18 protein-coding genes and 1 pseudogene (2 of these 19 running past the window's edge) are annotated in these 57,671 nt (G+C 75.7%); 8 read left to right on the forward strand and 11 right to left on the reverse strand.

All coding sequences use genetic code 11. The annotated features are described in order from the left end of the window. Positions 1-2,576, reverse strand: the 5' portion of a protein-coding gene (locus ACFVUH_RS17655) for a cation-translocating P-type ATPase (protein WP_387914154.1). It extends 154 nt beyond the left edge of the window; 2,576 of the gene's 2,730 nt are visible here — the first part of the coding sequence; the start codon lies at positions 2,574-2,576; its stop codon lies beyond the left edge, outside the window. Positions 2,577-2,842: 266 nt separating this feature from the next. Here ACFVUH_RS17655 and ACFVUH_RS17660 point away from each other — a divergent pair, with 266 nt between their 5' ends. Together ACFVUH_RS17660 and ACFVUH_RS17665 are read left to right on the forward strand one after the other, a co-directional pair. Continuing rightward, positions 2,843-3,334 (forward strand): DUF1269 domain-containing protein, encoded by a 492-nt coding sequence (locus ACFVUH_RS17660; protein ID WP_387914156.1) that lies wholly within the window; start codon positions 2,843-2,845, stop codon positions 3,332-3,334. Positions 3,335-3,437: 103 nt separating this feature from the next. Beyond that, positions 3,438-3,911, forward strand: a complete 474-nt coding sequence (locus ACFVUH_RS17665) for a carboxymuconolactone decarboxylase family protein (RefSeq protein WP_387914192.1) — start codon at positions 3,438-3,440, stop codon at positions 3,909-3,911. A gap of 76 nt (positions 3,912-3,987) precedes the next feature. On the opposite strand, the gene ACFVUH_RS17670 is transcribed toward ACFVUH_RS17665, so the two are convergent. The 3 genes from ACFVUH_RS17670 to ACFVUH_RS17680 are packed head-to-tail and all read right to left on the reverse strand — an operon-like array spanning position 3,988 to position 8,140. Next, positions 3,988-5,226: a hypothetical protein gene (locus ACFVUH_RS17670; protein WP_387914158.1), complete on the reverse strand. Its 1,239-nt coding sequence runs from the start codon at positions 5,224-5,226 to the stop codon at positions 3,988-3,990. A gap of 23 nt (positions 5,227-5,249) precedes the next feature. Beyond that, positions 5,250-6,158 carry an inositol monophosphatase family protein gene (locus ACFVUH_RS17675; RefSeq protein ID WP_387914160.1) on the reverse strand — a complete coding sequence of 303 codons (909 nt, stop codon included), beginning with the start codon at positions 6,156-6,158 and terminating at the stop codon, positions 5,250-5,252. After that, complete coding sequence (locus ACFVUH_RS17680; protein WP_387914161.1) at positions 6,155-8,140, reverse strand: aminotransferase class III-fold pyridoxal phosphate-dependent enzyme; 1,986 nt, start codon at positions 8,138-8,140, stop codon at positions 6,155-6,157. Before ACFVUH_RS17680 ends, ACFVUH_RS17675 begins: the two co-directional genes overlap by 4 nt. Before the next feature lie 218 nt (positions 8,141-8,358). On the opposite strand from ACFVUH_RS17680, the gene ACFVUH_RS17685 reads away from it, so the two are divergent. The 4 genes from ACFVUH_RS17685 to ACFVUH_RS17700 all read left to right on the forward strand — a co-directional run bounded on the left by ACFVUH_RS17685 (position 8,359) and on the right by ACFVUH_RS17700 (position 11,864). Continuing rightward, positions 8,359-9,273 (forward strand): PfkB family carbohydrate kinase, encoded by a 915-nt coding sequence (locus ACFVUH_RS17685; protein ID WP_387914162.1) that lies wholly within the window; start codon positions 8,359-8,361, stop codon positions 9,271-9,273. A 17-nt stretch (positions 9,274-9,290) separates the two neighbouring features. Continuing rightward, positions 9,291-10,013: an HAD family hydrolase gene (locus ACFVUH_RS17690; protein WP_387914164.1), complete on the forward strand. Its 723-nt coding sequence runs from the start codon at positions 9,291-9,293 to the stop codon at positions 10,011-10,013. Beyond that, on the forward strand, positions 10,010-10,894 hold the full coding sequence (locus ACFVUH_RS17695; RefSeq protein WP_387914165.1) for a glycosyltransferase family 2 protein: 885 nt from the start codon (positions 10,010-10,012) through the stop codon (positions 10,892-10,894). The genes ACFVUH_RS17690 and ACFVUH_RS17695 overlap by 4 nt, the downstream gene beginning before the upstream one ends. Before the next feature lie 85 nt (positions 10,895-10,979). Beyond that, entirely contained in the window at positions 10,980-11,864 is an 885-nt protein-coding gene (locus ACFVUH_RS17700) for a universal stress protein (RefSeq protein WP_387914166.1), read from the forward strand. A 36-nt stretch (positions 11,865-11,900) separates the two neighbouring features. Here the strand turns inward: ACFVUH_RS17700 and ACFVUH_RS17705 are convergent, their stop codons facing one another. Together ACFVUH_RS17705 and ACFVUH_RS17710 are read right to left on the reverse strand one after the other, a co-directional pair. Continuing rightward, positions 11,901-12,734, reverse strand: a complete 834-nt coding sequence (locus tag ACFVUH_RS17705; protein ID WP_387914168.1) for an ABC transporter permease subunit — start codon at positions 12,732-12,734, stop codon at positions 11,901-11,903. Continuing rightward, positions 12,731-13,732, reverse strand: a complete 1,002-nt coding sequence (locus tag ACFVUH_RS17710) for an ABC transporter ATP-binding protein (RefSeq protein WP_387914169.1) — start codon at positions 13,730-13,732, stop codon at positions 12,731-12,733. The genes ACFVUH_RS17705 and ACFVUH_RS17710 overlap by 4 nt, the downstream gene beginning before the upstream one ends. Before the next feature lie 437 nt (positions 13,733-14,169). Between ACFVUH_RS17710 and ACFVUH_RS17715 the strand changes: the two genes are divergently transcribed. Together ACFVUH_RS17715 and ACFVUH_RS17720 are read left to right on the forward strand one after the other, a co-directional pair. Next, positions 14,170-16,872 carry a glycosyl hydrolase gene (locus ACFVUH_RS17715; RefSeq protein WP_387914171.1) on the forward strand — a complete coding sequence of 901 codons (2,703 nt, stop codon included), beginning with the start codon at positions 14,170-14,172 and terminating at the stop codon, positions 16,870-16,872. A 189-nt stretch (positions 16,873-17,061) separates the two neighbouring features. After that, positions 17,062-17,820 (forward strand): GPR1/FUN34/YaaH family transporter, encoded by a 759-nt coding sequence (locus tag ACFVUH_RS17720; protein ID WP_387914173.1) that lies wholly within the window; start codon positions 17,062-17,064, stop codon positions 17,818-17,820. A 78-nt stretch (positions 17,821-17,898) separates the two neighbouring features. Here ACFVUH_RS17720 and ACFVUH_RS17725 read toward each other — a convergent pair whose 3' ends face one another. The 5 genes and pseudogenes from ACFVUH_RS17725 to ACFVUH_RS17745 all read right to left on the reverse strand — a co-directional run. Continuing rightward, a complete protein-coding gene (locus ACFVUH_RS17725) occupies positions 17,899-18,651 on the reverse strand; it encodes a thioesterase II family protein (RefSeq protein WP_387914174.1) in 753 nt (250 codons plus the stop codon). Between the two features lie 68 nt (positions 18,652-18,719). After that, a pseudogene (locus ACFVUH_RS17730) lies at positions 18,720-28,973 on the reverse strand (type I polyketide synthase); the annotation flags it as partial. 107 nt (positions 28,974-29,080) lie between these two features. After that, positions 29,081-40,273 carry a type I polyketide synthase gene (locus tag ACFVUH_RS17735; protein ID WP_387914175.1) on the reverse strand — a complete coding sequence of 3,731 codons (11,193 nt, stop codon included), beginning with the start codon at positions 40,271-40,273 and terminating at the stop codon, positions 29,081-29,083. 24 nt (positions 40,274-40,297) lie between these two features. Further along, entirely contained in the window at positions 40,298-55,180 is a 14,883-nt protein-coding gene (locus ACFVUH_RS17740; RefSeq protein ID WP_387914177.1) for a type I polyketide synthase, read from the reverse strand. 65 nt (positions 55,181-55,245) lie between these two features. After that, on the reverse strand, positions 55,246-57,671 hold the end of the coding sequence (locus ACFVUH_RS17745) for a type I polyketide synthase (protein ID WP_387914179.1). Its footprint extends 8,401 nt past the window's final position; 2,426 of the gene's 10,827 nt are visible here — the last part of the coding sequence; its start codon lies beyond the right edge, outside the window; it ends in the stop codon at positions 55,246-55,248.

The raw sequence follows: 57,671 nt of genomic DNA on the forward strand, positions 1-57,671 counted from the left end.
ATCTGGGTGACCAGCACGGCCAGGACGAACTCCGCCAGGGCCGCGATGTTCATCTGCCGGCTGTCGAAGGTACTGACGGCCAGCACCGATCCGCGCTCACTGCGGCACTCGTAGGCGGCCACGATCAGGCAGAGCGCGAAGGCGGTGAACGCGATCGAGTTGCCGACCGGCAGGCTGTCGTAGTGCGACTCGCCCAGCTTGATCAGCCCGAGCAGGGCGATCGAGATCGCCAGCCCGGCGAGCCCCACGGTGAGCACGACGGGCCCGGTCAGCACCGACTCGCCGCGCGGACGCGGGACGCGCCGCATCAGGCCGGGGCTCTCCCGGTCGAAGCCCAGGGCGAAGCCGAACGGGGCGTTGACCACGAAGTGGATCCACAGCACCTGCGCCGGGGTGAACGGCTCCCCCGCCGCGAGGTTGAACACCGTGGCGCCGAGGAAGGTCAGCACGAAGGTCACCAGGAGCACCAGCACGAAGCGGATGTACTTGGTGAGGTTGTCGTAGAGCTTCCGGCCCTCCGCCACGGCGTGCACGATGGTGGCGAAGTTGTCGTCGGCGAGCACCATGCGGCTCGCGTTCTTCGCGACGTCGGTGCCGCTGCCCATGGCGATGCCGATGTCGGCGGCCTTGATGGCCGGGGCGTCGTTCACCCCGTCGCCGGTCATCGCGACGACGTCGCCCTTGCGCTTGAGCGTGTCGGCGAGCAGGACCTTGTGCTCCGGCGCGACCCGGCCGACCACGCCGATGGCGTCGATCCGCGCCAGCCGTTCGCCCTCGGGCAGGGCCGCGAAGTCCGCGCCGAGCATCGCCTCGCCGTCGATGCCGAGTTGGCGGGCGATGGCCGCGCCGGTGGTGACGTCGTCGCCCGTCACCATGCGGACCCGGATGTGCGCGGCCTGCGCGCTGGCGACCGCGGCCCTGGACTCCTCGCGCGGCGGGTCGACCATGCCGACCAGGCTGGTCATCCGCAGGTCGGTGACGAGCGCCAGCAGGTCGCCGTCCGGGTCGAAACCGGCCGGGTCCAGGTCGCGCACGGCCCCGGCCATCACCCGCAGGCCCTCACCGCCCATCCGCTCGGTCTGCGCCCGGGCGCGGGCCTCCAGGTCCCCGTCCCAGGGGACGCCCGCCCCGGCCGCGAGCGCGGTGGTGGCGCGGGCCGTCACGGCCGGGGCCGCGCCCTTCACGAAGCACCGCACCACCGGCCGGCCGGCCGCGTCCTTCGCCGCGTTGAAGGTGGCCATCAGCTTGTAGCCCGGGTCGAACGGCAGCGTGGCGAGCCGGGGGAAGCGCTCCCGGGTGGCCTCGATGTCCAGCCCGGCCTTGTGGCCGAGGACGAGCAGGGCCCCCTCGGTCGGGTCTCCGACGACCTGGCCCTCCACCAGCTTGGCGTCGTTGGCGATCAGGTAGGGCAGGACGGCGTCCTCGATGCCCGCCGAGGTGCCCACCGCGTGGTGGACCTTGCCGTCGAGGCGGTAGCCGGTGCCGGAGACGGTGTAGCGGTCGGTGGGGCTGAGGACCTCGACGACGGTCATCTGGTTCATCGTCAGGGTGCCGGTCTTGTCGGAGTTGATGGCCGAGGTGAAGCCCAGGGTCTCGACGGACGGCAGCTCCTTGACGATCGCGTGGCGCCCGGCCAGGTTGAGGCTGCCGACCGAGAGGATCACCTGGCTGACCGTCGGCAACGCCTCCGGGATGGCGGCGACGGCCAGCGAGACCGCGCTGACGAACAGGGCGTCCCAGGGCTGGTCGCGGCTGCGGCCGAGGGCGAACATCACGACCATGGTCAGGCCGGCCGCCGCCGCGATCCACAGCGTCAGGGTGTTGAGCTCCCGGGTGAGCGGCGACTGCTCCTTCTCGGTGGCCGAGAGCATCCCGGAGATCTTCCCCAGCTCGGTGCCGGATCCCGTCGCGGTGACGACGAGCAGTCCGCTGCCGTGCGTGACCGGGGTGTTCATGAACGCCATGTTGGTCTGGTCGCCGGGCCCCAGCCGCCCGGCGGTGAGCGTGCCCGCGTCCTTCACCGCCGGGACGCTCTCGCCGGTCAGCGCCGACTCGTCGATCTGCAGGGCGCTCGCGGCGACGATCCGCCCGTCCGCCGGGACCTCGTCGCCGGCCGAGACGAGCACGACGTCACCGACGACCAGCCGCTCCGCCGGGATCTCGGTCTCGGTACCGTCGCGCCGGACCCGGGCGGTCGCCTCCATCATCGACTTCAGCGCGTTCATCGCGCTCTCCGCCTTGCCCTCCTGGCGCAGGCCCACCACCGCGTTGAACAGCGTCAGCACCAGGAGCAGGACGGCGGTGGTCCACTCCCCGATCGCCAGCGAGACCACCGCCGACGCCACCAGGATGATCTGCATGTAGCTGCGGTACTGGTCCAGGAAGCGCAGCCAGCCGGGCCTCGGCTTCTCCTCGGGGAGCGCGTTCGGCCCGTTGGCGGCGAGCAGTTCGGCCGCCCGGGCGGCCGTGAGCCCCACCGCCGGGTCGACCCCGAGCCGGTCGGCGACCTCCTGCGGGGACCGCGCGTACCACGGGCCGGGCGCTTCGCGCCCCGAGGGACCGGCCTGCTCCGCCATCGCTGCTCCTCAAGGTCCGCGGTCGGTCCGCCGGCGCCCCCGCACGGGTCCGGCACTCCTCCGTCCGGCGCTCCTCCCGCGGGCCGCCGCGCCGCCCGGCCCGCGGGAGGGCTTCCTGCCACGCTGCGGCCACCGGGTGCCCCCGGCAATCCGGCGGCGTCCTTCCGGTGGCACCGGTCGCTCGTCCGGTGCCCGTGTGTGGCGGCGCCCGGGGTCCGGGCCGACGATGGGGCTGTCCCACGTCCCCCCTTCGGCCGGAGGCCCTGATGGCGACCCTGACGGTATGGCGCTTTCCCACCGCGGCGGGAGCCGACGAAGCGCTCGACACGCTCAAGCGGCTGCAGCGCCAGGAGCTGATCACGCTCCAGGACGGAGCCGTGGTCAGCTGGCCGGGGGACGCCCGCAAGCCCAGGACCCGCCACCTGGGCGACATGACCGGCATGGGCGCCCTGGGCGGGGCCTTCTGGGGCTTCCTGCTCGGAATGATCTTCTTTGTCCCGGTGCTCGGCGCCGCGATGGGCGCGGCCGGCGGCGCCCTGGGCGGCCACCTCGCCCATGTCGGCATCGACGAGGGCTTCATCCGGCAGGTGCGGAGCAAGGTGACGCCCGGCAGCTCCGCGCTGTTCGTCCTCAGCTCGGACGCCGCGCTCGACCCGGTCAGGGCCGCGTTCGAAGGGCTGCACGCCGAGCTCATCGAGACCGACCTGTCGGCGGACGAGGAGGCCCGGCTGCGCGAGGCGTTCACCGAGGGCGGGTGACCCCCGCCCCCGGATGTGACGCGGGACACAGGCCGGGACCTGTCACACTTCGCGGGGCCGTCCCGTCGGACAGGTGAACCCGTTCCACGACGAGGAGCACACCATGGATGCCCGTCTCGACTACTTCGGCAACGCCGTCGGGGCCAAGGTCCTGCGGCACATCAACTCGGCCGGCCGGGCGCTGTCCGACTCCGGGCTGCCGCACGCGACGCAGGAGCTGGTGAAGATCCGCGCGAGCCAGATCAACGGCTGCGGCTTCTGCACCGACATGCACACCAAGGACGCCGCGCACGCGGGCGAGAGCCAGCTGCGGCTGAACCTGGTGGCGACCTGGCGGGAGGCCACCGTCTTCACCGAGGCCGAGCGCGCCGCGCTGGAGCTGACGGAGGAGGGCACCCGGATCGCGGACGCCGCCGGCGGCGTCACCGACGAGGTCTGGGCGAAGGCCGCCGAGCACTACGACCAGGACCAGCTGGCCGCGCTGATCTCGCTGATCGCCGTGATCAACGCCTACAACCGGATCAACGTGATCAACCGGCAGCCCGCCGGGGACTACCGGCCCGGCCAGTTCGGCTGAGCCGGCTCCGACCGGGCGGACCGGCCGGCCGCGGTGCCCGCGCTTCCCGCGGGGCCGCGGCCGGCCGGCGCGCGCGTCAGGGCAGGTGGTCGGTCACCAGGGCGAGGTGGCCGGTGGGGTCCACGCCGCCGGGGCGGGCGAGCCGGGCGGCGAGGTCGTTGATCAGCAGGGTGCCCAGGAGGTAGTGGCCGAGCGCGAGTTCGGCGGGGGTGGAGTTCCCGCCCCGCAGGTCGGGCTTGGGCTTGCGGTCGGAGAGGCGGCACGGCGCCTCCGCCAGGACGTGCAGGTCGTGGGTCAGCAGCAGCCGCTCCCACCAGCCGGGGTCGTCGCGGAACAGCGCGCGCAGGCCCTCGTGGGCGGCCAGCCGGGGCAGGAAGTCGTGGATCGCCGCGCGGTAGCCCGGGTACACCGGCTGCCGGAAGCCCACCTGGTAGCGGTGGTCCGGCCCGCGGCGCACCGAGAAGCCGGTGCGCAGCGCGGGATCCCAGACGGTGAGGCTGAAGAGTGTCTTCGCCAGGTCGTAGACCGGGTCCCAGGGCTCGACGGAGCCGCGCGGGTCGATGAGGCGGAAGTCCTCGGCCGCCGCGCCGGCGCGGGTGGACAGCAGGACGTTGCGGGTGTTGGCGTCGCCGTGGGCGGGGGCCATCAGACGGGCGGGGGCCAGCCGCGCCAGCCGGCCGCCCAGCCGTTCCAGCACCAGGTGCGGGGCCCGGCACGGCACGCCGTTGACGGTGATCCGCTCGGCGGCCGTCAGCTCCCCCGGCAGGGCGCGGGCCAGGAGCGGCAGCCGCCGCAGGAACCGGCCCACGACGACGTCGGCGAGGTGGGTGGCCGGGGCGGGGTGGGTGCGCGCGGCGTAGCCGTCCAGGACCAGGGCCTGGAGCAGCGCCGGGTAGCGGCGGAAGAACTCCCGGGTGCCCTGCGGCGACTCCCGCAGGGGGGCCGCCAGGTCCGCGGAGGCGTAGAACGGCGTGGTGCAGGCCGCCCAGCCGTCGCCGTCGAGGACGTGCGGGACCGGCAGGTAGTGCGCGGCCAGCCGCGGGGCCACGGTGCGCAGCAGTTCGATCTGGCGCAGCTTCTGGCGGAAGGAGACCAGGTCGTGGCCGTCCACGGCGCCGGGTGCGGGCACCAGGACCTTGACCACCAGTTCCTCCCCGCCGGAGGTGGTGGCCCGGTGGACCCGGGCCGGTGAGCCGCCGTCCAGGATCTCCTGCCCGACCGTGAGGCCGAGGGTGTCGGCGACGGCGGCCAGGGCCGCCTCGTCGGTCCATCCGCCGGGCGGGCGGGGGCGGGTGACGTGCCGGTGGTCGGTCATCGCGGCCGCCTCCTCGGTGTCCGCTACCAGCGGATCGAGTCGATCAGCGCCGCGTGCAGCTGGGGGGTGCAGGCGGCGATGCAGGAACGCTGGTTCAGCGGGCCGATGTCCAGCAGCAGGGTGTCCCGCAGCGGTTTGCCGTAGGCGTCGGTGATGGTGACCCCGGCGCGTTCCGCCAGGTACACCGAGGCGGCGATGTCGTACGGGAACAGGTGCAGGATGCTCCCGTGGCCGACCCGGCGGAAGTCCGCCTCGGTGGCGGGGCGGTCGCGCAGCAGCCGGTTGCCGATGTCGACGTAGGCGTCCATCTGACCGGTGATGATGCGGGAGATGGAGAAGGAGGCGCTGTTGAACACGTACACGCCGCCGGTGTTGGCCGAGGCGTCGATCAGGTGGCCGTAGGCGTCGGTCATCAGCGCCGCCGGGTGGCCGTTGAACTCCAGCGACCAGAACATCCGCTCGGGCTCGGTGACGGCGGACAGCCGGGGCACCGGCGCGGGGAAGCCGCCGGACTCGACGCCGGTGCCGTCGGCGTCGGCGTACAGCCAGTGGCCGGTCTTGATCTCCTGGAGCATCGCGTACCGGATGTCGCCGATGGTGGGCGCCTCGGTGAAGGGGGCCGCGGCGATGGAGACGCAGGCCATCTCCAGGTCGGCGGCGGCGCCGCGGGTGCCGTCGATGGGGTCGATGACCAGCACGTGCCCGGGTGCCCGGCCGATGGTGCGCAGCCCCTCGCTCTCGGTGTAGACGGCCACGGGCTCGCCGCGCTCGCGCAGGAAGTCCCAGGCGGCCCGTTCCGCGAGCACGTCGACCGGGAACTCGGCGTCCCCGCCCTTCGCCGTGCCCGCCACGTAGCGGCTGCCGACCTCGTGCAGCCCGTCGCGCACGGCCGTCCGGATCCGCCCGGACAGCTCCTGGACGAGGCCCCTCATGAGACGACCGACAGGAAGAGCCGTTCCAGCAGATCGCACATCTCGTCCGCCTCCTGACGGGTCATGATCAGTGCCGGGCGGACCTTGAGCACGTTGCCGTGCCCGTAGAGCGAGGTCCGCAGCAGCAGTCCGTGGTCCAGGCCGCGTTCGGCGAGGTGGTTGGTGAGCCCGGGGTCGGGGCGGCCGTCGCGGTCCACGATGTCGATGCCGATCATCAGCCCGACGCCGCGGACCTCCCGGACGAACGGCACCCTGGTGGCGAGGTCGCGCAGCCGCTCCAGGACGTGGCCGCCGACGTCGCGCACGTTCTCCAGGAAGCCGGGGCGGCCGATGATCTCGACGGTCTTCAGGGCGGCCGCGGCGGCCAGCACGTTGCCGCCGAAGGTCGAGTTGATGTGGTGTCCCTCCACCCCGGTCAGCCGCTCCTCGGTCAGGAGGCCGGCGATGGGCATCCCCGCGCCGCCGAGGCCCTTGCCGAAGGTCATCAGATGCGGGGCGACCCCGAAGTGGTCGGCGGCGAACATCCGCCCGGTGCGGCCGAACCCGGTCTGGATCTCGTCGAAGACCAGCAGGATGCCGCGCTCCTCGCAGAGGTCCTTGAGTGCCTGCAGATAGCCGTCCGGCGGGACGACGTTGCCGCCGTTGCCGCTGATCGGCTCCAGCACCACGCAGGCCACCCGGCCGGTGCTCGCGTAGTCGATGAAGTCGTTGATCCGCTCGACGCACAGCAGGCCGCAGGTGGCCCGCTCCTGCCGGTAGAAGCAGCGCAGGCAGTGCGGGTCGGGGACGTGCACCACGCCGGGCAGGTGGGAGGGGAAGGGGGCGCGCCGGAAGGCGGCGCCGGAGGCACCGATCATGCCGAGGGTCTGGCCGAGGTGACCGCGGAAGAGCGTGACCACGTCGGACTTGCCGGTGTGCACCTGGGCGATCTTGACGGCGCTCTCGTTGGCGTCGGAGCCGCTCGCCGACTTCAGGTGCACCCGGGTGAGGTTCGGCGGCGATACCTCGGCCAGCTTCGCCACCAGGGCGTTCAGCGGCTCGGTCTGGAACTTGGAGGTGACGTGGATCAGCCGGCCGGCCTGTTCGCGGACCACCTCCACGATCTCGGGGTGGGCGTAGCCCAGGCTCAGGTTGAACGTCCCCGAGGAGCAGTCGAGATAGCGCCGGCCGTCGTCGGCCCGGAGGTACACGCCCTCGCCGCCGACCACCCGGAGGTCGTCGGGCCGGTAGTAGTAGTGCCGCAGCGCCGATCCGGCCTCCCCGCCGGACGGAGCCTTCGGTGCGGCGGTGCGTGCCGCGGTCCTCGTCTGTCGCATCGGTCTTCCTCCGGTAGCTCCGACAATTCCTGGCAGATCGACCTGCTCGAACGATTCGAACCGCAGATCCGCCTCGTGGAGATCGAGCGCGGCGGTCATCGCGTTCGGTATCGCGACGCACCGGATTCCGGCCCTTTTCGCGGCGCGCACTCCGCTGGGGGAATCCTCGAACGCCACCGCCCGCTCGGCGGGAATTCCGAGCGCGGCCAGCGCCGCGACATAGAGATCCGGCTCGGGTTTCGCGCCGGCGCGGTCCCCGTCGGCGCACTGCACGGTGCTCCAACCCTCGGCCATTCCGCACTGCCGCGCATATCTGGCGACCCATTCCCGGGTGGAGTTGCTGACGATCCCCCGGGAGATCCCCAGGGCGTCGACCGCCCCGAGGATCCGGTGCACGCCGGGCCTGCCGCAGAGCCCGCCGAGCAGTTCGCGCTGCCGCCGGTGGACGCGTTCCTGCAGCTCACGGCGGTCGGCCGTGCATCCGGTGGCCCGTTCGAGCCGCGTCCACAGCTCGGACCCGATGGTGCCGACGAGCGACGACCACACCTCGACCGGGAGCCGGTGGCCGAACTCCAGGAAAACCTCCGCGTGCGCGCGGAATATCTCGGACTCCGGATCCCACAGCGTCCCGTCGAAATCGAAGAGAAACGCATCCACGTCCTTCATCCACGGACACCTCCGTCGGGCGGCGGACGGCCGCGCGGCCAGGGGTCGGTGCACGGAGCCGAGGCACCGAGCGTCCATCATCGCCGAGCCGCTCCGCTCCCGCCATTCATGGTTCGTCAACGCACCCACGATCGGCGGACAAAACGGTGCGGCGGCGGGCGGATGGTGTTCGGCTGGGAGTGGCGCCGGCGACGGGCCGTCGCGAGAGTCGAGGAACGATGGACGAGGACACCCACTCCGCCGGTACGGCGGCTCCCCCGACCGGAACGGCGGCTCCCCCGGGCAGCGGGCCACGGGTCGCCGTGGTGGGGCACGTCGAATGGACCACGATCGCCGGTCTCGACGAGGTCCCCGCCGCCGGCGAGGTGACCCACGCCCACCGGCTCTGGCAGGGCCCGGCCGGCGGTGGCGCGGTGGCAGCCGTCCGGCTCGCCGAACTGGCCGGCACCTGCACCTTCTTCACCGCCCTCGGCGACGACCACGCCGGGCGGCGGTCGCGCGCCGAACTCGAACGGCGCGGCGTACGGGTCCTGGCCGCCGCCAGGCCAGGACCCACCCGGACGGCGGTGAGCATGGTCGACCGCTCCGGGGAACGCACCACCGTCACCCTCGGCGAACGCCTGCAGCCGGCCGCGGCCGATCCTGTCGACTGGGGGCAACTGGCCCACTACGACGCGGTGTTCTTCACCGCCGGGGACGCCGCCCTGCTGCGCCGGGCACGCCGGGCCTCGGTCCTCGTGGTGACCGCGCGGGAGTTCGGCACCGTACGCGAGTCCGGTGTCAGGGTCGACGCGCTGATCGGCAGCGGCGCCGACCCGGCCGAGCGCTGCGACCCGGCGCTGCTGCGCAGCCTGCCGGGCCTGGTGGTCAGCACGGAGGGCCGGCGCGGCGGCGTCTTCACCCGCAACGACCAGCCGCCCCGGCGCTACCGGCCCGCCCGCGCACCGGGCCCCCTGGTGGACACCTACGGGGTCGGGGACAACTTCGCGGCCGTCCTCACCTACGCGCTCGCCACCGGCGCGACCCCGGCCGACGCCCTCGACCTCGCCGCCCGGCACGGCGCGGCCTGCACCACGCAGCGCGGCCCGTTCGCGGCCCGGCCCGCCCCTCGGCGACGGGCGGTCGGAGTATGAGGACGGGCGCGCGGGAGGTGCCCACGGGCAAGCGGATCCTGCTGCTGTGGGACATCGACGGCACGCTGATCGACGGCGCCCACGTCGTCGCGTCGATCTACCCGCTCGCCTTCGAACGGCTCACCGGCCGGCCGGCCCGGCACCGCGTCGACATCGCCGGGCGGACCGAACTCGACATCATGGACGAGCTGTTCGCCCGGCACGGCGTCGACGCGCCCGCACCGGAACGGGTCGGCGCCGAGCTCTCCGCCCAGCTGCGCCGGCGGGCCGCCGAGCTGCGGACCGTCGGACGGGCCCTGCCCGGCGCCGCCGAGGCCCTGCGGGCCCTGGGCGCCCGGCCCGAGGTGGCCCAGTCCGTGCTGACCGGGAACCTGCGGGACAACGCCGCGCTCAAACTGGGGCTGTTCGGACTGGCGGGGTTCGTGGATCCCGCCGTCGGCGCGTACGGCGACGACGCCCGCGAGCGGGCCGCGCTGCTCCCGGTCGCCCGGCGGCGCGCGGCGGCCGTCCACGGAACCGACTTCGCCGCCCATGCCACCGTCCTGATCGGCGACACCCCTCGGGACGTGCACACGGGGCGCAGCGGCGGGGCACGGGTGATCGCCGTCGCCTCCGGCGCGAGCAGCGCCGAGGTGCTGCGGGAGGCGGGGGCGGACGTCGTGCTGGCGGACCTGCGCGACACCGCCGCGGTGGTCCGGGCCGTCCGGGCGCCGGGGCCGGCCGTGCGGAGCCCGCGATGAACGGCGGCCCCCGCCCGGTCGGCCTGGTCTCGGTCGTCATGCCCGCGCGCAACGCCGAGACGACGCTGGCCGCGCAGCTCGAGGCGCTGTGCGCGCAGACCTACCCGGACCCGTGGGAGGTGGTCGTCGTCGAGAACGGATCCGGCGACGGCACCCGCGCGCTGCTGCGGCGCTGGCAGCGGCGGATGCCGCGGCTGCGGGTGGCCGTCACCGAGGAGCCCGGCGTCAACCGCGCCCGCAACCTCGGCTGCCGGCGGGCCGACGGCGAGTTCGTGCTGCTCTGCGACGCGGACGACGTGGCGGCCCCCGGATGGGTGGCGGGCCTGGTCGACGCCCTGCGTTCCAGCCCGGCCGTCGGCGGCGCGCTGGAACGCCGGCTGCTCAACGGGCCGGTGGCCCTCGCCGCGCGGCCCCCGAAGAAGTCCCCCGCGCTGCTCGACACCTTCGGCTTCCTGCCCTACCCGGCGGGCGCCAACTGCGGGTTCCACAAGGAGCTGTGGAGCCGGCTGGGCGGCTTCGACGAGAGCTACCAGGGCGGCGGCGACGACACCGAGTTCTTCTGGCGCGCCCAACTGGCCGGGTACCGGCTGGCCTTCGCCCCGCACGCCGTCGTGCACTACCGGCACCGCGGCGACACCCGGTCCATCGTCCGCCAGTCCTACGGCTACGGGCGCTCGCACCCCAAGCTCTACCGCGACTTCGCCGCCCACGGCATGCCCTGCTCGCGGCCGGGCGACGCGGCCGGCGCCTGGTGGGCCCTGCTGCGCCGCTCCGTCGACCTGCTCGGCCCCGCCGACCGGCGCGCCGCCCTGCTGGCCCAGCTCGCCCTGCGCGCGGGCCGCGCCGTCGGCAGCGCCAGGCACCGGCGGTGCTACCTGTGACCCGCCCCCGGTCGGGTGAACGGGTGCCGGTCCGCCGGCCTTCCGGCCGGGACGGCACCGTACGACGGCAGCGTGTGGAGGAACCATGACAGCCACGACCCCCGGCCCCGCGAGCGGCCCGATCGTCCTCGGTGTGGACCCGGAGCCCGGGCCGATGGCCACCGCCTGGGCCGCCGACGAGGCCGAGCGCCGCAGGCTCCCGCTGCGGCTGGTGCACGCCGTCCCGTCGGTGGCCCGGGAGTTCCGCCCCTCCGACGAGGGCTCCTACCACAAGGCGCTGCGCGCCCGCGCCGACGAGGCGCTCGACCGGGCGGCCGCCGAGGCCCGGGCGCGTCATCCCGGTCTGGCGGTGACCACGGTGGTCGAGGAGGACGTCCCGGCGCCGGCGCTGTGCCGGGAGTCGGCGCGCGCCTCGCTGGTGGTGCTCGGCACCCGGCGGCTGAGCCGGGTCGCGGAGGTGCTCAGCCTGGCCTCGGTGACCGTCCCGGTGAGCGCGCAGGCCCGCTGTCCGGTGGTGGTCGTCCTCGGGCCGGAGCACTCCACCCAGGAGCCGCCCGTCGTGGTGGCCGGTGTGGACGGCAGCCCCGCCTCGATGACCGCCCTGCGCTTCGCGCTGGACCTCGCCGCGCGGCGCGGGGCCGCGCTGCGCGCCGTCCGGGTCCGGCCGCGCGCCGCCTTCGACCGGACCGATCCGTTCACCGCCGAGGGGGAGCTGCGGCGGGCGCTGATCGCCACCACCGAGGAACCGCACGCGCTGCACCCCGAGGTCGACCTCACCCACGAGGTGGTGCACGGCCACCCCGTGGAGGAACTCGCGCGGGTGTCCGAGCACGCGCTCGCCGTCGTGGTCGGCCGGCGCGGCGACGGCGGGTTCACCGGCATGCGGATGGGCTCCGTCCCGCACGGGCTGCTGCGGCGGGCCCGCTGCCCCGTCGTCACCGTCCCGGGACCGCCGGAGGACGGACGCTGACCGGTGCGGCGCCCGCCCCGCGGCGGCGGCGAACCCTCAGATCGCCAGGTCGCGGCGGTCCAGCAGGGCGAAGGCGGCGACCAGCCCGGCCACACCCACGCCGCAGAGGACGGCGAGCGAGGACCAGGGGACGGTGCCGTGGGCCAGCGCGTCGCCGGGCGTGTAGTAGTGGAAGGGGCTGAGGTAGCGCAGCGGCGCGGCCGGCTCCCAGGCGAGGGCCACGAAGTTGAGCGCGAAGCCGACCGCGCCGAACGCGACGGCGGCCCCGATCACGTGCGCCCGCCGCCGGCTCACCGCCGAGACGGCCAGCACCGGCCCGGTCAGGCAGAGCGTGAAGCCGCACCCCAGCAGTCCCGCGGCGAACACCCCGCCGATCGGGACGGCCGCCCGCAGGTCGGGCGAGAGCGCGACCCCGAGCGCCACCGTGGCGGTGGCCGCCGCGTTCAGCAGGACGGAGGCGGCGGCGAGCGCGGCGGTGCGCTCGGCCAGCAGCCGGCGGCGGGAGACCGGGCGGGTCATCAGCAGCTCGATGGTGCCGGACTCGACGTCGGCGGCGACGGCGGCCGCGCCCAGCGCTCCGATGGCGGTCAGCTGGAGCGCGATCCAGAACGGGTGGGTGAGCCCGGCGCCGAGCAGGCCGGCGTAGCTGGCGATGGAGACGTCGCCGTTGGAGCCGCTGAACGCCTTGAAGGCGTCCGGCGGGTTCTTCCCTCCGCCGAACAGGTCGGTGGGCGGCACGGTCCCGGTGATCACGACGATCAGGGCCTCGAAGACGACCATGCCGAACACCAGCGAGAGCAGCATCCGGCGGCGGCGGTGCAGGGCGAGCCAGACCAGGGGAAGCCGTCGGCTGACGGTGGCCCGGCTCATGACCGCTGCTCCGGGTCGGTGCCGGCGTCGGCGCCGGGCGCGGCAGGTGGTCCGGACGGACCGGGCGGCGCGGGCGGGTCCTCCGGCTCCTCGCGGGTGCGGTAGAGGTCGAGGAAGGCCTCGTCCAGACCGGCCTCCTCGACGGTGAGGTCGCCGACCGGCAGGGCCGCGAGCAGTTCGCGGACCGCGCGCACGACGTCGTCCGGCGGCACCAGGAGCTCCACCCGCGAACCGTCCCAGCGCGGGGACCAGCGTTCGGCCGCGCCCAGCGGCCGCTCGCCCCGCCCGTCGGTCAGCACCAGCCGGATCCGCCGGGCCCGGGCCCTGCGCAGGGCGGCCACCGACTGGACCGCGACCAGCCGCCCGCCGCGGATGATCGCCACCCGGCCGCAGGCCCGCTGCACCTCGGGCAGGACGTGGCTGGAGAGCAGCACCGTGCGGCCGGCCGCCGTCTCCTCGGCGAGGAGTTCGAAGAAGACCTCCTGGACGAGCGGGTCCAGCCCCTCGGTGGGCTCGTCGAGCACGGTGAGGGCCGGCCGGTGCTGCAGCGCCTGGACGAGGCCCAGCTTCTGCTTCATGCCCCGCGAGTACGCCCCCACCGTCTTGTCCAGGTCGGCCCGGGTCAGCTTCAGCCGGGCGCAGAGCTCGGCCTGCCGCGGCGCGCTCGCACCCTGGAGGTTGGCCAGCAGGTCCAGCGTCTGGCGGCCGGTGAGTTCGGGGTAGAGCCGCAGCTCGCCCGGGAGGTAGCCGATGGACGGCGACACCCGGCGGTGGTCGGCCACCGGGTCCAGGCCCAGGACCCGGACCGCGCCGGCGCTCGGCTTCAGCAGCCCGACCAGGCAGCGCAGCGTGGTGGTCTTCCCCGCGCCGTTGGGCCCGAGCAGGCCGAACACCTCGCCCGCGCCGATGTCGAGGTCCAGGCCGTCGACGCCGGTGCTGCGGCCGTAGCGCTTGGTCAGCGATCTGAGCTCGATCACCGCCGTACCCTCACCGGACATGCTCCACCTCCCGTGATGAGCGCGGCTCCATGGTTCCCGCGCCGGGCCGCCGCGAACCGGGCTGCCGCTCCCCCACCCTGCCCTGCGTACGGCCCGCGCGCACGGGCCGAACGGCCCCGCCCAGCGGGCCGGTGGTACCGGGCGGCGGGCCGATGGTACCGGGTGGCGGGTCGGTGGTACCGGGTGGCGGCGCGTCCGGTGGTGGGACGGCGGGGCGCCGTCGGGCGCGGGACGGCCGGTGTCCGGGGGCGGCGCGGCTAGCCTGTGGCCCGCCGACGACTCCTCATGCGGTGAAGGCAAGTGCCTTGAACAGTAATGCTTTTAATAAGTCTTTAGGCTCACCTGCCTTCCTCGGTGGCGGCAGACACGCCAGGCTTCGCTCTGTTTCCGCCGGACCGCGCGACCGCGCGGCCGGCTCCGCACGGAGAGGACTCCACGTGCCCAAGAGGCGACGTAGCAAGCTCCTGCTGAGCACCGTCACACTGGCGGCCCTGGGGCTGACCACCACCCAGGCACTCGCCGCGCCGCCCGACACCCCCGGACAGCGTCCGCACCAGGCCCGGCACCAGGCCGAGATCGGGCAGAAGCACGCGCAGAAGGTCCGGGGCGCCGGCGCCACCGGCCCGTCACTCACCGCCGGATCCGCGGCGCCCGGGGAGGACGAGGGCGACGAGGCGGAGAACTCCGCCGAGGGCACCGCGCAGTACACCGAGGCCCGCACCGCGCCCGGCGTGGTCGCACCCGGCGCCTACGGCGCGGCCTGGGCCCAGCTCCAGTCGCTGCCGCACACCGGCGGCACCTGGGACCACGTCACCGACAAGCCCTACAACTCCGACGACCCGCGCTACCGCGACGTCAACTCCAACTCCAGCGGCGGCTCCGGCTACGTGACCGGCCGAATCACCGGGATCGCCGCCGACGCCGACGGCCACGTCTACGCGGGCGGCGCCAACGGCGGCGTGTTCCGCTCCCGCACCGGCGGCGGCCAGTGGCAGTCCATCTCGGACCGCCTCCCGTCGCTCTCCACCGGCACCCTGAACCTGGACGCCGGCGGGCGCCTCTGGTACGCCACCGGCGAGTCCAACACCGGCGCCACCTCGTACGTCGGCACCGGCGTCTACGTGCTCGCCGACCCCGTGCACGGCGAGTTCCAGCCCGGCAACCGGGTCGGCGGCGCCGAACTGGAGTCGACCATCATCCACGCGCTGCGCTTCGGCGGCGCCAAGGTGTGGGCGGCCACCAGCCGGGGCGTCTGGAGCCACTCGACGACCGACCTGTCCGGCCCGTGGACCCTGGAGTTCGCCCCCAACCCCGAGTACCTGCCCGGCGGTTCAAAGGCGTCCGACCCGTCCGCGCCGTACCGGAACATCACCAACGACATCGCCATCGACCCCAAGGACCCGTCCAAGGTCGTCCTCGCCGTCGGCTGGCGCGGCGGCGACACCTCCAACGGCTTCTACAGCAAGGCCGCGGACGGCGGCTGGCAGCGGATCGGCTCGCTCGGCGAGCTGCCGACCGACGCCGCCGACGTCGGCAACGTGACCTTCGCCGCCTCCGCGGACGGCTCCCGCTACTACGCCATCGACCAGTCCCCGGCGGTCGCGGCGAGCGACCCGGACACCGGCCTCAAGGGCATCTACGTCTCCCGGTCCGGCTCCCCGTTCGGGCCGTGGACCCTGATCGCGGACAAGGACAAGCTCAAGAACTCCGGCTCCGCGCTCCAGGGCGAGGGCTACCAGCCCGGCATCCAGGCCTGGTACAACCAGTTCCTGCAGGTCGACCCGGCCGACCCGGACCACGTCTACGCGGGCCTGGAGGAGGTCTTCGAGAGCAAGAACGGCGGCTCCTCCTGGACCGTCCCGGGCCCGTACTGGAACTTCGGCTTCCCCTGCTGGAGCATCGACCCGGCCAAGCAGACCGGCGACTGCTCGCCGACCACCCACTCCGACCAGCACGCCGTCGCCATCGGCAGGTACAAGGGCAAGCCCACCGTGTACGTCGGCAACGACGGCGGCGTCTACAGCCGCCCGGTCAACGGCGCGGCCGACGCCTCCGGCCACGCCACGGACTGGAAGTCCCTGGCCGACGGCACCATCGACACCCTGCAGTACTACTCGGTCGGCGTCGGCAAGGACCCGGCGGACCGCTCGGGCCGGGGCGTGATCGTCAGCGGCGGCCTGCAGGACAACGGGGAGTCCATCCTGCGCGCCCGCGACAAGGTGATGGGCTCCAACTTCGGCGGCGACGGCGCCGACACCCTCGTCGACCCGGAGAACGGCTGCAACATCGCCGAGGAGTACGTCTACCTCGACCTGTGGGTCACCCAGAACTGCGCCGTCAACAACGGCGCCTGGACCACCGACCCGGCCAAGGCCACCTCCTACGAGGTCGCCCCGCCGGACAAGGAGAGCAACGCCGCGCGCTTCATCGCGCCGATCACCAGCGACCCGAAGGACGTCAAGACCTGGATCGCCGGCGGCCGGCACGTCTGGGTGCAGCACAACGGCTACGCGATCCGCAGCGGCGAGGAGTGGACCAGCGCCTACGACCTGGGCGAGGGCCACGTCGCCACCGCCGTGGCGACCGTCGACGGGACCGTGTACGCGGGCTGGTGCGGCCCGTGCAACAACCAGGGCTTCAGCCGCGGCATCGCGGTCGGGCGCACCGACGGCACCGGCTGGCACCAGCTGAACCTGCCGGTCGAGGGCACGCTGCCGAACCGCTACGTCTCCTCCTTCGCCGTCGACGAGAGCAACGCCCAGCACGTCTTCGTCGCCTTCAACGGCTTCTCCCGGACCTGGACCGAGGGCCCCGGCGCGGGCGTCGGCCACGTATTCGAGACCCGTGACGGCGGCGCCACCTGGACCGACGTGTCGGCCAACCTGCCCGACGTCCCCGCCACCTCGGTGCGGATCCTGCCCAACGGCGGCCTGGCGCTCGGCACCGACCTCGCCGCCTTCTACCGCGCCCCCGGCAGCGCCGACTGGCGCGTCCTGGGCCGCAACCTGCCCACCACCGCGGTGCAGCAGCTCAGGACCGGCCCCGACGGCAAGCTCTACGCCGCCACCTTCGGGCGCGGCATCTGGTCCTTCGACCTGCGCCGCCTCGGCCACGGCCGCTACGACGAGACGGAGGACTGACCGCTCCTCCCCTTCCCCGGTCCGGCCCGCGGAGCGTTCGAGCGCCCCGCGGGCCGGACCGCCGTGCTGCCCTGCGCGGGCGCGACAGTGACCGTACGTATCGGGGCAAGTGCGGCTCCGCATCCGCTCATAGCCTCGTGGGCCGAGTACCCGGGTACCCGAGTACCACCGAGAGCAGGGAGCGAGACCATGGCAACAGTGGCGACGGAGGAGACCCCGGTGCGGGGACCGGAACCGGAGGTGGCCGCGGCGGCGGCGCGCACGGGCGCGACGGAGGCAGGCGGCGCCGCGCCCGACCTGGACGCGATGACACGGATCACCCTGCGGCCCATCGCCTCCCCGATGCCGCTGGGCTTCTTCACGGTGGCCATCTCCTCGGCCGTGACCAGCAGCCTGCAGCTGGGCCTGATCGACGGGGCGTACCGGCAGGCCGTGGGGCTCACCGTCTTCGCCGCCTTCGTTCTCCAACTGCTGGTCAGCATCCTCGCGTTCGGCGCGCGGGACGTCATCGCGGCGACGCTGATGGCGGGCTTCGCCGGTACCTGGCTGTCCAACGGCCTGGTCACGGCGACCAACGCCCACGGCGGGGCGCAGGTGCTGGGGGTGATGAACCTGGTGTTCACGGTCTTCGCCGCGCTGATGGCCTCGGTGGCACGGCCGAAGCGGGTGCTGTGGGTGCTCCTGATGATCGCCGTGCCGCGCTACTTCGTCGCCGGCCTCCACGGGGTCTCGGGCGTGCACTGGCTGGGCCAGGCCGCCGGGGCGCTCGGCATGCTGCTCGCGGCGGTCGCCATGTACGCCGCCCACGCCCTGCTGCTGGAGGAGCTCCGAGGCAAGGAGGTCCTGTGGATCGGGCGCAGCGGTCCGGTGCAGGAGGCCATGCACGCGGCGCTGCCCGGCCAGCTGCGGCGGCTGGAGACGCAGGCGGGAGTGCGCCGGACCCTGTAGCGGGCGGCGCGGGACGGGCCCCGGTCGGCCCGGAGCGGGCGGTGCCGCTCCGGGCCGTCAGGTGGTGGGGCCCGGCACTCAGGGGGCGGTCAGGCGCTCGGTCATCACCTTGATCACCGCGGCCTGGTGGTCGGCCAGGTAGAAGTGGCCGCCGGGGAAGACCCGCAGGTCGAAGCGGTCCTCGGTGTGGTCGGCCCAGGCGGCGGCCTCGTCGACGGTGACCTTGGGGTCGTCGTCGCCGACCAGGGCGACCAGCGGGCAGCGCAGGGCCTCGCCGGGCTCGTAGACGTAGGTCTCGGCGGCCCGGTAGTCGGCGCGGGTGGCGGGAAGGATCATGCGCAGGATCTCCTCGTCGCCGAGCAGCCGGGCGTCGGTGCCGCTGAGGCCGCGCATCTCGGCGATCAGGCCGTCGTCGTCGCGCAGGTGCACCGTCTCGGTGCGGTGGGTGGAGGGGGCGCGGCGGCCGGAGGCGAAGAGCGCCGCCGCGACCAGTCCCTTCTCCCGTTCCAGGCGCCGGGCGACCTCGAACGCCAGGGTGGCGCCCAGGCTGTGGCCGAAGAACGCCAGCGGCCGGTCGGTCCACGGCAGGAGCGCGGCGGCGACCTGGTCGGCGAGGTCGGGGACGGTGTCGAGCAGCGGTTCGGTGCGGCGGTCCTGGCGTCCGGGGTACTGGACGCACAGGACGTCCACGGACGGCGGCATCGCCCGGGCGACCGGGAGGAAGAAGCTCGCGGAGCCGCCGGCGTGCGGCAGGCAGACCAGGCGGACCCCGGCGTCCGGGCGCGGGTCGAACCTGCGGATCCACCGGTCGTCGTCAACGGGAGGGTTCACGGGAGGTGTTGTTCCTTCGGTCGTGGGTGGAAGGGGGGTGCGGGCAAAGGGCGCGCGGTCGGCGGTGGTCACTCCTCCACCGGGCCGAGCCGGCCCAGCCACGCCTCGACCGCCGCGGCGGCCTCGTGAGCATGACGCTCCATCAGGGTGTAGTGGTTGCCCGGCACTTCGGTCACGGTCTCGGCGTGTTCGGGAGCGGCGGGGCGGTCGTCGGTGTCCGCGTCCTCCCGGGCCATCCACTCCGCGGCCCGGACCACCAGCGTCGGGGCGGCGGCCCGCGGGGCGTCCCAGTCCTCGAAGATCCGCAGGTAGCCGCCCATCGCGGTGAGCTGGGTGCTCGGCGCGGAGACGAAGCCGAAGCGCTCCGACTGCCCCTCCACCACCGCCGACTGGAAGCGCTCGCCCATCCGCTCGCGCCGGGTGAAGCTGTCCAGCATGACGATTCCGGCCACCGGACGGCCGAGCCGCTCCAGGTGGCAGGCGACGGCGTGCGCGACCCAGCCGCCGGAGGAGTAGCCGAGCAGCACGACCGGCCCGCGGCCCACGGAACGTTCGATGGCCGCGGTGTGCACCTCGACCAGCGCGGCGATGTCCTCGGGCAGCGCCTCGCCCGGGGCGAAGCCCGGCTCGGGCAGCGCCCAGATGCCGCGCCGGCCGCCGAACGCGGCGGCGAACCGGGCGTACTGGTGGACCCCCGAAGGCGCCATGTACGGGCCCAGGCAGACGAGTTGCGGCCCTTCCTGGCCCTGGGCGAAGCGCACCGGCGCGGGCAGGTGGTCGGCGGCCGACGCGGCGGTGAAGACCGGGCGCAGCCGGGCGGCGGCGGTGACCAGCTCGATCCCCTCGGCCATCCGGCCGAGTTCACCGGCCCGGCGGTAGAGCGAGACGAGGAGGTCCTGCGACTCCGGCGACTCCGGCGACTCCGGCTCCCGGGGCTCCCGGGGCGCCCGGGGGTCCGCGGGCTCCTGGGTCCGGGGCTGCGGCGACTCCGGCCCGCCGCGCTCCGCCAGCAGCGACAGCAACCGCTGTCCGACCTCGGCCGGGGTACGGTGGTCGAAGGCCAGTGTGCTCGGCAGCCGCAGGCCGCTGGCCCGGCTGAGCCGCTTGCCGAACTCGACCGCGGTGAGCGAGTCGAAGCCCAGCTCCAGGAAGACGTGCTGGGCCTGGACCGCCTCCTTCGAGGGGTGGCCGAGCACGGCGGCGGCCTCGCCGCGGACGAACTCCACGATCTCCGAGGCGTGTTCGGTGACCGCCAGCCCGGCCAGCCGGCGCAGCAGGGGAGGCTCGGCGCCGTCCTCGGCGGTGTCCGCGCTCTCCCGGGCGGCGAGCAGCCGGGCCACCTCGGGCAGTTCACCGATCAGCGGACTGGGCCGGGCCGCGGTGAAGCCCGGGACGAAGCGCTCCCAGTCCACGGCGGCCACCACCAGCGTGGTGTCCTCGTTCTCCACCGCGCGGCGCAGCGCCAGCACCCCCAGCTCGGGGCTCATCGGCTCCAGGCCGCGCAGCCGCAGGCGCTCCCCCGCGGCCGCGTCGACCATGCCGCCGCCGCCCCAGGCGCCCCAGGCGACGGAGGTGGCGGCCAGCCCGCGGGCTCGGCGGTCCTCGGCCAGCGCGTCCACGAAGGCGTTGGCGGCGGCGTAGCCGGCCTGGGCGCCGCTGCCCCAGGCGGCGGCGCCGGAGGAGAACAGCACGAACGCGTCCAGCGGGCGCTCGCCCAGCAGTTCGTCCAGGTGCGCGGCGCCCAGCGCCTTCGCGCCCAGCACGGCGGCGAGGTCCGCCTCGGTGGTGTCCTCGAGCAGCGCGGGCGCGCCGCCCACTCCGGCGGCGTGCACCACGGCGCTGAGCGGCGCCAGGTCGTCCAGCGACGCCACCAGTTCGGCCACCGCCGCCCGGTCGACCAGGTCGCACGCGGTGATCGTCACCTTGGCGCCCAGCGCCTCCAGTTCGGCGCGCAGTTGCTCGGCGCCCGCCGCGTCGGCCCCGCCGCGACTGGCCAGCACCAGGTGCTCGGCGCCGTCGGCCGCGAGCCCGCGGGCCACCTGGCCGCCGATGAAGCCGGTGCCGCCGGTCACCAGCACGGTGCCGCGCACCCGCCAGGGCCGGACGGGGGCGCCGGCCGGGCGCGGGGCCCGCACCATCCGCCGGGCGTACGTCCCTGCGGCCCGCACCGCGACCTGGTCCTCGGCCGTGGCGCCGGCGAGCACGGCGGCCAGGCGGCGGGCGATCCGGCCGTCCGTGGGCGTCGCGCCGGCGGGCAGGTCGACCAGGCCGCCCCAGCGGGCGGGCAGCTCCAGGGCGGCGACCCGTCCCAGGGCCCAGACCTGCGCCTGGGCGGTGCCGAGGGCGCCGGTGCCGAGGACACCGGTGTCGTGGGCGACGGTGTCGTGGGCGCCGGTGTCGTGGGCGCCGGTGGAGACCGCCGACCGGGTGGCACACCAGAGCGGGGCCCGGACCCCGGCGTCGCCGAGCGCCTGCACCAGTGTCAGGGTCCCGGCCAGGCCCCGGGACAGGCCCGGGTGCGCGGGGTGGAGCCGCTCGTCGAGCGCGAGCAGCGACAGCACACCGCCGGGGCCGCGCCCGCCGAGGCCGCCGGCGGCTTCCCGCAGCCGCCCGGCCAGCGCCGCCCGGTCCTGGCCGTCGGCCACCGTCAGCCGGACGATCTCGCCGCCGTGCCCGGCCAGGGCGTTCAGCGCCAGCTCGACGGCGGGATCGGCCGCCGGCTCCTGCGGCAGCAGCACCAGCCAGGTCCCGGCCGACGCGGGCGGCGCCGGCTCCGGGAGCACCTGCCAGTCGATCCGGTACCGCCAGCCGTCCGCCTCGGACTCCTCGCGGCGGCGCCGGTGCCAGGAGGAGAGCGCGGGCAGGGCCGAGCGCAGCGTGGCGTCCTCGGCCAGCCCGAGGTCCCCGGCCAGCGCCGCCAGGTCCTCGCGCTCGACGGTCGCCCAGAACTCGGCGTCCACCGCCGAGCCCGCCGCCGGCTCGGTGGGCCGGCCGACCGCCGCCTCCAGCCAGTAGCGCCGGCGCTGGAAGGGGTAGGTCGGCAGGTCCACCCGCCGGGCGTCCCATCCGGCGAAGACCGCGGACCAGTCGGGCCGCACGCCGCTGGCCTGCGCCTCGCCCAGCGAGGTCAGGAAGCGCCGGGGGCCGCCGTCGCGGCGCCGCAGGGTGGGCACCACGACCGGCGGCAGGCCGCGCCGCACGGTGGCGGTCTGCGCCCGGTCCTCCTCCTGCGTGACGGCGTCGATGGTCTCCTGGAGGCCGAAGGCCAGCACCGGGTGCGGGCTGACCTCGACGAAGACCTGGTGGCCGTCGTCCAGCAGCCGCCGGGTGGCCTGCTCGAACCGCACGGTGCGGCGCAGGTTGCGGTACCAGTACTCGGCGTCCAGTACCGCGCCCTCGATCAGCTCGCCGGTGACCGTGGAGCGGAACGGCACGACCGGCACCTTCGGGGTGATCCCGGCGAGCATCCCGGCGAGTTCCTCGCGCAGGACCTCGACCTGGGGGCAGTGCGAGGGGCAGTCGACCCGGACGCGCTTGGCCGCCACCCCCTCGGCCTCGCAGGCGGCCAGCAGTTCGTCCACGGCGTCGAGGTCGCCGGCGACCACCACGCTGCGCGGGCCGTTGACCGCGGCGACGCTCAGCCGCCCCTCCCACTGCCCCAGGCGCCCGGCGGTCTCCGCCTCGGGCAGCGGCACCGAGACCATGCCGCCCGGCAGCCTGGAGAGCAGCCGGCTGCGCAGCGCGACGATCCGCGCGCCGTCCTCCAGCGACAGCGCGCCCGCGCAGCAGGCGGCCGCGATCTCGCCCTGCGAGTGCCCCACCACGGCCGCGGGCCGCACCCCGCACGAGCGCCACAGCTCGGCGAGCGACACCATGACGGCCCAGAGCACCGGCTGGACCACGTCGATCCGGTCGAACCCGGGCGCGCCGGGTGCCTCGCGCAGCACGTCCTCCACCCGCCAGTCCACGAACGGGGCCAGCGCCCGGGAGCAGGCGGCGACGCTGTCCCGGAACACCGGGGAGCTGCCGAGCAGCTCGACCGCCATGCCGGACCACTGGGAGCCCTGGCCGGGGAAGACGAACACCGCCTTCGGCTCGCCGCCGGCCGTGCCGCGCGCCACCAGCCGGTCGGAGCCGCCGCTCGCCAGCGCCTCCAGCCCGGCGGTCAGCTCCGCCCGGTCGGCGCCCACCACGACCGCCCGCTGCTCGAAGGCCGAGCGCGTGGTGGCGAGCGAGTAGCCGAGGTCCTGGACGCGCAGCTCGGGCCGGGCGCGCAGCAGCGAGGCGAGCGAGGCCGCCTGCTCCTCCAGCGCGCCGACCGTGCGGGCGGCCAGCGGCAGGGCCACCGCCACCGGCTCCAGCGGCACCTGCCGCGCGACGACCCGGGCCTCCGGTGCCGGTGCGGGGGTGTCGGCCGGCGGGGCCGGGTGCGCGGTGGGAGGCTCCTCGATGATCACATGGGCGTTGGTGCCGCTCATCCCGAAGGAGGAGACGCCGGCCCGGCGGGGCCGGTCCCGCTCCGGCCAGTCGACGGCCTCGGTCAGCAGCCGCACCGCCCCGGCCGACCAGTCGACGTGCGGGGTGGGCTCGTCCACGTGCAGGGTCTTCGGCAGCAGCCCGTGCCGCAGCGCCTGGACCATCTTGATGATGCCGCCGACCCCGGCCGCCGCCTGGGTGTGACCGATGTTGGACTTCAACGAGCCCAGCCACAGCGGGCGTTCCTCGGGCCGGTCCTGCCCGTAGGTGGCGAGCAGCGCCTGCGCCTCGATCGGGTCGCCCAGCGTGGTGCCCGTGCCGTGCGCCTCGACCACGTCGACCTGGTCCGCGCTCAGGCCGGCGCCGGCCAGCGCCCGGCGGATCACCCGCTGCTGGGCGGGACCGTTCGGGGCGGTGAGGCCGTTGGAGGCGCCGTCCTGGTTGATCGCGCTGCCGCGCACCACCGCCAGGACGCGGTGCCCGTTGCGCTCGGCGTCCGAGAGCCGCTCCACGAGCAGCAGACCGACGCCCTCGCCCCAGCCGGTGCCGTCCGCCGCCGCCGCGAAGGCCTTGCAGCGGCCGTCGGCGGCGAGCGCGCGCTGGCGGCCGAACTCCACGAACGCGCCGGAGTTGGACATCACCGTGACGCCGCCGGCCAGCGCCATCGTGCACTCGCCCTGGCGCAGCGACTGGACGGCCATGTGCAGGGCCACCAGCGAGGAAGAGCAGGCGGTGTCCACCGTGACGGCCGGGCCCTCCAGGCCGAAGGTGTAGGAGATCCGCCCCGACACCACGCTGGCCGCGTTGCCGGTGCCCAGGTAGCCCACCACGTCGTCGGAGACGTCCAAGCCGCGCTGGAGGTAGTCCTGGTAGCCGGTTCCGACGAACACGCCGGTCGAGCTGCCGCGCACCGTCGTCGGGTCGATCCCCGCCCGCTCGAAGAGTTCCCAGGAGGTCTCCAGTAGCAGGCGCTGCTGCGGGTCCATCGCCACCGCCTCACGCGGCGAGATGCCGAAGAAGGCGGCGTCGAAGTCCGGCATGTCGTGGAGGAAGCCGCCGGAGCGCGCGTAGGTGGTGCCCGGGTGGTCGGGGTCGGGGTGGTAGAGCGCGTCCAGGTCCCAGCCGCGGTTGGCGGGGAACGCCGACATCGCGTCGGTCTCCGCGGCCACCAGCTGCCACAGGTCCTCGGGGCTGCGCACGCCCCCGGGGTAGCGGCAGCTCATCGCCACGATCGCGATCGGCTCGTCCTCGGCGGCGCGCACGGTGCCGTCACCGTGCCCGTCGCCGGTGCCGGGCTCGGGAGCGGAGCCCAGCAGTTCGACCAGCAGCAGGCCCGCCAGCGCGACGGCCGTGGGGTGGTCGAACACCACGGTGGTGGACAGCCGCACGCCGGTGACCCGGGTCAGCCGGTCGCGCAGTTCCACGGCGGTCAGCGAGTCGAAGCCCAGCTCCCGGAACGGCCGACCCGGTTCGACCAGGTGGGGACCGCGCAGCCCGAGCACGGCGGCCGCCTCGGCGCGGACCAGCTCCACCAGGGTGCGGTCCCGCTCGGCGGGCTCGGCGGTGGCGAGGGTGCGACGCAGGGCGGCGGCCTCGTCGGAGAGGTCGTCGGGGCGCGCTTCGGCGGCCGGCCGCAGGGCCGCCCGGGCCTCGGGCAGGTCCGCCAGCAGCGGGCCGGGGCGGGCGACGGTGAACGCGGGCGCGAACCGCTCCCACGCGATGTCGGCCACCGTCACGGCGGTCTCGCCGCGCTCCAGCAGCCCGGCCAGCGCGGCGATCGCGGCGTCCGGTGCCATCGGCCGCAGGCCCCGGCGGCGCAGGCTGTCGGCGACCTCGGCGGAACCGGCCATGCCCGACTCGGCCCACGGGCCCCAGGCGACGGCGGTCGCCGCCAGACCGCGGGCCCGGCGCGCCTGGGCCAGCGCGTCCAGGTAGGCGTTCGCGGCGCTGTACGCGCCCTGGCCGCCGCCGCCCCAGACCCCGGCGATCGAGGAGAAGAGAACGAACGCGTCCAGCTCGCGCCCGCCCAGCAGCTCGTCCAGGTGGGCCGCGCCGGCGGCCTTCGCCGCGACCACGGCGGCGAACCGCGCCGGGTCGGTGTCGGCGAGCATCGCCGCGGTGTCGACGCCGGCCGTGTGGACCACGGCGGTCAGCGGGTGCTCCGACGGCAGTCCGGCCAGCAGCCGCGCCAGCGCCTCCCGGTCCGTCACGTCGCAGGCGGCGATCGTCACGCGGGCGCCGGCGGCCTCCAGCTCGGCGCGCAGTTCGTCCGCGCCCGGGGCGGCGGGGCCGCGCCGGCTGGTCAGCACCAGGTGCTCGGCGCCGCGGCCGGCCAGCCAGCGGGCGACGTGGCCGCCGAGCGCGCCGGTGCCGCCGGTGACCAGGACGGTGCCGCGCGGCGTCCACCCGTCGGCGGGCGCACCGTCGGCGGACGGGCCGTCGGCGGGCTGTGCGGCGGGGGTGAGGCGGGTCAGCCGCCGGGCCAGGACGCCGGCGTCACGGACGGCCACCTGGTCCTCGTCGCCGCCCGCCGTGAGAACGGCGACCAGCCGGGTCAGCGCCCGATGGTCGACGTCCGACGGCAGGTCGACCAGGCCGCCCCAGCGGTCGGGGTGCTCCAGGGCCGCGACCCGGCCCAGGCCCCAGATCTGTGCCCGGGCCGGATCGGTCGGCTCGTCGGACCCGCCGACGGAGACCGCGCCGCGGGTCGCGCACCAGAGCGGCGCCGCGACGTCCGCGTCGCCCAGGGCCTGCACCAGGGTGAGAGTCGGCGCCACGCCGGCGGGCAGCGCGGCGTCCGCCGCCCCGGTCCCCCGGTCGTCGCCCAGGGCCAGCAACGAGACGACGGTGCGCAGCGGCGTCTCGCCGTCGGCGGCCTCGCGCAGGCGGGCGGCGAGGGTCCCGCGGTCCTCGGACTCATCGACCTCCAGCCGCCCGACCTGCGCACCTCGTGCCGCCAGGGCCGCCTGCAGCGCGTCGGCGGTGGCCCGCGCGCCCGTGCCCGCGGGCGCCAGGAGCAGCCAGCGGCCCTGTGCTGCGAGAGGCGACGTGTCCGTGGCATCCGGCAGCGGGGCCCAGGTGACCTCGTACTCCCAGCGGTCCGCCGTCGGCTGCTCGCGCTGCTCCCGGGCGGCCGACTCCAGCCAGTACGACTCGCGCTGGAAGGCGTAGGTCGGCAGGTCGATCCGCCGGGCGCCGGTGCCGGCGAGGACGGCCTCCCAGTCGAGGGCGATGCCGTGGGTGTGGAGGTGGGCGAGGGCGGTGGTGAAGCTCTCGGCCTCGGGGCGGTCGACACGCAGGGCCGGGACGGCGACGGTGTCCGTGTCGGCCACGGTCTCCTGAACCATCGGGGTCAGGCCGCCGGGGCCGATCTCCAGGAACGCCGTCACACCGTTGGCCGCGAGCGTCTGGACGGCGTCGGCGAACCGGACGGCGTGCCGGACGTGCCGCACCCAGTAGTCGGGGTCGGCCAACTCTTCGGCGGTGAGGAGCTTTCCGGTGAGGGTGGAGACGATCGGCCGGCTCGGCTCGGCGAAGGTGACGCGCTCGGCGACCTCGCGGAAGCGGGCGAGCATCGGCTCCATCAGCGGCGAGTGGAACGCGTGCGAGACGGCGAGCCGCTTGGTGCGGCGGCCCTCGGCCGCGAGCAGCTCGGCGACCTCCTTCACCGCCTCCTCGGCACCGGAAATGACCACCGAGGAGGGGCCGTTGACGGCCGCGATACCCACCAGGTCCTCACGGCCGGCCAGCAGCGGCGCCACCTCGTCCTCCGAGGCCTGCACCGCCACCATCGCACCACCCGACGGCAGCTCCTGCATCAACCGGCCACGCATGGCGACGAGTTCGGCGGCGTCGGCCAGCGAGAGGGCGCCCGCGACATGGACGGCGGCGAACTCGCCGATCGAGTGACCGGCGAGGAAGTCCGCCCGCACACCCCACGACTCCACCAGCCGGAACAGCGCCACCTCCACCGCGAACAACGCCGGCTGCGTGAACTCCGTCCGCGCCAACAGCTCCGCGTCCTCCCCGAACACCACCTCACGCAACGACCGGTCCAAGTGGACGTCGACCGCAGCGCAGACCTCGTCGAACGCCGCCGCGAACACCGGGAACGAAGCGTGCAGCTCACGCCCCATCCCCAGCCGCTGACTACCCTGCCCCGAGAACAGGAACGCCGGCCCGCCGTCCCGGCCGGTCACCCCCTCGACGACGTGCGGCGCCGGGGTCCCCGCGGCCACCGCCCGGACGCCGTCGAGGAGTTCGACGAGGTCCGAGCCGACCACTACGGCACGGTGCTCCAGCGCGGCCCGCGAGCTCGCCAAGGTGTGAGCGACGTCGACCGGCCGGACGTCGGGCAGGCCGATCACGTGCGAGAGCAGCCGCTCCGCCTGCCCGCGCAGGGCGGCCCGGCTGCGCCCGGAGACCACCCAGGGCAGCGGCCTCGCCACCGCCGGGGCGGGCACCGGCTCGGGGCCGGCCAACGGGTCGTCGTCCGCCACGGGGGCGGCCGGGGCCTGCTCGATGATGGTGTGCGCGTTGGTGCCGCTGACGCCGAAGGAGGAGACGGCGGCGCGGCGCGGACGCTCGCCCGCCGGCCAGGCCACCGGCTCGGTCAGCAGCCGCACCGCCCCGGTCGACCAGTCGATGTGCGGGGACGGCTGCTCCGCGTGCAGGGTCCTGGGCAGCACCTCGTGCCGCAGCGCCTGGACCATCTTGATGATGCCGCCGACCCCGGCCGCCGCCTGGGTGTGGCCGATGTTGGACTTCAACGAGCCCAGCCACAGCGGGCGTTCCTCGGGCCGGTCCTGGCCGTAGGTGGCGAGCAGCGCCTGCGCCTCGATCGGGTCGCCGAGCCTGGTCCCGGTGCCGTGTGCCTCCACCACGTCGACGTCCGCCGCCGACAGCCCGGCGCTCGCCAGCGCCTGGCGGATCACCCGCTGCTGGGCGGGACCGTTGGGCGCGGTCAGACCGTTGGAGGCGCCGTCCTGGTTCACCGCGCTGCCGCGCACCACGGCGAGCACCGGGTGTCCGTTGCGCCGCGCGTCGGAGAGCCGCTCGACCAGCAGCATGCCGACGCCCTCGCCCCAGCCCGTGCCGTCCGCCTCGGCGGCGAAGGACTTGCAGCGACCGTCGACCGCGAGGCCCTGCTGACGGCTGAACTCGGTGAACATCCCGGTGCTCGCCATGACCGCCGCGCCGCCGGCCAGCGCGAGCGTGCACTCCCGCCGGCGCAGCGCCTGGATCGCCAGGTGCAGGGCGACCAGCGAGGAGGAGCAGGCGGTGTCCACGGTCAGCGCCGGGCCTTCGAGACCGAAGGTGTAGGAGAGCCGGCCGGAGGCGACGCTCGGCGCGGTGCCGGTCAGCAGGAAGCCCTCCAGCTCCCGGGCGTTCTCGGCGTCGCCCGCGTACCCCTGGTAGGCGAGGCCGACGAAGACGCCGGTGTTGGAGCCCTTGACCGAGACGGGGTCGATTCCTGCGCGCTCGAAGGTCTCCCAGGCGACCTCCAGGAGCAGTCGCTGCTGCGGGTCGGTGGCCAGCGCCTCGCGCGGTGAGATCCCGAAGAAGCCGGGGTCGAACTCCCCGGCCTCGTGCAGGAATCCGCCCTCCCGGGTGTAGCACTTCCCCGGGCTCGCCGGGTCCGGGTCGTAGAGACCGTCCAGGTCCCAGCCGCGGTTGTCGGGGAAGCCGGAGACCGCGTCGCCGCCGCGCTCGACCAACTGCCAGAGCTCTTCCGGGCTGTTGACCTGCCCGGGGTAGCGGCAGCCCATCGCCACGATGGCGATCGGGTCCTGGTCCTTGGCCTCCGCCTCCTGCAACCGCCGCCGGGTCTGCTTGAGATCGGCCGTCACGCGCTTGAGGTAGTCGAGCAGCTTCTGCTCATTCTGCATGTCTCGTTCACCCGCCATGTGAGTCAGGAAGTGCCGTCGTTCTGCGATCCGGTGGAGCCGCAGGGTCAGGAGGGGTCGAGCTCCTGGTCGATCAGCTCGAAGATGTCGTCGATGGTCGCGCTCCGGAGCCGCTCGTCCGACCCGTCGGCGTCCGACCCGGTCGCCTCGGCCGCCGGTGTGTCGGCGAGTCGGGCGAGCACGGCCTGCAGGCGGGTCCGGACGCCGGCCCGCACGGGTTCGTCGTCCGATCCGATCGTGGCGAGGAGCGCCTCCAGCCGGTCGATCCCGCCGAAGACCGCCGCCGCCGGTTCCACCGGCTCGGGTGCGAGGTCGGTCCGGATCCGTTCCGCCAGTGCGAGGGGGTTCGGGAAGTCGAACACCAGCGTCGCGGGCAACCGGAGCCCGGTGGCGGTTCCGAGCCGGTTGCGCAGTTCCACGGCGGTCAGCGAGTCGAAGCCCAGGGCCTTGAACTCGCGGCCCCGCTCGACGTCCTGCGGGCCGCCGAGGCCGAGCACCGCCGCCACGTGCGTGCGTACGACGTCCAGCAGGGCGCGGGTCTGCTCGGCCTGCGGCAGGCCGCTCAGCTTCTGCCGCAGGGTGTCCGCGCCGCCCGTCGGGGCCTCGGCCGTGCGCCGGGCGGGCGGGCGGACCAGGCCGCGCAGGATCGCCGGGACGGTGGCCGCGCCGGCGCCCCGGTCGGCCGCGGAGTCGAAGCGCACCGGGACCACCAGGGCGCCCTCCCCCGACCGGGCGGCGTCGAAGAGCGCCAGGCCCTCCTTCACCCGGAACGGGACCAGCCCCGAGCGCGCCATCCGGCCCCGGCCCGACTCGTCCATCCCGGCCGCCATCCCGCCGTCGGCCCAGGGGCCCCAGGCCAGGGCGGTCGCGGGCAGGCCGGCCGCCCGTCGGCGCAGGGCCAGCGCGTCGAGGAAGGCGTTGGCCGCCGCGTAGTTGCCCTGCCCGGCACTGCCGAGGGTGGCGGCGACCGAGGAGAACAGGACGAAGGCCGAGAGGTCGAGGTCGCGGGTGAGCTCGTCCAGCACCAGGGCCGCGTCCACCTTCGGGCGCAGCACCGCCGCCAGCCGCTCGGGGGTCAGCGAGGTCACCGTGCCGTCGTCCAGCACCCCCGCCGCGTGGACCACGGCGGTCAGCGGGTGGCGGGCCGGGACGGTCGCGAGCAGCGCGGCGACGGCCTCCCGGTCGGCCGCGTCGCAGGCCGCCACGGTCACGTCCGCGCCCAACTCGACCAGTTCGTCGCGCAGTTCGCGGGCACCCTCGGCCGCGAGGCCGCGCCGGCCGGTCAGCAGCAGCCGCCGCACGCCGTGCTCGGTCACCAGGTGCCGGGCGACGTGGCCGCCGAGCGCGCCGGTGGCTCCGGTGATCAGCACCGTGCCGTGCGGGTCGAGCGGCGCGGGCACGGTGAGCACCAGCTTGCCGGTGTGCCGGGCCTGGCTGAGGTGGCGCAGCGCGTCGGGTGCCTGCCGGACGTCCCAGCCGGTGACCGGCAGTGGCCGCAGCGCGCCCTCCTCGAACAGGTCCACCAGGGCGCGGAGCATGGCGCCGATCCGGTCCGGTCCCGCCTCGATGGTGTCGAAGGCGCGGTAGGACGCGCCCGGGTTGGCCGCGGCGACCGCCTCGGCGTCGCGGACGTCGGTCTTGCCCATCTCCAGGAAGTGCCCGCCGTCGGCGAGCACCCGCAGGGAGGCGTCGACGTACTCGCCGGCCAGGGAGTTCAGCACGACGTCCACGCCGCGGCCGCCGGTCGCCGCCAGGAAGTGCGGCTCGAAGTCGAGCGTGCGGGAGGAGGCGAGGTGCGCCTCGTCCAGGCCGTCGGCCCGCAGCGCCGGCCACTTGCCGGGGCTCGCGGTGCCGTAGACCTCGGCGCCGAGGTGGCGGGCCAGCTGGGTGGCGGCCATGCCGACGCCGCCGGCCGCCGAGTGCACCAGCAGCGACTGGCCCGGGCGCAGGCCGGCCAGGTCGACCAGGGCGTAGTGGGCGGTGAGGAAGGCGATCGGCGCGGACGCGGCCTGGGCGAAGGTCCAGCCGCGCGGCATGCGTGCCACCATCCGGTGGTCGGCGACCGCGAGCGGGCCGAAGGTCTCGGCGACCATGCCGAAGACGCGGTCCCCGACGGCCGTTCCGGTGACTCCGGGCCCGGTCTCGACGACGACGCCGGCGGCCTCGCTGCCGAGCGTCGCCGCGCCCGGGTACATGCCGAGTGCGATGAGCGCGTCGCGGAAGTTCACCCCGGCGGCGCGCACGGCGATCCGGACCTGTCCCTGCGCCAGCGGGGCCGTGGCGGCCGGGTTCTCGGTCAGCGCCAGGCCGTCCAGGGTGCCGCTGCCGTCGGTCGTCAGCCGCCAGCCGGCCGCGCCGGGGGCGGGGCGCAGGGCGGCGCCGGGTTCGGTGCGGGCCAGCCGGGGGGCGTGGGCGGCCCCGCGGCGCAGCGCGAGCTGCGGCTCGCCGGCGGCCGGCGCGGCCGGCAGGGCGCCGACGGAGTCCGGGTGGCCGTCCAGGTCGACCAGCAGGATCCGGTCGGGGTTCTCCGACTGGGCGGAGCGCACCAGGCCCCAGACGGCGGCCTGGGCCGAGTCGGCCACCAACTCGCCGGGCTCGGCGGCGACCGCGCCGCGGGTGAGCAGGACCAGCCGGGAGCGCGCGGTGCGTTCCTCGGCCAGCCAGTCGGTGACCAGGGCGAGGACCTCACGGGTCGTCCGGTGGACGTCGGCGGCGCTCTCCCCGCCGGGGGCCACCGGGGCGAGCACCACCGGCGGGGGTGTGGCTCCGGCGTCCAGGACGGTGGCGAGCGCGGCGAGGTCGGGGTGCGAGGTGAGGTGCACGCCGGCCGGTGCCAGGGCGCTCGCGGCCGGGGCGGCGGGGTCGTCCGCGCCGAGCAGGGCCCACTGGGCGCCCTCGAGCGGTGCGGTCGGCAGGGGAACCGTCGGCCAGGCGATCCGGTAGAGCCCGTCCTGCTGCTCGGCGCGGCGCGCCCGGGCGAGCCCGCCGGTGGAGACGGGGCGCAGGACGAGTGAGTCGACCGTGGCGACGGGCCGGCCGGTGGCGTCGGCGACCAGCAGCGAGACGGCGTCCTGCCCGGCCGGGGCCAGCCGCACGCGCAGCGCGTGCGCACCGGTCGCCGCGAGCCGCACGCCGCTCCAGGCGAACGGGATCCGCCCCTGACCGGTGTCGGGCAGCAACCCGCCCAGACCCACCGCGTGCAGGGCCGCGTCCAGCAGCGCCGGATGCACACCGAAGCCGCCGACCTCCACGCCCTCCGGCAGCGCGACCTCGGCGAACACCTCCTCCCCGCGCCGCCACACCTGACGCAGCCCCCGGAACACCGGGCCGTACCCGAACCCCAGCTCCGCCAGGCGCTCGTAGTAGCCCTCGGTCGGCACGGCCTCCGCCGCGGCCGGCGGCCAGGCCGACAGTTCCTCGTCGGCGGCCGGCTCGGCGGTGACCAGGGTGCCGGTGGCGTGCGAGGTCCACGGGTCACCGGTCCCGCCGCCGTCCGGCCTGGAGTGCACCTGGACGGTGCGGCGGCCGGACTCGCCTGCGCCGCCGACCGTGATCTGCACCTGCACCGCGCCCCGCTCGGGCAGGACCAGCGGCGCCCGGAGCGTCAGCTCCTCCAGGACGTCGTTGCCCACCTCGTCACCGGCCCGCAGCACCAGGTCCACCAGCGCCGTCCCGGGCAGCAGGACCGCGCCCGCCACGACGTGCTCGGCGAGCCACGGCTGGGACGCCAGGGACAGGCGGCCGGTCAGCAGCGCGCCCTCACCTCCGGCGAGTGCGACCGTCGCTCCCAGCAGGGGGTGCTCGGCCGGGCGCAGGCCCGCGCCGGTGAGGTCGCCGGCCACGGGCGGGGTGTCCAGCCAGTAGCGCCGGCGCTGGAAGGCGTAGGTCGGCAGGTCGACACGTCGGGCACCACGGCCGGCGAAGACGGCGTCCCAGTCGAGGGCGATGCCGTGGGCGTGGAGCTGGGCGAGAGCGGTGGTGAAGGCCTCGGCCTCGGGGCGGCCGACTCGCAGGGCCGGGACGGCGACGGCGTCCGCTTCGCTGTCGGCCAGCGACTCGCGGGCCAGTACGGTCAGACCGCCGGGCCCGACCTCCAGGAAGGCCGTCACGCCCCGGGCCGCCAGCGCCGCGACGGCGTCGGCGAAGCGGACCGCGTGGCGGGCGTGGCGCACCCAGTGCTCGGGGTCGGCCAGTTCCTCGGCGGTGACCGGCTCTCCGGTGAGGGTGGAGACGATCGGCACGGTGGGCGCGGCGAAGGCGACGCGCTCGACGACCGCGCGGAAGTCCGCGAGCGCCGGCTCCATCAGGGGCGAGTGGAACGCGTGCGACACGGCGAGCCGCTTGGTGCGGCGGCCGTCGGCGGCGAGCAGCTCGACGATCGCGGTGACCGCGTCCTCGGCGCCCGAAAGGACCAGCGAGGAGGGGCCGTTGACCGCGGCGATGCCCACCAGGTCCTCGCGCCCGGCCAGCAGCGGCAGCACCTCGGCCTCCGCGGCCTGCACCGCCACCATCACCCCGTTCGACGGGAGCCGCTGCATGAACCGGCCGCGCGCCGCCATCAGTTCGGCGGCGTCGGCCAGCGGGATCACCCCGGCCACGTGCGCGGCGGCGTACTCGCCGATCGAGTGGCCGGCGAGGAAGCCGGGCCGCACGCCCCAGGACTCGATCAGCCGGAACAGCGCGACCTCGATCGCGAACAGCGCCGGCTGGGTGAACTCGGTCCGGTCGAGGAGTTCCGGGTCCTCGCCGAACACCACGTCGCGCAAGGGGCGTTCGAGGTGGACGTCCAGGTGGGCGCAGACCTCGTCGAAGGCCTCCGCGAACACCGGGAAGGACGCGGACAGTTCGCGCCCCATCCCGAGCCGCTGGCTCCCCTGGCCCGAGAACAGGAACGCGAGCCCGGCGTCCGGCAGCGCGGTGCCGCGCACCACCGAGCCGGCCGGTTCGCCGTCCGCCAGCGCGCGCAGGCCCGTCAGCCCGCCGGCCGTGTCCGGGGCGACCACGACCGCGCGGTGCTCCAGGGCGGCCCGCGCGGTGGCCAGGGTGAGGCCGATGTCCGCCGTGTCGAGCCCCGGATGCTCGACCAGGTGGGCGTGGAGCCGCTCGGCCTGCCCGCGCAGGGCCTCCGCCGTGGCACCGGAGAGCACCCACGGTGTCCCGGTCCCGGCCACCGGGGCCTGCGCCGCCGGGGCCGGAGCCGTCCGGGTCCGGGCCGTCGGGAGCGGCCCGGCCGGGGCGGGCGCCTGCTCGATGATCACGTGCGCGTTGGTGCCGCTCACGCCGAAGGACGAGATCCCGGCGCGGCGCGGCCGGTCGTCCCGCGGCCAGTCGACGGGCTCGGTCAGCAGCTCCACGGCGCCCGCCGACCAGTCGACGTGCGGGGTGGGCGCGTCCACGTGCAGGGTCCTCGGCAGCACCTCGTGCCGCAGCGCCTGGACCATCTTGATGATGCCGCCGACCCCGGCCGCCGCCTGGGTGTGACCGATGTTGGACTTCAACGAGCCCAGCCACAGCGGACGTTCGCGGTCCTGCCCGTAGGTGGCGAGCAGCGCCTGCGCCTCGATCGGGTCGCCCAGCGTCGTGCCGGTGCCGTGCGCCTCCACCACGTCCACGTCGGCCGTGGACAGCCCCGCGTCCGCGAGGGCCTGGCGGATCACCCGCTGCTGGGCGGGGCCGTTCGGGGCCGTCAGACCGTTGGAGGCGCCGTCCTGGTTGACCGCGGAGCCGCGCACCACCGCCAGGACCGGGTGCCCGTTGCGCTCGGCGTCCGAGAGGCGCTCGACCAGCAGCATGCCCGCGCCCTCGCCCCAGCCGGTGCCGTCCGCCGCCGCCGCGAAGGGCTTGCAGCGGCCGTCGGCGGCGAGCCCGCGCTGCCGGCTGAACTCGATGAAGGCGTTCGGGCTGGACATCACGGTCACCCCGCCCGCGAGGGCGAGCGAGCACTCGCCGCGCCGCAGCGCCTGCGCCGCGAGGTGCAGGGCGACCAGCGAGGAGGAGCACGCGGTGTCGACCGTCAGCGTCGGCCCCTCCAGACCGAAGGAGTAGGCGATCCGGCCCGACACCACACTCGCCGAACTGCCGGTGCCGATGTAGCCCTCCAGGTCCTGCGGCACGCTCAGCAGGCGGGAGGCGTAGTCCTGGTAGCCGGATCCCATGAAGACGCCGGTCCGGGTGCCGCGCATCGCGTCCGGGGCGATCCCGGCCCGTTCGAAGGCCTCCCAGGTCAGTTCCAGGAGCAGCCGCTGCTGCGGGTCCATGGCGAGCGCCTCGCGCGGCGAGATGCCGAAGAAGGCGGGGTCGAAGTCGGCGACGTCGTAGAGGAATCCGCCGTCCGCGGCGTAGGTGGTGCCCGGCCGGTCCGGGTCGGGGTCATAGAGCGCCTCCAGGTCCCAGCCCCGGTCCGCCGGGAACCCGGCCACCGCGTCGCGGCCCTCGGCCACCAGTCGCCACAGCTCCTCGGGCGAGCGCACCTCCCCCGGGTAGCGGCAGCTCATCGCGACGATGGCGATCGGCTCGTCGTCGAGCGGCGCGCTCGTGGCAGCGGCCGTCGGCGTGGCCGCCTCGACGGCGCCGGTCAGCTGCGCGCGCAGGTGGGCGGCGAGCACGGCGGGTGACGGGTGGTCGAAGACCAGGGTCGCCGGCAGCCGGACACCCGTCGCCGCGGTCAGCCGGTTGCGCAGCTCGACGGCGGTCAGCGAGTCGAAGCCCAGCTCCCGGAAGGCCCGGTCGGCGGCGACCTGCTCCGAGCCGCCGTGGCCGAGCACGGCGGCCGCCTCGGCCCGGACCAGGTCGAGCACCGCGCGCTGCTGCTCGGCCTCCGCGAGCGCGGTCACCCGCCGCACGAAGGCGGGCACGGCCGCGTCGGCGGCCGGTTCCGGATCGGCGTCCGCCAGGGCGGACCGGACCTCCGGCAGGTCGGCGAGCAGCGGGCTGGGCCGCACCAGGGTGAAGGACGGCGCGAAGCGCGCCCAGTCGACGTCCGCCACCGTGACGGCGGTCTCCTCGCGGTCCAGCGCGCCCCACAGCGCGGAGAGCGCCGACTCGGGGGCGAGCGCGGGCAGTCCGCGCAGCCTGAGGCGCTCCTCGGCGTCGCCGTCCTGGACCATGCCGCCGCCGGCCCAGGGCCCCCAGGCCACCGCCGTCGCGGCCAGTCCGCGGGCCCGGCGCCGCTCGGCCAGCGTGTCGAGGGCGGCGTTGGCCACCGCGTAGGCGGCCTGGCCGCCGGCGCCCCAGACGCCGGAGATCGAGGAGAACAGCACAAACGCGTCCAGCTCGCGCTCCCCCAGCAGCTCGTCCAGGTGCCGCGCGCCGGCGACCTTCGCGGCCACCACCCGGGCGAACTCCTCCGGCGTGGTGTCGGCCAGCAGGCCGGGCGTGCCCACGCCGGCGGCGTGCACCACGGCGGTCAGCGGGTACGCGGCCGGCAGCCCGTCCAGCAGGCGCGCCAGCGCCTCCCGGTCGGCCACGTCGCACGCGGCGACGGTGACCTCGGCGCCCGACTCCACGAGCTCGTCGCGGAGTTCCGCCGCCCCCTCGGCGGCAAGGCCCCGACGGCCGACCAGCACCAGGTGCTCGGCGCCGTCGCGTGCCAGCCGTCGCGCCACATGGCCGCCGAGCGCGCCCGTGCCGCCGGTGATCAGGACGGTCCCGCGCGGGCGCCGGGCGGCGCCCGCCGTGACGGGGCCCTGCGGGGCGCGCGTCAGCCGGCGGACGTAGACGCCCGAGCCGCGCACCGCGAGCTGGTCCTCCGCGCCGGAGCCGGCCAGCACGGCCGCCAGACGGCGGGCGGCGCGCTCGTCCAGCACCTCCGGGAGGTCCACCAGACCGTCCCAGCGCCGACCGTGCTCCAGGGCCGCGGTCCGGCCCAGCGCCCACACCTGCGCCTGGTGGGCGCTGCGGACCGGGTCGGAGAAGCCGATGGAGACGGCGCCCCGGGTGGCGCACCAGAGCGGGGCGTCGAGGCCGGTGTCGCCCAGCGCCTGGACCAGGGCGAGGGTGGCGGCCAGGCCCGCCGGCAGCACCGGGTGGACCGGGTGCGGCCGCTCGTCCACCGCGAGCAGGGAGAGCACCCCGGTGACGGTGGCGGCCTCGGGGGGAAGGCCGGCGAGGACGCCGCGCAGCTGCTCGGCGACGGCTTCGCGTCCGGCGGCGGTGTCCACGACGACCGGGACGACCTCCTCGCCGTGCTCGCTCAGCGCGCCGACGACGGCCGATCCCCAGCCGTCGCCGTCCGGCCCGGCGGGCAGCAGGACGAGCCGGCGCCCGCTCGGGGCGGCCTCGTTCAGGCCGGTCGCGGGCTTCCAGGTGATCCGGTAGCGCCAGCCGTCCACGGTGGACTGCTCCCGGTGCGTGCGCCGCCAACTGGAGAGCGCGGGCAGGACGGAGGCCAGCGGGGCGTCCTCGGTCACCTGGATGCGGTCGGCGAACGCCGCCAGGTCCTGCCGCTCCACCGCCTCCCAGAAGCCGGCCTCCACCGGGTCCGCCGCGGCGTCCGGGGTGGCCGAGAAGGCCGAGGACTCCAGCCAGTAGCGGCGGCGGTCGAAGGCGTAGGTCGGCAGGTCGTCGACGCGTCGGGTGCCGCGACCGGCGAGGACGGCGTCCCAGTCGAGGGTGGTGCCGTGGGTGTGGAGCCGGGCGAGGGCGGTGGCGAAGGCCTCGGCCTCGGGGCGGTCGGCGCGCAGGGCCGGGACGGCGACGGTCTCGGCCAGGGTCTCCTGGACCATCGGGGTCAGGCCGCCGGGCCCGATCTCCAGGAAGGCCGTCGCCCCCTGGTCCTCCAGGGTCTTCACCGCGTCGGCGAAGCGCACGGCGTGGCGGACGTGGCGCACCCAGTAGTCGGGGTCGGCCAACTCCTCGGCGGCGAGGAGCTTTCCGGTGAGGGTGGAGACGATCGGCCGGCTCGGCTCTGCGAAGGTGACACGCTCGGCGACCTCGCGGAAGCGGGCGAGCATCGGCTCCATCAGCGGCGAGTGGAACGCGTGCGAGACGGCGAGCCGCTTGGTGCGACGGCCGTCGGCCGCCAGCAGCTCGACAACCTCTGCCACCGCCTCCTCGGCACCCGAAATGACCACCGACGAAGGACCGTTGACCGCGGCGATGCCGACCAGGTCCTCACGGCCGGCCAACAGCGGCAGCACCTCGGCCTCCGAGGCCTGCACCGCCACCATCGCACCACCCGACGGCAGCGCCTGCATCAACCGGCCACGCGCCACCACCAGTTCAGCCGCATCGGCCAGCGAGAACACGCCCGCGACATGAGCGGCGGCCAGCTCACCGATCGAGTGACCCGCCAGGAAGTCCGCCCGCACCCCCCACGACTCCACGAGCCGGAACAGCGCCACCTCCACCGCGAACAACGCCGGCTGCGTGAACTCCGTCCGACCCAGCAGCTCCGCTTCATCCCCGAACACCACGTCACGCAAAGGCCGTTCGAGGTGGACGTCCAGGTGCGCGCAGACCTCGTCGAAGGCCTCCGCGAACACCGGGAACGAAGCGTGCAGCTCACGCCCCATCCCCAGCCGCTGACTCCCCTGACCCGAGAACACGAACGCGAGCTTGTTCCGCCGCCCCGCGACTCCCCGGACCAGGCTCGCGTCCGCGTCGTCCCGCGCCAGCGCCTCCAGCCCGCGCAGCAGCCCGTCCCGGCCGGTGCCGACGACCACCGCCCGGTGGGGCAGGGCGGCACGCGCGAGGGCCAGTGAGCGGCCGAGGTCGGCGGGATCCACCGCCGGACGCTCCGCCAGGTGGGCCAGCAGCCGCCGGGCCTGCCCGCGCAGCGCCTGCTCACCCCGGGCGGAGAGCGGCCACAGCACCACCGGGGGCACCGGCCGCGCGTCCGCCGGCTCCTCCGCCCGGTCCGCCGCGGGCACCGCTTCGAGGATCACGTGCGCGTTGGTCCCGCTGACGCCGAACGACGACACGCCCGCCCGGCGGGGCCGGTCCCGCTCCGGCCACTCGACGGCCTCGGTCAGCAGCCGCACCGCCCCGGCCGACCAGTCGACGTGCGGCGACGGCTCGTCCACGTGCAGGGTCTTCGGCAGCACGCCGTGCCGCATCGCCATCACCGTCTTGATCACACCCGCCACACCCGCCGCGGCCTGGGTGTGACCGATGTTCGACTTCAGCGCCCCCAGCCAGAGGGGATGTTCACGGTCCTGCCCGTAGGTGGCGAGCAGCGCCTGCGCCTCGATCGGGTCGCCCAGCGAGGTGCCGGTCCCGTGCGCCTCCACCGCGTCCACCTCGGCCGCGGACAGTCCGGCGTCCGCCAGCGCCTGCCGGATCACCCGCTGCTGCGCGGGACCGCTCGGCGCGGTCAGGCCGTTGGACGCACCGTCCTGGTTGACCGCCGAGCCGCGCACCACCGCGAGCACCGGGTGCCCGTTGCGGCGGGCCTCCGACAGGCGCTCGACCAGCAGCATGCCGACGCCCTCCGCCCAGCCCGTGCCGTCGGCGGCGGCGGAGAAGGGCTTGCAGCGGCCGTCGGCCGCCAGCCCGCGCTGCCGGCTGAACTCCATGAACGCGCCGGGCGTCGACATCACCGTCACACCGCTCACCAGCGCGAGCGAGCACTCCCCGCGCCGCAGCGCCTGCGCCGCCAGGTGCAGGGCGACCAGCGAGGAGGAGCACGCCGTGTCGACCGTCACCGCCGGCCCCTCCAGACCGAAGGAGTAGGCGATCCGGCCCGACACCACGGCGGCGGCGTTTCCGGTGCCGAGGTAACCGTCGAAGTCCTCCGGCGAGTTGGACAGCCGCGCGTAGTCCTGCCCGTTGGTACCGGCGTAGACACCCGTCCGGGTGCCGCGCAGCGCGCCCGGGTCGAGGCCGGCCCGCTCGAAGACCTCCCAGGTGGTCTCCAGCAGCAGCCGTTGCTGCGGGTCCATCATCAGCGCCTCGCGCGGCGAGATCCCGAAGAAGCCGGCGTCGAACTCGGCGACGTCGTGCAGGAATCCGCCCTGGCGGACGTAGCAGGTGCCCGCGTGGTCCGGGTCGGGGTCGTAGAGCGCCTCCAGGTCCCAGCCGCGGTCGGCGGGGAAGCCGCCGATCGCGTCGCCGCCCTCGGCGACCAGCCGCCACAGGTCCTCGGGCGACGCGACGCCGCCCGGGAAGCGGCAGCTCATCGCCACGATCGCGATGGGCTCCGCGGCGTCCTCCACCAGCTTCCGGTTCTGCCGACGCAGCCGCTCGGTCTCCTGGAGGGAGGCCCGCAGTGCTTGAACGATCTTGTCGTTCGAGGTGGTCATCATCTGCTCCGTACTCAGGCCGTCTCAGAAATCGCTGTCGCCGAGCGCAAGTTCGACAAGATCGTCGACGTCCATCGTCTCGATGGACTCCGCCGTACCGGGGTCGTCGGGTGCCGGTTCTCCCGCGGCGGGCTCCGCCAGCCGCAGCAGGGCCTCCAGCAGTCCGGCCTCCCGGAGACGGGAGAGCGGGACGGTCGCCAGGGTCTGCCGCAGCCGCGCCTCCGGCACGCCGCCGGAGGCACTGCCGTCGCCGGTGCCCGCGCCGATGCCCTCGCCGGTGTCCGGCAGGAGTTCGGCGCACAGGTGGTCGGTGAGCGCGCCGGGCGTGGGGTGGTCGAAGACCATCGTCGTGGGCAGTCGCAGCCCCGTCGCCGTGGCGATGCGGTTGCGCAGCTCGACCGCGGTGAGCGAGTCGAAGCCGAGCTCCCGGAACGCCCGGTCCGGCTCGATGGACTCGCCCCCAACGTAGCCGAGCACCGCCGCGGCCTCCACCTGGACGACGTCGAGCAGCGCCGCGTGCCGACCGGCCGGCGGCAGCTCCGCGAGGCGCCGCACGAGCTCCGACGCCCCGCCGCCGGCGGCCTCCTCGCCGCCGACGGCCCCGGCCAGCGCCTCCCGGACCTCCGGCAGGTCACCGAGCAGCGGGCTCACCCGGCCGACGGTGAACGACGGCGCGAACCGCGACCAGTCGACGTCCGCCACCACCACCGCGGTCTCGTCCCGGTCCAGGGCGTCCTGGAGCGCGCTGACGGCCAGCGCGGGCGCCAGCTGCGGCAGGCCGCGCCGGCGCAGGTGCTCGGCCGCGCCGTCCTCGGCGGCCATGCCGCCCTCGCCCCACGGGCCCCAGGCCACCGCCGTCGCGGCCAGGCCCCGGGCCCGGCGCCGCAACGCCAGGGCGTCCAGGAAGGCGTTGCCCGCCGAGTAGGCGGCCTGGCTGCCGCTGCCCCAGACCCCGGAGACCGAGGAGAACAGCACGAAGGCGTCCAGGTCCCGGTCCGCCAGCAGCTCGTCCAGGTGCACGGCTCCCGCCACCTTGGCCGCGACCACGTCCGCCAGCTCGGTCAGGTCGGTCTCCATGACGGCGGTGAACTGCGGAAGACCCGCGGCGTGCACCACGGCGGTCAGCGGGCGTTCGGCCGGCAGGGAGTCCAGCAGCCCCGCCAGTGCCTCGCGGTCGGCCACGTCGCAGGCGGCGACGGTGACCGAGGTCCCCAACGCCTCCAGTTCCTCGCGCAGTTCGGCCGCGCCCTCGGCCGCCGCACCGCGCCGGCTGGTCAGCACCAGGTGCTCGGCGCCGTTGCGGGCCAGCCAGCGGGCGGCGTGTCCGCCGAGCGAGCCGGTGCCGCCGGTGATCAGCACAGTGCCGCGCGGGCGCCACTCTCGGCCCGGGGTGCTGCGCGCGGCCCGCGCCAGCCGGCGGACGAACACGCCCGAGTCGCGCACCGCCAGCTGGTCCTCGTCCCCGGAGCCGACGAGCACGTCGGCCAGCCGGCCCAGGGCCCGCGCGTCCGACCCGGCGGACGGCGGGAGGTCGACCAACCCGCCCCAGCGGTCGGGGTGTTCGAGCGCGACCGCGCGGCCCAGACCCCACACCAGCCCCTGCAACGGATGCTCGACGGGGTTGGAGCGGCCGACCGAGACGGCGGCCCGGGTGACGCACCACAGCGGCGCGTCCAGCTCGACGTCCCCGAGCGCCTGCACCAGGGTCATCGTCGCCGTGAGCCCGAGCGGCAGCGCCCGGTGGACCGGATGCGCGCGCTCGTCCAGCGCCAGCAGGGAGAGCACCCCGACGGTCGGGGTGTCCTGCGCCAGGGACTCGCGCAGCAGTTTGGCGAGCATCACGCGGTCGGTGCCGGCGTCGGCCACGATCAGCGTCGACGGCTCGGCACCGCGCTCCCGCAGCACGCGCGCGCAGGCGTCGGCGGTCCCGTCGTCGGCCGCGACGACCAGCCAGCCGCCCGTCAGCGGCCCGGACGGGAGGTCGGTCCAGGGCTTCCAGGTGGCCTGGTAGCGCCAGCTGTCCACGGTGCTCCGCGTCCTGGCCTCGCGGCGCCAGGAGGCCAGCGCGGCGAACACCGAGTCGAGCGGGGCGTCGGCGTCCAGACCGAGCCGCTCGGCCAGCGCCTGCGGCTGCCCACGCTCCACGGTGTCCCAGAACTCGGCCTCGGCCGGGTCGGCGGGAGCCGCCGCGCCGGGCCGCCCGGGTGCGCCCTGCAGCCAGTACCGCTGGTACTGGAAGGCGTAGGTGGGCAGGTCGACCCGCCGGGCGCCGGTTCCGGCGAGGACCGCGTCCCACGCCGGGGAGATGCCCCGCACGTGCAGCTCGGCCAGGGCGGTGGTGAAGGAGTCGGATTCGGGGCGGTCGGCGCGCAGGGCCGGGACGGCGACGAAGTCCGCGTCGGCCAGGGTCTCCTGGACCATCGGGGTCAGACCGCCCGGGCCGATCTCCAGGAAGGCCGTCACGCCCTTGGCGTCGAGCGTCCCGATGGCGTCGGCGAACCGGACGGCGTGCCGGACGTGCCGCACCCAGTACTCGGGGTCCGCCAACTCCTCGGCGGTGAGGGGATCCCCGGTGAGGGTGGAGACGATCGGCCGGGTCGGCTCGGCGAAGGTGACACGCTCGACGACCTCGCGGAAGCGGGCGAGCATCGGCTCCATCAGCGGCGAGTGGAACGCGTGCGAGACGGCGAGCCGCTTCGTACGGCGGCCGTCGGCGGTGAGCAGGTCGGCGACCTCCGTCACGGCGTCCTCGGCACCGGAAATGACCACCGACGTGGGCCCGTTGACCGCGGCGATGCCCACCAGGTCCTCGCGTCCGGCCAGCAGCGGCGCCACCTCGTCCTCCGAGGCCTGCACCGCCACCATCGCACCACCCGATGGCAGCTCCTGCATCAACCGGCCACGCATGGCGACCAGTTCGGCGGCGTCGGCGAGCGAGAGGGCGCCCGCGACATGGGCGGCGGCCAGTTCGCCGATGGAGTGGCCGGCCAGCACGTCCGCCCGCACACCCCACGACTCCACCAGCCGGAACAAGGCGACTTCGATCGCGAACAGCGCCGGCTGGGTGAACCCGGTCCGGTTCAACAGTTCCGCGTCCTCGCCGAACACCACGTCACGCAACGGCCGTTCGAGGTGGACGTCCAGGTGCGCGCAGACCTCGTCGAAGGCCTCCGCGAAGACCGGGAACGACGCCTCCAGCTCACGCCCCATCCCCAGCCGCTGGCTCCCCTGCCCCGAGAAGAGCAGGGCCAGCCGCCCCCGGGAGGGCGCGACGGCCCCGCGCACCAGGCCGGCCGCCGACTCGCCCCGGCCCAGCGCGCCGAGTCCGGCGGCGAGGTCGGCCCGGTCGCGTCCCACGACGACCGCCCGGTGGTCCATGGCGGTCCGCGCGACGGCCAGGGAGAGGGCCAGGTCGGCCGGCGCCGCCGCCGGGTCGGCGTCCAGGGCGGCGAGCAGCCGGTGCGCCTGCTCACGCAGCGCCGGTTCGTCCTTCGCCGACACCGCCCAAGGCAGGCTCCGCGGCGCATCCGCGCCGGACGGGGCCGGCGAGGCGGCGTCCGTGGCGGCGTCGGCGGGCGCCTGCTCGATGATGGTGTGCGCGTTGGTGCCGCTGACGCCGAAGGAGGAGACGGCGGCGCGCCGCGGACGGTCGGCCGCCGGCCAGTCCACCGGCGCGGTCAGCAGCCGCACCGCGCCCGCCGACCAGTCCACGTGCGGCGTCGGCTCGTCCACGTGCAGGGTGCGCGGCAGCGAACCGTGCCGGATCGCCAGCACCGTCTTGATCACACTGGCGACGCCCGAGGCGGCCTGGGTGTGGCCGAGGTTCGACTTGATCGAGCCGAGCCAAAGCGGCCGGTCCTCGGGCCGGTCCTGCCCGTAGGTGGCGAGCAGCGCCTGCGCCTCGATCGGGTCACCGAGCGCGGTGCCGGTGCCGTGCGCCTCCACGGCGTCGATGTCGGCCGTGGAGAGCCGGGCGTTGGCCAGGGCCTGGCGGATCACCCGCTGCTGGGCAGGTCCGTTCGGCGCCGTCAGACCGTTGGAGGCGCCGTCCTGGTTCACCGCGCTGCCGCGCACCACCGCCAGCACCGGGTGCCCGTTGCGCTCGGCGTCCGAGAGCCGCTCGACCAGCAGCATGCCGACACCCTCGCCCCAGCCGGTGCCGTCCGCCGCCGCCGCGAAGGGCTTGCAGCGGCCGTCGGCGGCGAGCCCGCGCTGCCGGCTGAACTCGATGAAGGCGTTGGGGCTGGACATCACGGCCGCGCCGCCGACCAGGGCCAGCGAGCACTCACCCTGCCGCAGCGCCTGGGTCGCCAGGTGCAGGGCGACCAGCGAGGAGGAGCAGGCCGTGTCCACCGTCACCGCCGGGCCTTCCAGCCCCAGCGTGTAGGCGATCCGGCCGGACATCACGGAGGAGGAACTGCCGGTCAGCAGGTGCCCCTCCACGCCCTCGGGCAGCTCGGCGAGCCCGGCGCCGTAGCCCTGGTAGCCGGAGCCGACGAAGACACCGGTCCGGCTGCCGCGCACCGAGACGGGGTCGAGCCGGGCCCGCTCCAGGGTCTCCCAGGCCACCTCCAGCAGGATGCGCTGCTGCGGGTCCATGGCCAGCGCCTCGCGCGGCGAGATCCCGAAGAACCGGGCGTCGAAGGAGGCGGCGTCGTGCAGGAAGCCGCCCTGGTTGACGTAGCTGGTCCCCGCCTTCTCCGGGTCCGGGTCGTAGAGGGCCTCGGTGTCCCAGCCCCGGTCGGTCGGGAACGGGCCGACCGCGTCCGCCTCGTCCGCGAGCAGCCGCCACAGGTCCTCGGGGGACCGCACACCGCCGGGGAAGCGGCAGCCCATCGCGACGATCGCGATCGGCTCCTCGGCCGTGGCCGCGGTCGCCGCTGCCACGGGGGCGTCTGCTGCAACCGGTTGCGACCCGGACAGCTCGGTGGCCAGGAAGGCCGCGAGGTCCGCCGCGTTGGGATGGTCGAACACCAGGGTGGTCGGCAGCCGCAGCCCCGTGCCGGCGTTCAGCCGGTTGCGCAGTTCGACGCCGGTGAGCGAGTCGAACCCCAGGTCCTTGAACGCCCGATCGGGCGCGACCGCCTCGGGGCCGGAGTGGCCGAGCGCCCCGGCCACCTCGGTGCGGACCAGGTCGAGCAGGACACGGTCGCGCTCCGCGCTCGGCAGCGCGGCCAACTCCTGGCCGAGGGAGGGCAGTCCGGCACCGGACCGGGCCTGCGCGTCCTCGGCCCCGGTCAACGCCTGCCGCACCTCGGGCAGTTCGCCGAAGAGCGGGCTCGGGCGGGTGACGGTGAAGGCGGGGGCGAAGCGCTCCCAGCGCACATCGGCCACCACGACCGCCGTCTCGTCCTGGTCCAGGGCCCGCTGGAGAGCGGCCACCGCGGGCTGCGGCGCCATGGCGGGCAGGCCGCGGCGGCGCAGATGGGCCTCGGCCTCCTCGCCGTCCACCATGCCGCCCTCCGCCCACGGGCCCCAGGCCACCGCGGTCGCGGCCAGGCCCCGGGCCCGGCGCCGCAGCGCCAGGGCGTCCAGGAAGGCGTTGGCGGCGGCGTAGCCGGCCTGGCTGCCGCTGCCCCACACACCGGCGACGGACGAGAACAGCACGAACGCGTCCAGCGGACCGTCCCCCAGCAGCTCGTCCAGGTGCACGGCGCCGGCCACTTTGGCGGCCACGACCTCGGCGAGGTCCGCGAGCGTCGTGCGCTCCACCGGGGCGAACTGGGGCATGCCGGCGGCGTGCACGACAGCGGTCGGCCGGTCGGCCTCGGGGAGGTCGGCGAGCAGCCGGGCCACCGCGTCGCGGTCCGACACGTCGCAGGCCGCGATGGTCACCCGCACGCCCAGCGCCTCGATCTCGGCGGCGAGTTCGGCGGCCCCGGCGGTGGACGGGCCACGCCGGCCGGTGAGCACCAGGTGCTCGGCGCCGCGCTGCGCGAGGTGCCGGGCCACCTGGGTGCCCAGCGCGCCCAGTCCGCCGGTGACGAGCACCGTGCCCCGGGGGCGCCAGACGCGCTCGGCGGCGCCCGTGCCCGTCGTGGCGGCGGCGGCTCGGTGGAGGCGGCGGACGAAGGTGCCGGAGGAGCGGACGGCGAGCTGGTCCTCCTCGCCCCCGCCGGCGAGCACGGCGACGAGCCGGCGCACCGAACGGTCGTCCAGCGTCTCCGGGAGGTCGACCAGCCCGCCCCAGCGCTGCGGGTGCTCCAGCGCCACGGAGCGGCCCAGGCCCCAGATCATGCCCTGGGACGGGTTCTGGGCGCCGTCCGACCGGCCGACCGCCACCGCGCCCCGGGTGGCGCACCACAGCGGCGCGTCCACCCCGGCATCGCCCAGGGCCTGGACCAGCAGGGTGGTCAGCGCCAGCCCGAGGGGCAGCACCGGGTGACCGGGGTGCCGGTCCTCGCCGAGGGCGAGCAGCGACAGCACACCGGCGGGCGGGGCGTCGACCGTCTCGGCCAGCCGCCCGGCGAGCGCCGCCCGGTCGTCGTCACCCCCCGCGGAGAGCTCGACGACATCGGCGCCGTGCGCGCCGAGCGCCGCCCGGACCGCCACGGCGACCGGGTGGTCCTGCTCGCCGTCCGGGACCACGAGCAGCCAGCTGCCCGTCAGTCCGGCATCACCACGGACGGTCAGCGGCTTCCACTGGACCTGGTAGCGCCAGCCGTCCACCACCGAGTGCTCGCGCTGACGGCGGCGCCAGCTGGACAGCGCCGGGAGCACCGAGCTGAGCGGTGCCTCCCCGTCCACCTCCAGCCGCTCGGACAGCGAGGCCAGGTCCGCGCGCTCGACGACGTCCCAGAACTCCGCGTCGGCCGGGTCCGTCGCGACGGCTCCGCCGGCCGCCGGGGCGGACGCCTTGAGCCAGTAGGACGCGCGCTGGAAGGCGTAGGTCGGCAGGTCGTGGATGTGCCGGGCGTCGGTGCCGGTGAGGGCGGCGGTCCAGTCGAGGGTGATGCCGTGGGTGTGGAGGTGAGCGAGGGCGGTGGTGAAGGCCTCGGCCTCGGGGCGGTCGGCACGCAGGGCCGGGACGGCGACGGCGTCCGTGTCGGCCACGGTCTCCTGGACCATCGGGGTCAGGCCGCCCGGGCCGACCTCCAGGAACGCCGTCGCTCCCTGGTCCGCCAGGGTCTTCACGGCGTCGGCGAACCGGACCGCGTGCCGGACGTGCCGCACCCAGTAGTCGGGGTCGGCCAACTCCTCGGCGGTGAGGGGATCCCCGGTGAGGGTGGAGACGATCGGCCGGGTCGGCTCGGCGAAGGTGACGCGCTCGGCGACCTCGCGGAAGCGGGCGAGCATCGGCTCCATCAGCGGCGAGTGGAACGCGTGCGAGACGGCGAGCCGCTTCGTGCGGCGGCCGTCGGCGGCGAGCAGTTCGGCGACCTCCGTCACAGCCTCTTCGGCACCCGAAATGACCACCGACGTGGGACCGTTGACGGCCGCGATGCCCACCAGGTCCTCGCGGCCGGCCAGCAGCGGCGCCACCTCGTCCTCGGAGGCCTGCACCGCCACCATCGCACCACCGGACGGCAGCTCCTGCATCAACCGGCCACGGGCCACCACCAGTTCAGTAGCGTCCGCCAGCGAGAGGACGTCGGCAACGTGGGCGGCAGCGAACTCGCCTATCGAGTGACCGGCCAGGAAGTCCACCCGCACGCCCCACGACTCGACGAGCCGGAACAGCGCCACCTCCACCGCGAACAACGCCGGCTGTGTGAACTCCGTCCGACCCAGCAGCTCCGCGTCCTCCCCGAACACCACGTCGCGCAAGGGCCGTTCGAGGTGGGCGTCCACGGCGTCACACACCGCGTCGAAGGCCTCCGCGAACACCGGGAACGAAGCGTGCAGCTCACGCCCCATCCCCAGCCGCTGGCTCCCCTGCCCCGAGAAGAGCAGAGCGACCTTCGTCCCCGGCATCGCGACACCACGGACCACCGCCCCGGACGACTCGCCGTTCGCCAGCGCACGCAAGCCCTCCAGCGTCCCCGCCACATCCGGCGCGACCACCGCCGCACGGTGCTCCAGCACCGCCCGGGACGTGGCCAGCGAGTACGCCACATCGGCCGCCACCAGATCCTCACGCCCCTGCGCGTACGCGAGCAGCCGCGCGGCCTGATCCCGCAGCGCCTCGAAAGACTTCGCCGACAGCACCCACGGCCTCGCGGCCTGCCCACCCCGGTCCGTCTCACGACGCGGGGCCGCCGCAGCCGGCGCCTGCTCGATGATGACGTGCGCATTGGTCCCGCTGACCCCGAACGAGGAGACACCGGCCCGGCGCGGACGATCGCCGGACGGCCACTCCACCGACTCGGCCAGCAGCCGCACCGCGCCCGCCGACCAGTCCACGTGCGACGACGGCTCGTCCACGTGCAGGGTGGGCGGCAGCACCCCGTGCCGCATCGCCATCACCATCTTGATCACACCCGCCACCCCGGCCGCCGCCTGGGTGTGACCGATGTTGGACTTCACCGTCCCGAGCCAGAGCGGCCGCTCCTCGGGCCGGTCCTGGCCGTAGGCCTTGAGCAGGGCCTGCGCCTCGATCGGGTCGCCCAGCGTCGTCCCGGTGCCGTGCGCCTCCACCGCGTCGACATCGGCCGCCGACAGCCCGGCGTTCGCCAGCGCCTGCCGGATCACCCGCTGCTGCGCGGGGCCGTTGGGCGCCGTCAGCCCGTTCGACGCACCGTCCTGGTTCACCGCCGAGCCGCGCACCACCGCCAGCACCGGGTGCCCGTTGCGCCGCGCGTCCGACAGCCGCTCGACCAGCAGCATGCCCACGCCCTCCGCGAGGCCGGTGCCGTCGGCCCCGGCCCCGAAGGCCCGGCAGCGCCCGTCCTCGGACAGGCCGCGCTGTCGGCTGAAGGCGATGAGCGCGCCCGGGGTCGACATCACCGTGACACCGCCGGCCAGGGCCAGCTCGCACTCACCCGAGCGCAGCGCCTGCGCCGCCAGGTGCAGGGCCACCAGCGACGAGGAGCACGCCGTGTCGACGGTCACCGCCGGCCCCTCCAGGCCGAAGGTGTAGGCGAGACGGCCGGAGACGACCGCCGCCGAGTTTCCGGTGAGCAGGTGGCCTTCGAGTCCCTCCGCGTCCGCCTCGCGCAGCCCGGCCGCGTAGTCCTGGCCGTTGGTGCCGGTGAAGACGCCGGTCCGGCTGCCGCGCAGGGCGGCCGGGTCGATGCCGGCCCGCTCGAACGCCTCCCAGGTGGTCTCCAGCAGCAGGCGCTGCTGCGGGTCCATGGCCAGCGCCTCGCGCGGCGAGATCCCGAAGAAGCCCGCGTCGAACTCGTCGGCGTCGTGCAGGAATCCTCCCTCGCGGGTGTAGCAGCGGCCCGGGGCGTCGGGGTCCGGGTCGTAGAGACCGTCCAGGTCCCAACCGCGGTTCGCCGGGAGGCCGGTGATCGCGTCGGTCCCGTCGGCCACCAGCCGCCACAGCTCCTCGGGGTCGGCGACCCCGCCCGGGAAGCGGCAGCTCATCGCGACGATCGCGATCGGCTCGGCGTCGTCGCCGGAGCGGCCGGTGCGGGCGGGGGCGGCGGTGACGAGGTCCTGCTCGCCGCCGAAGGCCTCCTCCAGCAGGTGCCCGGCCAGGGCGGCCGGGGTCGGGTGGTCGAAGACCGCGGTGACCGGCAGCCGCACGCCGGTCGCGGCGATCAGCCGGTTGCGCAGCTCCAACGCGGCGAGGGAGTCGAAGCCCAGCTCGCGGAACGCCCGTCCGGGGTCGACCAGTTCGGCGGCGCTGTGGCCGAGTACGGCCGCGGCCTGGCCGCGGACCAGGGCGAGCAGCGCCTCCCGGCGCTCGGCCGGCGCGAGTGCGGCCAGCCGCCCCAGCTCGGCGGAGGCCTCACCGGCCACCGCCCCGGCCGCCCGGCGGACCGGCGTCCTGATCAGGCCGCGCAGCAGGGCGGGCACGGTGCCGCCGGCCGCCTGGGCGCGCATCGTGGCGAGGTCCAGCCGCACCGGGGCGAGGGCCGGGTCGTCCAGCGTGCGGGCGAGGTCGAGCAGGCGGAGGCCTTCGTCGGCCGCGAGCGGCACCAGACCGGCGCGGGCCATCCGCCGGAGGTCGCCGTCCGCCAGCCGGGTCTGCGCGCCGCGTTCCTCCCAGACGCCCCAGGCCAGCGAGGAGGCGGCGAGCCCCTCGGCCGCGCGGTGGTGGGCCAGCGCGTCCAGGAACGCGTTGCCCGCCGCGTAGGCGCCCTGGCCGGCGCCGCCGAGAGTGCCGGCGAAGGAGGAGAAGAGGACGAAGGCGGCCAGGTCGGCGTCCCGGGTGAGTTCGTGCAGGTTGAGCGCCGCGTCGACCTTGGGGCGCAGGACCTGGTCGAGCTCCTCGGCGGTCAGCGCGTCGACCAGGCCGCCCGCGACCACGGCGGCCGCGTGGACGACGGCGGTCAGCGGCCGGTCCTCGGGGATGCCCGCCAGCAGGTCGGCCAGGGCGTCGCGGTCGGCCGCGTCGCAGGCGGCGACGGTGACGGACGCGCCGAGGGCCGTCAGCCGCGCGCGCAGCTCGGCCGCGCCCTCGGCGTCGGGTCCGCGCCGGCCGGTCAGCACGAGGTGGCGGATGCCGTGCTCGGTGACGAGGTGTTCGGCGACCAGCCCGCCCAGCGCGCCGGTGCCGCCGGTGATCAGGGCGGTACCGTTCGGGTCGAGCGGGGCCGCGGTGAGGTCCCCGGCGGCTTCCGGCGCGGTGCGCAGCGGGACGCGGGCCAGCCGGGCGACGGCCACCGCCCCGGCGCGCAGGGCCAGTTGCGGCTCACCGGTGGCGATCGCGGCGGGCAGCAGCCGGAAGGACTCCGGGTGGTCGTCGATGTCCGCCAGGACCAGCCGGTCGGCGTGCTCGGACTGCGCCGAGCGGACCAGGCCCCAGACCGGCGCGTGGTCCAGGCCGGGGGTGTCGGCCCCGGCCTCGGTGGCCACCGCGCCGCTGGTCAGCAGCACCAGCCGGGAGCCGGCGAGGCGTTCCTCGGCCAGCCAGTCGTGCAGCAGCGCGAGGGTGTCGCGCGCCGTCGCCCGGACGGCCTGCGCACCGGCCCCGCCGGTGGGCAGGACGGCCACCACCACCTCGGGCAGCGGCGCGCCGCCCGTCGCCACGGCCTCGGTCAGCGCTGCCGGGGTGGCGAAGGCCTGCGGCGGCCGGGGACCGTCGAGCAGTGCCCGGACGGCCGCCGAGGCGTCGTCGCCGAGCACCGCCCAGGGGCCTTCCGGTGCGGTGGCCGGCACCGGCAGCGCCGTCCAGTCCACCCGGTAGACGGCGTCGTGGTGTCCGCCGCGGGCCGGGCGCAGCTGTTCGTCGCCGACCGTGCGGAAGGAGAGCGTGCCGACCCCGGCCACCGCCCGGCCGGTGCCGTCGGCGACGGTCACCGACACGGCGTCGGTGCCGGTGGGGGCCAGCCGCACGCGCAGTTCGGCGGCGCCGGTGGCGTGCAGGCGCACCCCCTCCCAGGAGAACGCCAGCCGTCCGGTGCCCATGTCGCCGAGCGGGCCGAACCCGACGGCGTGCAGCGCCGCGTCCAGCAGCGCCGGGTGCAGGCCGAACCGGGCCGCGTCGGGCTGCGCCTCGGCGGGCAGGGCGACGGTGGCGAAGACCTCCTCGTCGCGCCGCCAGGCGGCCCGCAGGCCCTGGAAGACCGGGCCGTACTCGAAGGAGCGCTCGGCGAGGCGGTCGTAGAAGCCGGTGAGGTCGATCGCGGTGGCGTCGGCGGGCGGCCAGTGGGTGAGGTCCTCGCCCGCGTCGGCGGGGCCGGCGCCCAGTACGCCGGTGCCGTGGCGGGTCCACTCGTCCTCGGCGGGGGCGTCCTCGGGCCGCGAGTACAGGCCGAAGGAGCGCCGGCCGTTCCCGTCCGGGGGTCCGACCGAGACCTGCACCACCACGCCGCCGTGGTCGGGCAGCAGCAGCGGCGCTTCCAGGGTCAGTTCCTCCAGCAGGCCGCAGCCGACCTGGTCGCCGGCCCGGATCGCGAGCTCGACGAAGGCCGTGCCCGGCAGCAGCACCGTGCCCAGCACGACGTGGTCGGCGAGCCAGGGGTGGGTGTGCGCGGAGAGCCGGCCGGTGAGCAGCAGGCCGTCGGAGTCCGCCAGGGTGACGACGGCGCCCAGCAGCGGGTGGTCCGCCGGGCCGAGCCCGAGGCCGGCGGCGTCACCGGCGGTGTGCGGGGCGTCCAGCCAGTACCGCTGGTGCTGGAAGGCGTAGGTGGGCAGCGGGACGGTGCGGGCGCCGGTGCCGGCGAGGACGGCCGGCCAGTGGACGCCGGCCCCGTGTGCGTGGGCCTCGGCGACGGCGCGCAGCACCCGGGCCGGGCCGCCCTCGCCGCGGCGCAGGGTGCCCAGCGCCACGGCCTCGCCGCCCAGCGCGTCGACGGTCTCCTGCATGCCGATCGTCAGCACCGGGTGGGCGCTGACCTCGATCAGGACGCCGTGGCCGTGGGCCACCAGCGCGCGGGTGACCTCCTCGAACCGCACGGTCTGCCGCAGGCTCCGGTACCAGTAGTCCGCGTCCAGCTCGGCCGTGTCCAGGGCCGTCCCGGTCACGGTGGAGTAGAACGGCACGTCGCAGGAGCGCGGAACGATGTCCGCGAGTTCGGCCAGCACCCGCTCGCGCACCGCTTCGACCTGCGCCGAGTGCGAGGCGTAGTCGACGGCGATCATCCGGGCCCGGACGTCGTCGGCGACCAGGCTGTCGCGCAGTTCGGCCAGCGCGTGCGGGTCGCCGGACAGGACGATGGACGAGGGGCTGTTGACGGCGGCCACCGACAGCCGCTCGCCCCAGGGCGCGAGGCGCGGGGTCAGGCTCTCCAGCGGCAGGTTGACGGACATCATGCCGCCCAGCCCGGCCAGGACGGTCAGCGCGCGGCTGCGCAGCGCCACCACCTTCGCGGCGTCCTGCAGGGAGAGCGCGCCCACCACGCAGGCGGCGGCGATCTCGCCCTGACTGTGCCCGGCCACCGCCTCGGGCCGCACCCCGTAGGAGTGCCACAGCTCGGCCAGCGAGACCATCACGGCGAACAGCACCGGCTGCACGACGTCGACCCGGTCCAGTCCGGGCGCGCCGTCCTCGCCGCGCAGCACGGCCGTCAGCGACCAGTCCACGTAGGGGGCGAGGGCTTCCTCGCACTGGCCGATCCGCTCGCGGAACACCGCGGAGGCGTCGAGCAGTTCGACGGCCATGCCGGTCCACTGCGAGCCCTGCCCGGGGAAGACCAGCGCGACCTGGCGGACGTCCTCGGCGACGCCGCGCACCAGGTCCGGCTCGGGCGAGCCGGCGGCCAGCGCGGCCAGCGCCCCGTCGAGCCCGGCCCGGTCGGCGGCGAGCAGCACGGCGCGGTGCTCGAAGGCCGAGCGGGAGGTGGCCAGGGAGAGGGCGACGTCGAGGGCGTCGAGTTCCGGCTCCGCGGCGAGGTGCGTGTGCAGGCGTCCGGCCTGGGCTTCGAGGGCGGCCTGGTCCTTGCCGGACAGCACCCAGGGGATCAGCGGCAGCGCCTGCCCGGGCGCCGGCGGATCGCCGTCGGCCGGGTCGCCCTCCGTGTCCGGCTGGGGCTCCGGCTGTTCGAGGACGAGGTGCGCGTTGGTGCCGCTGACGCCGAAGGCCGACACGCCGGCCCGCCGGGGCGCGCCCGTCTCGGGCCAGGCGGTCGCCTCGGTCAGCAGCGTCACCGCGCCGGCCGACCAGTCGACGTGCGGCGAGGGCTCCGTGACGTGCAGCGTGGGCGGCAGCACCCCGTGCCGGATCGCCTGCACCATCTTGATCACACCGGCGACGCCGGCCGCGGCCTGGGTGTGGCCGATGTTCGACTTGATCGAGCCCAGCCGCAGCGGCCGGTCGGCGGGCCGGTCCTGACCGTAGGTCGCGAGCAGGGCCTGCGCCTCGATCGGGTCACCGAGCGCGGTGCCGGTGCCGTGCGCCTCCACCGCGTCCACCTCGGCGGGCGACAGCCGGGCACTGGCCAGCGCCTGCCGGATCACCCGCTGCTGGGACGGCCCGTTCGGCGCCGTCAGACCGTTGGAGGCCCCGTCCTGGTTCACCGCGCTGCCACGCACCACCGCCAGCACCGGGTGCCCGTTGCGCCGCGCGTCCGAGAGGCGCTCGACCAGCAGCACACCGACGCCCTCGCCCCAGCCCGTACCGTCCGCCGAGGCGGAGAACGCCCGGCACCGGCCGTCGGGCGACAGGCCCCGCTGGCGGCTGAACTCGGTGAACGTGGTCGGCCCGGCCATCACGGTGACGCCGCCGGCCAGCGCCAGCGAGCACTCGCCCTGGCGCAGCGCCTGGACGGCGAGGTGCAGGGCGACCAGCGAGGACGAGCAGGCGGTGTCGATCGTCACCGCCGGGCCCTCCAGGCCCAGGGTGTAGGCGATCCGGCCGGAGACCACGCTGCCCGAGTTCCCGGTGCTCACGTAGCCCTCGATGCCCTCGGGCAGCTGCGGCAGCCGGGAGGCGTAGTCGTGGTACATGACGCCGGCGAAGACCCCGGTGTCGCTGCCGCGCAGCGAGCGCGGGTCGATCGAGGCCCGTTCCACCGCCTCCCAGGACGCCTCCAGCAGCAGCCGCTGCTGCGGGTCCATCGCCAGCGCCTCGCGCGGGCCGATGCCGAAGAATCCGGCGTCGAACTCGGCGGCGTCGTGCAGGAAGCCGCCCTCGCGGGTGTAGGTGGTGCCGGGGTTTCCGGGGTCCGGATGGTAGAGCGACTCCAGGTCCCAGCCGCGGTCGGTCGGGAAGCCGGAGATCGCGTCGCCGCCCTCCGTGACCAGCTGCCAGAGGTCCTCCGGCGAGCGGACCCCTCCGGGGAAGCGGCAGCTCATCGCCACGATCGCGATCGGCTCGTGGTTGCGGCTCTCGACCTCCCGCAGCCGCTGACGCGCATGGCGCAGGTCGACGGTGGCACGCTTGAGGTAGTCCCTGAGCTTGTTCTCGTCAGTCATCTGAATTCCGTTCCGCAACGCCGAGGGGAGTACGTGCCGGTCGGTTGCCGTCGATTGCCGGTCGATCAGGTGCCGAGCTCGTTGTCCAGCAGCTCGAAGAGTTCGTCGTCGGTGGCCGCTTCGACCGAGGAGGTGTCGTGGCCGGCGCCGCGCTGCCCGTCCTGCGCCCCGTTCCACTTCGCCAGCAGGACCTCCAGGCGCATGGTGACGGTGCTGCGCAGCCCGCGGTCGGACGGGGAGGCGGCCAGCGCGGCTTCGAGCCGGTCGATCTCCGCGAGCACGGACGGCGGCTCCGCCTCTCCCCCGGCCGGCAGCGAGGCGCCGAGGTGCTCCGCCAGGGCGGTCGGCGTCGGGTGGTCGAACAGCAGGCTCGCCGGCAGGCGCAGCCCGGTGACGGCGCCGAGGCGGTTGCGCAGTTCGACGGCCGTGAGCGAGTCGAAGCCGAGGTCGCGGAAGGCCTGGCCGGCGCCCACCGCCTCCGCGGAGGCGTGCCCCAGGACGGCGGCGACCTCACCGCGGACGGTGGCCAGCAGGATCCGCCGGCGCTTGTCCTGCGACGCCCCGGCCAGCTGCTCGGTCAGCTCGCCCGCGCCCGCGCCCGGCCGGTCCGGCCGACGGGCCGGGACCGGCACCAGGCCACGCAGCACGGCGGGCAGCGGGTGACTCCCGGCCCGGGCGCGCAGGGCGGCGAGGTTCAGCCGCACCGGGAGGAGGACTCCGGGGCCACCGGTCGTGGCCGCCGCGCGGGCCGTGTCGAAGAGGGCCAGGCCCTCGCGCCCCGACAGCGGCGCCACCCCGCCCCGGGCCATCCGCCCGAGCGCCTCGGCGCCCGCCTCGCCCAGCATCCCCTCGTCACCGGCCCACGGCCCCCAGGCGAGCGAGACGCCCGGCAGGCCCTGCGAGCGGCGGAGCTCCACCAGCGCGTCCAGGTAGGCGTTGGCGGCCGCGTAGTTGGCCTGTCCGGCGGTGCCGAGCGTGCCGGCGAGGGAGGAGAAGAGCACGAACGCGGTCGACGCGTGGTCCCGGGTCAGCTCGTGCAGGTGGAAGGCCGCGTCGACCTTCGGACGGAACACCCGGTCCAGCCGCTCCGGCGTCAACGAGTCCACCAGCGCGTCGTCCAGTACACCGGCGGCGTGCACGACGGCGGTCAGCGGGTGCTCGGCCGGCACCGCGTCGAGCAGCGCGGCGAGCGCGGCGCGGTCGGCCACGTCGCAGGCCGCCGTCGTCACCCGGGCGCCCAGGGCGGCCAGTTCGGCCTCGAACCCGCCCGCGCCGTCGGCCTCCGGCCCGCGTCGGCTGGTCAGCAGCAGGTGCCGCGCACCGTGCACCGCGACCAGGTGCCGCGCCACCTGCCGGCCCAGCGCCCCGGTCGCGCCGGTCACCAGGACGGTGCCGGCGGGGTCCAGGGCCTCTGTCGTCGCCGTGCCGGCTGCCGGTGTGTCGACGGTCGTCGTGTCGGAGGCCGTCGTCGCGGAGGCCGTCGCGCGTGCCAGCCGGGGCACGAACGTCCGGCCCGCCCGCACCGCCAGCTGCGGTTCGTCCGCCGTCGCGGTGGCCGCCAGCAGGGCCGGCAGGGCGCGCGCGGACTGCTCGTCGTCGTCCAGGTCGACCAGGACGAAGCGGCCCGGGTGCTCGGACTGCGCGGAGCGGACCAGGCCCCAGACCGCGGCCTGGGCCGGATCCGGCCGCCCGGGTGCGCCGTCGCCCGGGACGTCGGGTGCGACGGCGCCCTGTGTCAGCACCACCAGCCGGGCGGAGTCGGAACCGGCCCGCTCCAGCCACTCGCGCACCAGCGCCAGCACGTACCCGGTCGCGGCCCGAGCCGCCTCCGGTGTACCCGCCGCCGCGCCGGGGGCCGGGGGCAGCAGTGCGACCACGGCGTCGGGCAGCGCCGGCCCGGCGAACAGGCCGGCGAGATCGGCGTGGACCTCGGGGGCGCGGCCGGCGGCACGCAGGGCCGTGGCCGGTCCGCTCGCCGTGCCGCCCACCAGCGCCCAAGGCGACGGTTCGACGGCGGTGTCGGCGGATTCGACGTGCGGGAGGGGCGCCCAGGTCACCCGGTAGAGCGAGTCCGGCTGCCCAGTACGGGCAGCGGCCAACTGCTCCGCGGAGACCGGCCTCAGGACGAGTGAGTCGACCGAGGCGACGGGCCTCCCGGTCCCGTCCGCGGCCAGCAGGGACACCGCGTCCGTTCCGGCCGGGGCGATCCGCACCCGCAGGGCCGCCGCGCCGGACTCGTACCGGCGCACCCCGCTCCAGGAGAAGGGAACACGGGTCCGGCCGGTGTCGGGCAGCAGCCCGCCCAGGGCGACGGCGTGCAGCGCCGCGTCCAGTAGGGCGGGGTGCACACCGAACCCACCGGTCTGCGTGCCCTCGGGCAGCGCCACCTCCGCCAACACGGCGTCACCCTGCTGCCAGGCCGCCCGCAGGCCCCGGAACACCGGGCCGTAGTCGAGCCCGGAACCCGCCAACCGCTCGTACAGCGCCTCCG

It is taken from the genome of Kitasatospora sp. NPDC058032 (genome assembly GCF_042885845.1).
Taxonomy (GTDB): Bacteria; Actinomycetota; Actinomycetes; order Streptomycetales; family Streptomycetaceae; genus Kitasatospora.

Coding starts and splice junctions, on each gene's coding strand:
- ACFVUH_RS17670 (WP_387914158.1), bottom strand. CDS start 5,226: ATGACCGACCACCGGCACGTCACCCGCCCCCGCCCGCCCGGCGGATGG.
- ACFVUH_RS17660 (WP_387914156.1), top strand. CDS start 2,843: ATGGCGACCCTGACGGTATGGCGCTTTCCCACCGCGGCGGGAGCCGAC.
- ACFVUH_RS17685 (WP_387914162.1), top strand. CDS start 8,359: ATGGACGAGGACACCCACTCCGCCGGTACGGCGGCTCCCCCGACCGGA.
- ACFVUH_RS17735 (WP_387914175.1), bottom strand. CDS start 40,273: ATGACCACCTCGAACGACAAGATCGTTCAAGCACTGCGGGCCTCCCTC.
- ACFVUH_RS17675 (WP_387914160.1), bottom strand. CDS start 6,158: ATGAGGGGCCTCGTCCAGGAGCTGTCCGGGCGGATCCGGACGGCCGTG.
- ACFVUH_RS17705 (WP_387914168.1), bottom strand. CDS start 12,734: ATGAGCCGGGCCACCGTCAGCCGACGGCTTCCCCTGGTCTGGCTCGCC.
- ACFVUH_RS17665 (WP_387914192.1), top strand. CDS start 3,438: ATGGATGCCCGTCTCGACTACTTCGGCAACGCCGTCGGGGCCAAGGTC.
- ACFVUH_RS17695 (WP_387914165.1), top strand. CDS start 10,010: ATGAACGGCGGCCCCCGCCCGGTCGGCCTGGTCTCGGTCGTCATGCCC.
- ACFVUH_RS17680 (WP_387914161.1), bottom strand. CDS start 8,140: ATGAAGGACGTGGATGCGTTTCTCTTCGATTTCGACGGGACGCTGTGG.
- ACFVUH_RS17720 (WP_387914173.1), top strand. CDS start 17,062: ATGGCAACAGTGGCGACGGAGGAGACCCCGGTGCGGGGACCGGAACCG.
- ACFVUH_RS17740 (WP_387914177.1), bottom strand. CDS start 55,180: ATGACTGACGAGAACAAGCTCAGGGACTACCTCAAGCGTGCCACCGTC.
- ACFVUH_RS17700 (WP_387914166.1), top strand. CDS start 10,980: ATGACAGCCACGACCCCCGGCCCCGCGAGCGGCCCGATCGTCCTCGGT.
- ACFVUH_RS17710 (WP_387914169.1), bottom strand. CDS start 13,732: ATGTCCGGTGAGGGTACGGCGGTGATCGAGCTCAGATCGCTGACCAAG.